The 57671-nt window shown below is 54.9% G+C and carries 53 protein-coding genes and 1 riboswitch (2 of these 54 cut by a window edge); of the genes, 19 read left to right on the top strand and 34 right to left on the bottom strand.

The genetic code is table 11. The features are described 5' to 3' along the window. Positions 1–1332, bottom strand: the 5' portion of a protein-coding gene (locus HZS52_RS12085) for a circularly permuted type 2 ATP-grasp protein (protein ID WP_009288211.1). 150 nt of this gene lie to the left of the window's left edge; the window shows 1332 of its 1482 coding nt (coding positions 1–1332); it begins with the start codon at positions 1330–1332; its stop codon lies beyond the left edge, outside the window. Between the two features lie 364 nt (positions 1333–1696). On the opposite strand from HZS52_RS12085, the gene HZS52_RS12080 reads away from it, so the two are divergent. The 5 genes from HZS52_RS12080 to HZS52_RS12060 all read left to right on the top strand — a co-directional run bounded on the left by HZS52_RS12080 (position 1697) and on the right by HZS52_RS12060 (position 10705). Continuing rightward, a complete protein-coding gene (locus HZS52_RS12080; protein WP_190374849.1) occupies positions 1697–5047 on the top strand; it encodes a transglutaminase family protein in 3351 nt (1116 codons plus the stop codon). 63 nt (positions 5048–5110) lie between these two features. Further along, entirely contained in the window at positions 5111–7537 is a 2427-nt protein-coding gene (locus tag HZS52_RS12075) for a circularly permuted type 2 ATP-grasp protein (protein WP_190374848.1), read from the top strand. After that, the gene (locus HZS52_RS12070) at positions 7534–8400 is read left to right on the top strand and encodes a transglutaminase family protein (RefSeq protein WP_022522531.1); all 867 of its coding nucleotides are present in this window, start codon (positions 7534–7536) and stop codon (positions 8398–8400) included. The genes HZS52_RS12075 and HZS52_RS12070 overlap by 4 nt, the downstream gene beginning before the upstream one ends. Positions 8401–8461: 61 nt before the next feature. Continuing rightward, on the top strand, positions 8462–8887 hold the full coding sequence (locus HZS52_RS12065; RefSeq protein WP_190374847.1) for a hypothetical protein: 426 nt from the start codon (positions 8462–8464) through the stop codon (positions 8885–8887). 93 nt (positions 8888–8980) lie between these two features. After that, complete coding sequence (locus HZS52_RS12060) at positions 8981–10705, top strand: potassium/proton antiporter (RefSeq protein WP_041158258.1); 1725 nt, start codon at positions 8981–8983, stop codon at positions 10703–10705. 45 nt (positions 10706–10750) lie between these two features. Here HZS52_RS12060 and HZS52_RS12055 read toward each other — a convergent pair whose 3' ends face one another. After that, positions 10751–11464 carry a DUF3581 family protein gene (locus HZS52_RS12055; RefSeq protein WP_009288206.1) on the bottom strand — a complete coding sequence of 238 codons (714 nt, stop codon included), beginning with the start codon at positions 11462–11464 and terminating at the stop codon, positions 10751–10753. 109 nt (positions 11465–11573) lie between these two features. Here HZS52_RS12055 and HZS52_RS12050 point away from each other — a divergent pair, with 109 nt between their 5' ends. Further along, the gene (locus HZS52_RS12050; RefSeq protein ID WP_190374846.1) at positions 11574–14591 is read left to right on the top strand and encodes an AsmA family protein; all 3018 of its coding nucleotides are present in this window, start codon (positions 11574–11576) and stop codon (positions 14589–14591) included. 17 nt (positions 14592–14608) lie between these two features. On the opposite strand, the gene HZS52_RS12045 is transcribed toward HZS52_RS12050, so the two are convergent. Then, positions 14609–15325: a trimeric intracellular cation channel family protein gene (locus tag HZS52_RS12045; RefSeq protein WP_190374913.1), complete on the bottom strand. Its 717-nt coding sequence runs from the start codon at positions 15323–15325 to the stop codon at positions 14609–14611. 174 nt (positions 15326–15499) lie between these two features. Here HZS52_RS12045 and HZS52_RS12040 point away from each other — a divergent pair, with 174 nt between their 5' ends. The 3 genes from HZS52_RS12040 to HZS52_RS12030 all read left to right on the top strand — a co-directional run bounded on the left by HZS52_RS12040 (position 15500) and on the right by HZS52_RS12030 (position 19095). Further along, complete coding sequence (locus tag HZS52_RS12040) at positions 15500–15994, top strand: NfeD family protein (protein ID WP_190374845.1); 495 nt, start codon at positions 15500–15502, stop codon at positions 15992–15994. A gap of 2 nt (positions 15995–15996) precedes the next feature. Continuing rightward, a complete protein-coding gene (locus HZS52_RS12035; protein WP_190374844.1) occupies positions 15997–17049 on the top strand; it encodes an SPFH domain-containing protein in 1053 nt (350 codons plus the stop codon). Positions 17050–17295: 246 nt separating this feature from the next. Then, the gene (locus HZS52_RS12030; protein WP_190374843.1) at positions 17296–19095 is read left to right on the top strand and encodes a GGDEF domain-containing protein; all 1800 of its coding nucleotides are present in this window, start codon (positions 17296–17298) and stop codon (positions 19093–19095) included. A gap of 20 nt (positions 19096–19115) precedes the next feature. Here HZS52_RS12030 and HZS52_RS12025 read toward each other — a convergent pair whose 3' ends face one another. The 6 genes from HZS52_RS12025 to HZS52_RS12000 all read right to left on the bottom strand — a co-directional run bounded on the left by HZS52_RS12025 (position 19116) and on the right by HZS52_RS12000 (position 25650). Then, positions 19116–20438: a DUF2252 domain-containing protein gene (locus tag HZS52_RS12025; protein WP_190374842.1), complete on the bottom strand. Its 1323-nt coding sequence runs from the start codon at positions 20436–20438 to the stop codon at positions 19116–19118. Positions 20439–20528: 90 nt separating this feature from the next. Next, entirely contained in the window at positions 20529–22022 is a 1494-nt protein-coding gene (locus tag HZS52_RS12020; protein ID WP_190374841.1) for a sodium:solute symporter family protein, read from the bottom strand. Continuing rightward, positions 22015–22242 carry a hypothetical protein gene (locus tag HZS52_RS12015; protein WP_027960159.1) on the bottom strand — a complete coding sequence of 76 codons (228 nt, stop codon included), beginning with the start codon at positions 22240–22242 and terminating at the stop codon, positions 22015–22017. The genes HZS52_RS12020 and HZS52_RS12015 overlap by 8 nt, the downstream gene beginning before the upstream one ends. 11 nt (positions 22243–22253) lie before the next feature. Further along, on the bottom strand, positions 22254–23675 hold the full coding sequence (locus tag HZS52_RS12010; protein ID WP_190374840.1) for an amidase: 1422 nt from the start codon (positions 23673–23675) through the stop codon (positions 22254–22256). A gap of 149 nt (positions 23676–23824) precedes the next feature. Further along, complete coding sequence (locus HZS52_RS12005) at positions 23825–24736, bottom strand: LysR family transcriptional regulator (protein WP_190374839.1); 912 nt, start codon at positions 24734–24736, stop codon at positions 23825–23827. A gap of 278 nt (positions 24737–25014) precedes the next feature. Further along, on the bottom strand, positions 25015–25650 hold the full coding sequence (locus HZS52_RS12000) for a glutathione S-transferase family protein (RefSeq protein ID WP_190374838.1): 636 nt from the start codon (positions 25648–25650) through the stop codon (positions 25015–25017). A 148-nt stretch (positions 25651–25798) separates the two neighbouring features. On the opposite strand from HZS52_RS12000, the gene HZS52_RS11995 reads away from it, so the two are divergent. Then, positions 25799–26782 carry a helix-turn-helix transcriptional regulator gene (locus tag HZS52_RS11995; protein ID WP_190374837.1) on the top strand — a complete coding sequence of 328 codons (984 nt, stop codon included), beginning with the start codon at positions 25799–25801 and terminating at the stop codon, positions 26780–26782. A 115-nt stretch (positions 26783–26897) separates the two neighbouring features. Next, complete coding sequence (locus HZS52_RS11990) at positions 26898–28418, top strand: sensor domain-containing diguanylate cyclase (RefSeq protein WP_190374836.1); 1521 nt, start codon at positions 26898–26900, stop codon at positions 28416–28418. Between the two features lie 8 nt (positions 28419–28426). Here HZS52_RS11990 and bluB read toward each other — a convergent pair whose 3' ends face one another. Both bluB and HZS52_RS11980 read right to left on the bottom strand, forming a co-directional pair. Then, a complete protein-coding gene (gene bluB, locus HZS52_RS11985; RefSeq protein WP_190374835.1) occupies positions 28427–29104 on the bottom strand; it encodes a 5,6-dimethylbenzimidazole synthase in 678 nt (225 codons plus the stop codon). Between the two features lie 57 nt (positions 29105–29161). Further along, positions 29162–29917, bottom strand: coding sequence for an NAD(P)H-dependent oxidoreductase (locus HZS52_RS11980; protein ID WP_190374834.1), 756 nt, complete (start codon positions 29915–29917; stop codon positions 29162–29164). An 88-nt stretch (positions 29918–30005) separates the two neighbouring features. Here HZS52_RS11980 and HZS52_RS11975 point away from each other — a divergent pair, with 88 nt between their 5' ends. Continuing rightward, a complete protein-coding gene (locus HZS52_RS11975) occupies positions 30006–30164 on the top strand; it encodes a helix-turn-helix domain-containing protein (RefSeq protein ID WP_223828122.1) in 159 nt (52 codons plus the stop codon). 19 nt (positions 30165–30183) lie between these two features. On the opposite strand, the gene HZS52_RS11970 is transcribed toward HZS52_RS11975, so the two are convergent. Continuing rightward, on the bottom strand, positions 30184–30672 hold the full coding sequence (locus HZS52_RS11970) for a MarR family winged helix-turn-helix transcriptional regulator (protein ID WP_190374833.1): 489 nt from the start codon (positions 30670–30672) through the stop codon (positions 30184–30186). Positions 30673–30768: 96 nt separating this feature from the next. Here HZS52_RS11970 and HZS52_RS11965 point away from each other — a divergent pair, with 96 nt between their 5' ends. Together HZS52_RS11965 and HZS52_RS11960 are read left to right on the top strand one after the other, a co-directional pair. Next, positions 30769–31695, top strand: a complete 927-nt coding sequence (locus tag HZS52_RS11965; protein WP_190374832.1) for a DMT family transporter — start codon at positions 30769–30771, stop codon at positions 31693–31695. Between the two features lie 21 nt (positions 31696–31716). Beyond that, positions 31717–32355, top strand: a complete 639-nt coding sequence (locus tag HZS52_RS11960; protein ID WP_141440813.1) for an NAD(P)-dependent oxidoreductase — start codon at positions 31717–31719, stop codon at positions 32353–32355. Positions 32356–32482: 127 nt separating this feature from the next. Here HZS52_RS11960 and HZS52_RS11955 read toward each other — a convergent pair whose 3' ends face one another. From HZS52_RS11955 to HZS52_RS11915, 9 genes are all read right to left on the bottom strand, one after another. Beyond that, a complete protein-coding gene (locus HZS52_RS11955) occupies positions 32483–32908 on the bottom strand; it encodes a GNAT family N-acetyltransferase (protein WP_190374831.1) in 426 nt (141 codons plus the stop codon). A gap of 22 nt (positions 32909–32930) precedes the next feature. Next, entirely contained in the window at positions 32931–33437 is a 507-nt protein-coding gene (locus tag HZS52_RS11950) for a 2-thiouracil desulfurase family protein (protein WP_263366033.1), read from the bottom strand. A 63-nt stretch (positions 33438–33500) separates the two neighbouring features. Continuing rightward, positions 33501–33965, bottom strand: coding sequence for a GNAT family N-acetyltransferase (locus HZS52_RS11945; RefSeq protein ID WP_190374830.1), 465 nt, complete (start codon positions 33963–33965; stop codon positions 33501–33503). Positions 33966–34039: 74 nt separating this feature from the next. Further along, positions 34040–34939, bottom strand: a complete 900-nt coding sequence (locus HZS52_RS11940; RefSeq protein WP_190374829.1) for an alpha/beta hydrolase — start codon at positions 34937–34939, stop codon at positions 34040–34042. A gap of 164 nt (positions 34940–35103) precedes the next feature. Continuing rightward, positions 35104–36471, bottom strand: a complete 1368-nt coding sequence (gene astB / locus HZS52_RS11935) for an N-succinylarginine dihydrolase (RefSeq protein ID WP_190374828.1) — start codon at positions 36469–36471, stop codon at positions 35104–35106. Beyond that, a complete protein-coding gene (gene astD / locus HZS52_RS11930) occupies positions 36468–37940 on the bottom strand; it encodes a succinylglutamate-semialdehyde dehydrogenase (RefSeq protein ID WP_190374827.1) in 1473 nt (490 codons plus the stop codon). Before astD ends, astB begins: the two co-directional genes overlap by 4 nt. A gap of 22 nt (positions 37941–37962) precedes the next feature. Beyond that, positions 37963–38994, bottom strand: coding sequence for an arginine N-succinyltransferase (astA, locus tag HZS52_RS11925; RefSeq protein WP_190374826.1), 1032 nt, complete (start codon positions 38992–38994; stop codon positions 37963–37965). After that, on the bottom strand, positions 38994–40058 hold the full coding sequence (locus HZS52_RS11920) for an arginine N-succinyltransferase (protein ID WP_190374825.1): 1065 nt from the start codon (positions 40056–40058) through the stop codon (positions 38994–38996). The genes astA and HZS52_RS11920 overlap by 1 nt, the downstream gene beginning before the upstream one ends. A 50-nt stretch (positions 40059–40108) precedes the next feature. Beyond that, positions 40109–41323 (bottom strand): aspartate aminotransferase family protein, encoded by a 1215-nt coding sequence (locus HZS52_RS11915; RefSeq protein ID WP_190374824.1) that lies wholly within the window; start codon positions 41321–41323, stop codon positions 40109–40111. A gap of 233 nt (positions 41324–41556) precedes the next feature. Here HZS52_RS11915 and HZS52_RS11910 point away from each other — a divergent pair, with 233 nt between their 5' ends. Then, positions 41557–42351 carry an SDR family NAD(P)-dependent oxidoreductase gene (locus tag HZS52_RS11910; RefSeq protein ID WP_027960006.1) on the top strand — a complete coding sequence of 265 codons (795 nt, stop codon included), beginning with the start codon at positions 41557–41559 and terminating at the stop codon, positions 42349–42351. A gap of 6 nt (positions 42352–42357) precedes the next feature. On the opposite strand, the gene HZS52_RS11905 is transcribed toward HZS52_RS11910, so the two are convergent. The 3 genes from HZS52_RS11905 to fabV form a co-directional block, all read right to left on the bottom strand. Further along, positions 42358–43335, bottom strand: a complete 978-nt coding sequence (locus HZS52_RS11905) for a GlxA family transcriptional regulator (protein WP_180091052.1) — start codon at positions 43333–43335, stop codon at positions 42358–42360. A 178-nt stretch (positions 43336–43513) separates the two neighbouring features. Beyond that, positions 43514–43729, bottom strand: coding sequence for a hypothetical protein (locus tag HZS52_RS11900; RefSeq protein WP_022522490.1), 216 nt, complete (start codon positions 43727–43729; stop codon positions 43514–43516). A 55-nt stretch (positions 43730–43784) separates the two neighbouring features. Further along, complete coding sequence (gene fabV, locus HZS52_RS11895) at positions 43785–44996, bottom strand: enoyl-ACP reductase FabV (protein WP_009288181.1); 1212 nt, start codon at positions 44994–44996, stop codon at positions 43785–43787. 306 nt (positions 44997–45302) lie between these two features. On the opposite strand from fabV, the gene HZS52_RS11890 reads away from it, so the two are divergent. After that, entirely contained in the window at positions 45303–45689 is a 387-nt protein-coding gene (locus HZS52_RS11890) for a DUF7079 family protein (RefSeq protein ID WP_027960003.1), read from the top strand. Positions 45690–45709: 20 nt separating this feature from the next. Here HZS52_RS11890 and HZS52_RS11885 read toward each other — a convergent pair whose 3' ends face one another. Together HZS52_RS11885 and HZS52_RS11880 are read right to left on the bottom strand one after the other, a co-directional pair. Next, positions 45710–46201 carry a glutathione peroxidase gene (locus HZS52_RS11885; RefSeq protein WP_022522488.1) on the bottom strand — a complete coding sequence of 164 codons (492 nt, stop codon included), beginning with the start codon at positions 46199–46201 and terminating at the stop codon, positions 45710–45712. Positions 46202–46259: 58 nt separating this feature from the next. Then, positions 46260–46877: a LysE family translocator gene (locus HZS52_RS11880; RefSeq protein WP_022522487.1), complete on the bottom strand. Its 618-nt coding sequence runs from the start codon at positions 46875–46877 to the stop codon at positions 46260–46262. A gap of 236 nt (positions 46878–47113) precedes the next feature. On the opposite strand from HZS52_RS11880, the gene HZS52_RS11875 reads away from it, so the two are divergent. Continuing rightward, the gene (locus HZS52_RS11875) at positions 47114–47848 is read left to right on the top strand and encodes a YebC/PmpR family DNA-binding transcriptional regulator (protein ID WP_022522486.1); all 735 of its coding nucleotides are present in this window, start codon (positions 47114–47116) and stop codon (positions 47846–47848) included. A gap of 6 nt (positions 47849–47854) precedes the next feature. On the opposite strand, the gene HZS52_RS11870 is transcribed toward HZS52_RS11875, so the two are convergent. Next, the gene (locus HZS52_RS11870; protein WP_041158275.1) at positions 47855–48691 is read right to left on the bottom strand and encodes a mechanosensitive ion channel family protein; all 837 of its coding nucleotides are present in this window, start codon (positions 48689–48691) and stop codon (positions 47855–47857) included. Between the two features lie 40 nt (positions 48692–48731). After that, a complete protein-coding gene (locus HZS52_RS11865; RefSeq protein ID WP_190374823.1) occupies positions 48732–49880 on the bottom strand; it encodes a hypothetical protein in 1149 nt (382 codons plus the stop codon). Between the two features lie 172 nt (positions 49881–50052). Here HZS52_RS11865 and HZS52_RS11860 point away from each other — a divergent pair, with 172 nt between their 5' ends. After that, the gene (locus HZS52_RS11860; protein ID WP_027959997.1) at positions 50053–50319 is read left to right on the top strand and encodes a hypothetical protein; all 267 of its coding nucleotides are present in this window, start codon (positions 50053–50055) and stop codon (positions 50317–50319) included. Between the two features lie 83 nt (positions 50320–50402). Here HZS52_RS11860 and HZS52_RS11855 read toward each other — a convergent pair whose 3' ends face one another. The 3 genes from HZS52_RS11855 to HZS52_RS11845 form a co-directional block, all read right to left on the bottom strand. Next, the gene (locus HZS52_RS11855; RefSeq protein WP_159177140.1) at positions 50403–51410 is read right to left on the bottom strand and encodes a zinc-dependent alcohol dehydrogenase family protein; all 1008 of its coding nucleotides are present in this window, start codon (positions 51408–51410) and stop codon (positions 50403–50405) included. A gap of 47 nt (positions 51411–51457) precedes the next feature. After that, positions 51458–53350, bottom strand: coding sequence for an ABC transporter ATP-binding protein (locus tag HZS52_RS11850; protein ID WP_009288174.1), 1893 nt, complete (start codon positions 53348–53350; stop codon positions 51458–51460). 104 nt (positions 53351–53454) lie between these two features. After that, complete coding sequence (locus HZS52_RS11845) at positions 53455–54495, bottom strand: AbrB family transcriptional regulator (RefSeq protein ID WP_159177141.1); 1041 nt, start codon at positions 54493–54495, stop codon at positions 53455–53457. 230 nt (positions 54496–54725) lie between these two features. Continuing rightward, positions 54726–54894, top strand: a riboswitch (FMN riboswitch). 97 nt (positions 54895–54991) lie between these two features. Here HZS52_RS11845 and HZS52_RS11840 point away from each other — a divergent pair. Next, positions 54992–55468 (top strand): 6,7-dimethyl-8-ribityllumazine synthase, encoded by a 477-nt coding sequence (locus HZS52_RS11840; RefSeq protein WP_053857005.1) that lies wholly within the window; start codon positions 54992–54994, stop codon positions 55466–55468. 128 nt (positions 55469–55596) lie between these two features. Here HZS52_RS11840 and HZS52_RS11835 read toward each other — a convergent pair whose 3' ends face one another. The 3 genes in view from HZS52_RS11835 to HZS52_RS11825 are tightly spaced (at most 59 nt apart) and all read right to left on the bottom strand, a layout consistent with a single transcriptional unit that may run on beyond the window. Next, positions 55597–56316: a FadR/GntR family transcriptional regulator gene (locus tag HZS52_RS11835; RefSeq protein WP_039860242.1), complete on the bottom strand. Its 720-nt coding sequence runs from the start codon at positions 56314–56316 to the stop codon at positions 55597–55599. A 59-nt stretch (positions 56317–56375) separates the two neighbouring features. After that, positions 56376–57128, bottom strand: a complete 753-nt coding sequence (locus tag HZS52_RS11830) for an SDR family NAD(P)-dependent oxidoreductase (protein WP_190374822.1) — start codon at positions 57126–57128, stop codon at positions 56376–56378. A gap of 12 nt (positions 57129–57140) precedes the next feature. Next, positions 57141–57671 carry the 3' portion of a sugar phosphate isomerase/epimerase family protein gene (locus HZS52_RS11825; protein WP_190374821.1) on the bottom strand. It continues 321 nt past the right edge of the window, so 531 of the gene's 852 nt are visible here — the last part of the coding sequence; the start codon falls outside the window, past its right edge; the stop codon is at positions 57141–57143.

Genomic DNA, 57671 nt, shown 5'->3' with positions numbered 1-57671 from the left:
TGGCCCCGACAGAATGAAGGGGCGTAAATCCACATGGCGCGGCTGCGGTAATCCATTCGCCAGCGTAGGCGTGGTCGACAGTGCCAGGGTAGGCTGAGCCATATAGTTTCGCGGGTTCGCCTTAATCAAACGGGCAAACTCTTCGCGGGTCTCTTTGGTTGAGCGTGGGCCAATGAGCATACCGTAGCCCCCCGACTCATTGGCCGGTTTCACTACCAATTCATCCAGGTGGTCGAGGACATAGCGGCGGTCGTCCTCGAACATACACAAGTAGCTGGGCACGTTAGGGATCAGCGGCTCTTGATCGAGGTAGTAGCGAATCAACGCGGGAACAAAGGCGTAAACGACCTTATCGTCCGCCACGCCAGCCCCCGGCGCATTGGCAAGTGCTACTTTCCCCGCCCGCCAGGCGCGCATTAGGCCCGCCACCCCCAGCATGGATTCCGGGTTAAATGCTTCCGGGTCGAGAAACTCATCGTCTACACGGCGGTAAATAACATCGACCCGGCGTAGCCCTTCCACGGTGCGCATGTACACCACATCATCGTCATCAACGAGTAGGTCACTTCCCTGCACCAGCTCGACGCCCATTTGCTGGGCAAGATAGGCGTGCTCAAAATAGGCAGAGTTGTAGATCCCGGGGGTCAGTACCACTACCTGGGGGTCATCACCTGGCCTTGGCGACATCGCCGCCAGCATGTCGTAAAGCTGAGCCACATAGTCATCAACGGGCAAAATCTTGCCTGAGGCGAACAACTCCGGCAGTACCCGCTTGGTGACATTGCGGTTTTCCAGCATGTAGGAGACACCGGAAGGAATGCGTAAGTTATCCTCCAGCACGTAGAGCGTCCCGTCGCCATCGCGCACCAGGTCAGAGCCACATACATGAGCCCATACGCCGTGAGGGGGGTTAATGCCAACACACTGGGGGCGGAAATTAACCGATTGTGCCAGCACCTCGGCGGGCAGTACTTTGTCCTTAATGACTTTTTGATCATGGTAAAGGTCATCGATAAATAGATTCAGCGCCTGCACGCGCTGCTTAAGGCCTGCCTCGGTTTTACGCCACTCACTGGCGGGAATGATTCGCGGCACAATATCAAAGGGCCAGGCACGGTCAATCATCGCTCCTTCAGAGTAGACGGTGAAGGTAATCCCCATGGTACGAATAGCGATCTCCGCCGCGGTTTTTCGCTCCGCTAACTCCTCGGCGCTAAACCTTGCCAACATGTTGCACAATTCACCCGCTGACTCGCGTGGCTGACCGGGAGCGGCCATCAGCTCATCGTAGTAATCACGACACGCATAGTTATTCCAATTCACTTGGCTCATGGGCGCTCTCCTGGCGCGGGGGTGGAAGCGGCAACTTCCTCAATGCTCAGTGTAGGCCTGCCGCGTGCAAAACAATCAAACAAATGAGAGCAAAATGCGTACCATCTTTTGCGATATTTCAACGTTCACTTACTTAAACGCCGCTTGACAGAGAGCACGAGGAAATTAAAACGCCTTTACGCCCTATCTTGGTGCGCGCAAGTGGCATCAAGTTGGTGCATAACGCGATTTCCACTTTAGTTAAACGTCTTAGTTAAGATAGCGGCTGCAAAAAAGTAAAAGTGGAACGATACTTGCGAAACGTTCGGTTATTCCTTAACCCAACCGACCAGCCGGTTAATAACGGTTCTTTTGAGGGTGGCTCATGACCATTCGCGTTGCCTTGTATCATCGTACGACTTACCACTTTGACCGCCCGGTGCGTCTTTCGCCCCATGTTATTCGACTGCGCCCAGCGCCCCACTGCCGTACTCATATCGAAGCGTACTCGCTCAAACTCTCCGGCGATGACCACTTTTTAAACTGGCAACAGGATCCGTTCGGCAACTTCAATGCTCGCGTGGTGTTCCCTGAACCGCGCCAAGAGTTAACCATTGCCGTCGAGCTAATCGTCCCGATGACGGTGATTAACCCGTTCGATTTCTTCTTGGACGACATTGCGCAAACGATTCCCTTTGCTTACCCAGAAGCGCTGCGCCAAGAACTAAGCCCCTATCTTGAAATAACCGAATCAGGGCCACGGCTGATGGAGTGGCTCAAAGCCGTTCCCCGTGAACCGACTACCACCGTCGATTTTCTGGTCGCGCTTAATCAACGTCTGCAGAATGACATCGGTTACCTAGTGCGCCTGGAGCCCGGTGTTCAGAGCTGCGAAGAGACGCTGACACTCGCCAGCGGCTCCTGCCGCGACAGTGCCTGGCTGCTGGTGCAAATTTTCCGCCATCTGGGCCTCGCCGCTCGTTTTGTGTCCGGCTATCTCATTCAGCTCAAGTCAGATGTTAAAGCGCTGGACGGCCCGAGCGGCAGCGAGGTGGACTTCACCGACCTGCACGCCTGGACCGAAGTCTTCCTGCCCGGCGCCGGCTGGGTAGGCCTTGACCCCACCTCAGGTCTATTCGCTGGCGAAGGACACATTCCCCTCGCCGCCACTCCGACGACGGGTAGCGCCGCGGCCATAACCGGATTTTCGGATAAGTGTGAAGTCACCTTTGATGTGACCATGGAGGTCGAGCGCATCCATGAAGACCCACGGGTCACCAAGCCCTATAGCGATGAACAGTGGCACCGTATCTGCACGCTGGGCGACCAAGTGGACGCTGAACTCTTACAGCAGGACGTTCGCCTTACTATGGGGGGCGAACCCACGTTTGTATCCGTCGACGATATGGAGAGCCCACAGTGGAATACCGAAGCGTTAGGTGAGCACAAGCGCGAGCGCGCCGAGGCACTGCTAACCCGGCTGCAAGCCGCCTATGCGCCCGGCAGCGCTATTCAGCAACAGCAGGGCAAATGGTACCCCGGTGAACCGTTACCGCGCTGGGCGCTGGCCTGCTATTGGCGGAAAGATGGCGTGCCGCTATGGCGAGATCCAAAATGGCTAGCTTGTATGGAAGGCGCCCCCAAGGTAGCCGTGGATGACACCACTGCCCAACGCTTTACCAAAGCACTTAGCGAACGCCTGGGCGTGGCTGAGCGCTACTGGATTCCGGCGTATGAAGATGCCTACTACTACCTCTGGAAAGAGCAATCGCTGCCGGTCAATGTCGACCCACGCGAAGCCAATCTAAAAGATGACGCCGAACGCCACCGTTTAGCTCGCTTATTGGAGCAGGGGTTAGACGAAGTCGTGGGCTACGCCCTGCCGCTGCGCCACTCGATCAGCCAAGCCCACCGCTGGGAGAGCGGCCGCTGGCCGCTCAAGCGCGACCACTTATTTCTGGTGCCCGGCGATTCGCCCATGGGCCTACGCTTACCCCTTTCAACGCTTCCCTGGGCTGACCCAGAGGAGCAGCCGCAGCCTGAATCGCTGTTCGCTCCTCGGCCTGAACTGGGTGATATTCACGGTGAAGTTGCCCGCCGCAACGCCGAACAGCTGCATATCAGTGATGCCGAACGCTTGGGGCGCTCAAGCCACCCGAGCCCATCACACCCCGAGGGCGAATCCGTTCAACAGCAGCCCCAGGCAAACAGCGATAGGGAAAGTAATGTTATTCACACCAGCCTATGTGTGGAGCCACGGGATGGTCGCCTAAATATTTTCCTGCCCCCGCTGACCGGCTTAGAGCACTACCTGGATCTACTTAGCACCGTTGAGGAGTGCGCCAAGGAACTCGCTTGCCCGGTCATGATAGAGGGCTACTCGCCCCCTCGGGATCCGCGTCTGGAAAATTTTATGATCACCCCCGACCCAGGCGTGATCGAAGTGAATATTATGCCTGCGGCCAGTTGGCAAACCCTGGTGGCACAAACCGAACGGCTTTACGCTGAAGCACGGGAAACCCGCCTGGGCACTGAAAAATTTATGCTCGATGGCCGCCACACCGGTACCGGCGGTGGCAACCATGTCACCCTGGGCGGGTTGACGCCTGACGATTCACCGTTTTTGCGTCGTCCGGACCTGCTCGCCAGTTTAGTCACCTACTGGCAGCACCACCCGAGTCTCTCTTACCTGTTTTCGGGTCTGTTTATTGGCCCCACCAGCCAGGCGCCGCGGGTGGATGAAGCGCGCCATGAAGCCCTCTATGAGCTGGAGATCGCCCTACAGCAAATGCCCGAAGGCGAAGTGGTGCAGCCCTGGCTGGTCGATCGCTTATTGCGCCACCTGCTCACCGACTTAACCGGCAATACTCACCGCGCCGAATTCTGTATCGACAAACTCTACTCGCCGGATAGCGACAGCGGTCGCCTCGGCTTACTGGAACTACGCGGCTTTGAGATGCCACCCCATGCCCGCATGGGGCTGATGCAGATGCTGCTGATCCGCGCACTGGTAGCCCGCTGCTGGAAAACGCCCTACCGAGCCAAACCGGTGCGCTGGGGCAGCGCCTTGCAGGATCGCTGGATGCTTCCCCACTACCTCTGGAGCGACCTTGACGACGTGCTGGGTGACTTGCGCCACCACGGCTTCGATTTTGATCTAGAGTGGTTCGCCCCCTTCCTGGAGTTTCGCTTCCCGCTGCACGGACGCTTGCACACCCCCATGCTGGATATTGAGCTGCGCCAAGCCATCGAACCCTGGCATGTATTGGGCGAAGAGGCCTCAGCTGGCGGCACTGCCCGCTACGTGGATTCCTCAGTGGAGCGCCTGGAAGTCAAAGTCAGCGGCATGAGTGGTGACCGCTATGTGGTAACCTGCAACGGCCGCCGGGTGCCCCTTTCAGCTACCGGCAGAAACGGCGAAGCGGTGGCCGGGGTGCGTTACCGCGCTTGGCAGCCGCCCTCGGCGCTGCATCCGCAGATCCCCATTCACGCGCCGCTGGTGTTTGATGTGATCGACACCTGGAACCAGCGCTCAGTCGCGGGCTGTACTTACTACGTAGTGCACCCCACAGGGCGTAATTTCGATACCTTCCCGGTCAATGCGTTTGAAGCCGAAGCGCGAAGACTGGGGCGTTTTAGTGACAGCGGCCATAGTCATGGCCATCAGGTTCCCAAGCTGGAAACCCCCAGCCTGGAACTGCCGCAGACCCTCGACCTGCGCTGGACGCCTAGCTAATGCTTTTCTCTTAGCGACTAGTGCAGGATAATCCGCCTCCTACTGCTTAGGATTACAAGGATAATGACGGCCCCTGTCTCTCCCTCACTTCTCGCGCCCGTGGCTAACGGGCTCGTTGAGGATTACTTACACCAGCTAGGCAAGGGACAGCCCGGCACGTTCGACGCCATGCTCGATGGCCAGGGGCAGTTACGCCCTGGCTGGCAGAGCTTACTCGGCTCATTGGAGGGCCTGGGCCCGACGGGTCGTCACCAGCAGCATGACGAGATTCAGCGCCTACTGGCTGAAAACGGCGTAATTTTCAATATGCATGATGAAACCCAGGGGCGTTCGTGGCGGCTCGACCCGCTACCCTGGGTGATTGATGAACCACAGTGGCAAGCATTAGAAGCGGGGCTAATCCAGCGCAGTCGTCTGCTGAGCGCCCTCTACGACGATATCTATGGGCCCAAAACGCTCTTTGAGGCTGGACTACTCCCCACCCAAGAGCTGCTTGCCTCAGCGCATTTATTACTGCCCTGCCACCAGTCGCTGCCCAATGACCGCGCGCCGATTATTTTCCACGGTGTGGATGTGATTCAGGATACTCAGGGCCAGTGGCGGGTGTTGGCAGACCGCCTACAGGCGCCATCCGGTACTGGGCTTGCGCTCGAAAACCGTATACTGATGGCCCGCGCCCTGCCGGATATGTATCGCAATGCGCCCTTAAAGCGGCTAGCGGGGTTTCTTGACCTACACCACCGCACGCTGATCGCCATGGCCTATCAGCATCGCGATAACCCCACGCTTATCTTATTAACGCCGGGGCCGGGGAGCCCACGCTATTTTGAGCACGCCTATTTAGCCAATTACCTCAATATTGCACTGGTAGAAGGCCAGGATTTAGTCGTACGCGATACCCAAGTATGGCTGCGCACCCTGGGCGGTCTACAGCCAGTCGATGTGATACTGCGCCACTGCGACGACGCTTACTGCGACCCGCTGGAACTGCGCGGCGATTCGCAGCTGGGCGTACCCGGGCTACTCCAGGCCATGCGCTCAGGCGGCGTGGCGCTATCTAACGCCTTGGGGGTAGGCATTTTGGAAGCCCCGGTGTTAGCGGACTACTTACCGATGCTGTGCGAGCATCTTCTGGGTGAGACCCTGCTGCTGCCCAACGTCAATGCCACGACGCAGCCAGCCACCGCGCCGGTTTTTGATAGCCACCTACAGCGCCTGGAGCCCACCACGCTCAACCTACGCTGCTTTGTAACACGCACCCCCAATGCCACTGCCAAAAGCAGCACTGCTGCTAAAAATAGTGCGGCTGGCGAGTACCAAGTAATGCCCGGTGGTTTAGCTTGGGTTGGCGAACCTGGCTTGCCATCACTCAGCAGCACCATCGTTAAAGATGTCTGGGTTACGGCAGCCTCTCCTCAGCCCCATGTCAGCCAGCTCCGCCAGGCCCGCGGCCCGGTGGTGGCCACCCGTGACGGCACCGACCTACCCAGCCGAGTAGCCGAAAGCCTGTTTTGGTTAGGCCGCTACGGCGAGCGCTTAGACACCCGCGCGCGACTGCTGCGTGAAGCGCTAATGAGGCTAATGGAGTACGACCAGGATGAGATCGCCGATCAGCTGCTCGATGAACTTCTGTTGGCACTGGATATCACTACGCTAAACGAAGAGGATCAACAGCGTCTACAGGCACCGCTGATTGGCTTTGATCTAAAGCGCACTGCGCTGCTGGCCCAGTTTGATGACGTAGACCCTCAGGCCTTACAGCCCCTTTTTGCACAGCTAATGCGCAACGCACGCAGCGTGCGCGACCATTTAGGCGACGACTCCTGGCGGGTGGTGCACCAGCTGCGTCAGCGCATGGCCACCTTCAACCCAAGCTTGGGGGCCAGCGCGGCACGGCGCGCTTGCGAGGGGCTGTCTGCTCAGCTAGCCGCCTTCTTCGGGCTGTGTAACGAAACCATGCCCCATCACTACGGCTGGCGGTTTATGGATATTGGTCGCTTCCTGGATCGCGTACTGGGACTGCTCTCGCTGCTCAAGCTCACCCTCAATGCGCCGCACTCGCCGGGGCTGGCGTTGTGGGAAGTCGTGCTCGCCACCACCGATAACTTTACCGCCTATCGCCGCCGCTACCGCAGTGAGCTTCACCCTGCGGCGATTCTCGATCTACTGCTGTTCGATGAAACCAATCCTCGCTCGGTGGGCTATATGCTCAAGCGTATTGAACGACAGATGGATCGCCTGCCGGGCAGCTCATCGCCCTACCGTAACGCCGAACGGCGGCTATTAATTCAGGCCAATGCGGCACTGCACCTGGCCGACATTGATCGCTTAAGTCATCTAGCCGATACACCGGAGGCACAGGATGCCTTAGAGCAACTGCTGGATGCTTTAATTGACCCCTTAAGCGCGCTTTCTGAAGCCATCAGTCAGAGTCATTTCAGCCACGTGGAGCGGCCACGCCAGTTAGTCAGCATGGAGCCTGATGCATGAACTACACGCTGCGCCATACCACCCGCTACCACTACAGCGCCCCCGTGACGCTGTGCCATAGTGAAGCTCGGGTGCTACCACGTAAAACGCCGCATCAGCACTGTGGTGCCTCGGAACTGCAGATCAGCCCCACGCCGCAGGTACAGATGGAGCGCCGCGATGTATTCGGCAATCGAGTGCTCTATTTCGCCATGGAGGAAGTTCATCAAACCTTGGATGTCACGGTGGTAACGCAGTTGAGTACACACCCCTTAGCAGCGCTACCCACCACCTCAACGACGTGGGAACAAGTCGCTCAGCAGCTTAGCCAGAACAACAGTTTTGACATTCAACTTTACCGCCTCGACTCACCGTTTATTCGCCGTAATGATGAGCTGGCCACCTTTGCCCACAGCTGCTTTACCCCAGGCAGGCCAATAGTCGAGGCGACTCTCGCGCTCAATGAACTGATTCATCAAACCTTCGAGTACGACCCCAGCTTTACCACACTCGCAACGCCGCTAAGCGAAGTACTCGCCAACCGGCGTGGTGTCTGCCAGGATTTTGCTCATCTCGCGATTGGTGCATTGCGTTCGGTAGGTCTTGCTGCGCGCTATGTCAGTGGCTATTTGGAAACCCAGCCCCCGCCCGGGCAGCCACGCCTGATCGGCGCAGATGCTTCCCATGCATGGTTGGCGACCTGGATTCCCGAATGGGGGTGGCTGGCGCTTGACCCCACCAATGGCACCGTGGCCAGTGAACAGCACCCTGTACTGGCCTGGGGGCGAGATTACGCCGACGTAGCCCCGCTAAAAGGCGTCATGAACGGGGGCGGCGAACACCGCCTGGAAGTCGAAGTGGATGTCATGCCACTGGTGGGCTGATGCAAACCAACCCCACCTAAGGTATAACAGATACATAGCTGGCTTGTTCAAGGAAGACCCGATGCAGCAAAGGGATGGTGATGGTAAAAACGTCGGGCATGCGCCTCTCTGGGCATCCCAGATCCTGCTTTTGGGCTGTTTTCTGGTCTTGCTATCGGGTGCCGTCGAACAGTTTTACAAGCCACATTTCACCGAGCTGCAACAGACCGATGAAAGCCTGAAAAGTCTTTCGAGTCACTACGCTTTCGCGCCACTCCCCACCAAGCTACGAATAAGAAACGCTGCCACCAAGCGGCAGGTAGATAAAGAGCTTTTGAAGGCCATCGAATGGTCAGCCGACGATCCCCCTCCCGTTAGCTTTTTCGCCTCGCTGCATTCAGCTATCTCCCACCAGGCAATTCTTGGCCGTGTCGTTTCAAACGACACCAGCGGCTGTGCCCTCCTTCTTCCTCCTGGTCGGGCACCGCCTATCCTCGCAAAGAGCTAACTACGTAGTTGTTCAGTTATTCATTAGTGGCACCGCTTTAGAGACACGCTGCCACTCAAACTATCAGCACCTTTTTAGAAGGGTTCTCCGTTTATGTTTCCCGTTGACAAGCTCATTTTACTTGCTGCGATTTTGATATTGGTGGGCATTGTATCGAGCAAATTATCTGCCCGCCTTGGCTTACCTGTCCTGGTTCTGTTCTTGGTCATTGGCATGCTGGCCGGTGAGAGTGGTATTGGAGGGATCGCCTTCGACAACCCAGCGGGGGCACATGCCCTAGGCACGCTGGCGCTGGCAATGATCCTCTTTGACGGCGGGCTTCAAACGCCTACCTCATCGATTCGAAAAGTCTGGAAACCCGCCTCCCTGCTCGCCACTTTCGGGGTGTTGATCACGGCTCTAATCACCGGCGTGGCAGCCGCCTACATTCTCGACTTACCGCTGCTGGAAGGCCTGCTACTAGGGGCTATCGTGGGCTCCACAGATGCCGCAGCGGTATTTTCGCTGTTAAGAAACGCCGGCATACATATCAATAAAAAACTGAAATCCACGCTAGAGATCGAAAGCGCCTCAAACGACCCGATGGCTATTTTCCTTACCGTCGGGTTGCTGGAAGTGCTGGTCAATGGCATGAAACCAGGCACGGGGCTGCTTGAGCTTTTCGTCATGCAGATGGGCGTAGGGGGCCTGGTAGGGCTTGGCGTAGGATGGGCATCGGTCAAGATCATTAACCGCATCCATCTGGTGGCCTCGGGCCTTTACCCGGTAATGGTGGCCGCGTGTGGCTTCCTTTCCTTTGGTATCTCAGCCAACGCAGGGGGGAGCGGATTCCTGGCCATTTTCCTGACCGGGGTGTTCATTGGCAACCACCGTATCGCCTTTCAGCGCAGCACATTCCTGTTTCATGATGGGCTCGCCTGGCTAAGCCAGATCGTGATGTTCGTGGTATTGGGGCTGCTGATAAACCCGGTGTCTCTGCTGGATGTATGGCTGGAAGGGCTGGTGATTGCTGCGGTACTGATTTTGGTTGCCCGGCCAATCGCCGTGTTGCCGGTCATGAAACTGTTCGGCTTCAATGCCCGTGAAGCCAGTTTAGTGGCCTGGGTAGGCCTACGTGGCTCCGTCCCTATTATCCTGGCTATTTTTCCGCTGATGTTTGGGCTGGAGGGTGCAGAATTAATCTTCAATGTGGTGTTTTTCGTGGTGCTGATCTCGGCAACCATTCAGGGCACCACTCTGCCAGTGGTGGCCCGCAAGCTGGGATTGACTGAAAAACCGCCAGCGGTACCAGCGGCCAGCCTTGAGATTACCGCGCTGGAAGAGGTAGATGCCGATATTGTGGAGTACACCCTGAGCGACCATCCACGCGCAGCGGGTCGGCGGCTTTCACAAATGGCACTACCCGATACGACGGTCGTCGCAATGATTACCCGGGGTAAGGACGTAATTCCCCCGCGAGGCTCGACAGAGCTAATGGCTGGCGATCACCTGTTCGTGGTGCTGCGTCCAGAGACGAGACCGTTTATCGACTGTGTCTTTTCAGATGCGGTGGGCGTGGTCAGTGACGAGCTGCCCGATCAGGAGCTGAAGCTCAAGGGCAGTACCAGGATAGACGATTTACGCCACTCGTATGGCGTGTTGATCGAAGGGGAGGATGGCCAGACGACTCTCGATGCGCTGCTGCGCAATACACTCTCCAGCCAACCGGAGATAGGCGACTCACTTCAGCTCGATGGCATCATGCTGGCGGTACTGGCGACACTCGGTGGCCGTATTACCACGGTTGGCTTGACGGTGCAGGACAAGCCTGACCAATAAGCGTCTTATCCATACTTAGCCTCGCAAGAGGCTAAGTACCAGTGTTCAAGTCGAGGCCGTCTCGTAAGCGGCCTTGAGACGATAGAACTCTTCTACAATAGCGGCCATTTCATCGGCGTCATAGTCACAAAGGCCGCTCACTACGAGCTTTTTGGAACCCACCCCTACGGCCTCTCCGGCGGACTCAATAGAGAACTCCAGCAGTGCATCGGCGCGTTTACCGTGAACCTCCAGCGAAGAGTGGTTCAGCGTCAAGCCCGGTGCAAAACCATCCAAGCGCTCGAGTGAAAACCCCATGCTATCGTAGATCACCAGTGGACGTTTGGGGTTAAACATGACCCCGTGCTCTTCCATCAGCGGTTTGAGATAGTGCGGAAAGTTTTTGCCTGAAAACGCGACATAGCAACGCGCAAAGGCTTCCACCACCGCAGGATCGTGGGTAATGTCACCACTACGCACCACCTGTAAGTAACATTTTCCGCTCTCATCGCAGACATGAAGTGCACCGTTGTCTGCTTCGCTAAACTTAAGCGGTGTATCAGCGCCCACCATGTTGGTGAAGCGAAATTCCATTTGCCGCGACAACCCAAACTTTGTGAGTATCAGTACAAACAGTAGATCACCGGGCACACAAAAACGGCGTGCATCCGGATTATGAATAGGGTTGTAGTCACCCGCCACGCCTTTGGCGAAGCGACTGGCCTGCTCTGCGGAGATCACTACATACTCTCCGCGCTGCGCGTAAAAATCCTTGAACATGGCGTTTGTTGCCTGCCTAGCGTTGAAATCGAAAACCCGTCACTGCCCAACGCCGCGCATAATGCCATAAAACACGCCCCAACAGGAGTTATCTGCTAGGGAAGCCACTATGTCAGACGCGAACACTCGTAAAAATCGCCTACCTCGCCTGCTGCGAAGGGCGTTGGTTGGCCTACTGTTTATCCTCTTTACCTGGGTGGCGGGCAGCTATTGGCTGCTTAACAGCCAGTGGCTGCCCGAGCGCATTTCACAATTCGAGGGCATCGACATCCGCTGGGAGCAAGGCGTTAGCCGCCACCCAGGCCGCTGGGAAGTAGAGGGACTCTATCTCGCTCGTGAAGATGAAGCACTGCCCATCTCAATTGAAGCCGAACGCGCCACCCTTTCGCTCTCGCTAATGGCTCTATTACGCGGCGAACTGCATATCGCCACACTCGATGCCGAGGGTATTCGCCGCCTGACCGTTGGTGACATCGCGCTTGAAGCTGACGGCCAGCTGCAGGTAACGGAGACCACGCTAAGTCGCGACACCCTAGCGATTCCTAACGTTTCCCTCGCCATTACCAATGGTCGTTTAGTTCGCTTGAGTGATCAAGAGACCTTAGTGCGTGATATTAACCTTAACGCTGATGCAACGCTCAATTCGATAACTCCTGTCGACGCTACCAGCGGCGAGCTGAACCCCAACCTACTAGCAGCGCTCTCAGCGCAGCTTCAGTTGGATGCCCAGGCGGATGCCTGGAATGTCTTTATGCCCTACCTAGGCACCCTGCCCTGGCTAACCATTGAAGGGCGCGGGGCGCTAACTGGAGCACTGGAGCTCACCGCAGGAGAATTACAGCCCGGCAGCAAGCTTATACTGAACGCGCCCCTGCTACGCTTAGCGATTGATGAGCAACGTTTACATGCGCCGACTGACTCGCCGCGCTGGATACTGGCGGATACCCCTCCGCCTCGTCACACGGCTACGGGCGAGGGCCAAGTGCGCTTGTCGGTTGAGAACGATCAACTGCATTTTTCAACGCAGCTGGCCGATGTTGAGCTAGCCGACACGCACCCTTACGCAGAGCATACCGAGCTACGCCTTGCTACCCAAATTCCTAATCAGCGACTGGATCAACTCGACCTTCCCACCTCAGCGACACTCGCCTTGCAAGGTGATATCACCCGCCTGGATATGCTGGATCGATATCTTTCGCCCGGTATAGGAGAACGGGGGTCTGAAGGAGAGAGTTCTGAAGGACAGGATTCTGAAGAAGAGAACTCTGAACTGGAAGGCATCAGTCTTTCCGGCCATGGGCAAATTGAGGCCTCTGCCAGCATTCGCCAATCGCGCCTTTTTGATGCCCAACTAAGTATTCAAGCAACTGAGTTGATGGCAGATACGCGTGGTTTCATTGCCCGAGGTGGCGGCTCACTAGATGCCCAGCTAACGCCACAAGAAATAATCGAAGCAACGCTTAACTTTGCCAACGCCACGCTGCACCACCAAAAGCGTCTGCTGCTTGACGATGCCGCTATCAACGTCTCGGTATTGAGCCCAGCTGATCCAGACAAAGCCCGCGAAGAAGCATCCGCGACATTGAGCTGGCAATCCGCGCAACTGCCTAATATCAGCGTTTTACAAACCTACTTAGGCGCCATTTTACCTGACCCCGCGCCACTGCAGTTGCTTAGCGGGAAAGCCGCAAGCCACGGCCAGCTCACCATGGCGTCAAAACAGCTCAGCGGAGAGATACATTTAGCCGGAAACGGGCTTACCACACGCTGGCAACATGGCGAACAAGTCGGCACGTTAACCAGTGATATGCAGCTTTTCCTGCCTATTCAGCAGGCAGCAATGGATGGCTCAACGCTGAACATCAGCGGCACCCGGTTGAGCTGGCAAGTGGCCGATATCGACCAACCGAGCGAACGCTTAGAGAGCATATTGGTGCTAAATGATGGCCGCTTTCAACGCAGAGGTGACGTACCAAGCGGGCAATTTTCACTCGAGGGAAGCGTGCAACGGCTAGGCTTTTTAAATGCGTTTTTGCCTGACGCCCACGGTTTAGCCATCGCGGGTGAAGGACAACTCTTTTCTCAGGGCGCCTTTCGCGATAACCGCTTGCTGGCACCCACTCGGCTTCGGGTCAACGCCGACCAGTTAGAAGTCACGTTTTTAGATTATCTCGCCACCGGACGCGGCGAGCTCACCGCCCAGTTGGATAGCACCGAGCGGGCCCAGCTCTCGCTTGGCATCCCCCGCTTTGCCTTGAGTCGCCAAGGCGATGATAGCCCGCACCTGGAAGGACGCCACTTTGCTCTCACCACGCAAACCGAGCGCTTTAGCGATGTGCTTGAATCTCCACAGCCCGAGCACTTCACCACGCGCATCGCGCTGCCGATTACCGAGGTACCCGACTTCACCCGTTACAACCGCTACCTGCCCGAAGGCGCGGGTGTTAGGTTGCTGGATGGGCAAGCCAGCCTGGAAAGCGAGTGGCAGTTGGAAGGATTAAATGCACAGGGCGAACTAACCCTGCGCGCCTTCGGCGCAGAGTTAGCGCTGTTGGATCAGCAGCTTCGCGGCGACGTTCATCTCGACTTACACCTAACCGACGGCGACCTGGAAACGCGTCGTTTTAACGCAGATGACTCATTCTTACGCTTGGAGAACGTTAGCCGACAAAGTGAAAATGGCTCTGCCGATGCCGGTTGGTGGGTAACGCTTTCCATGTTGGATGCGCAATTGGCGTGGGAAGATCCTATTCGTCTCGTCAGCCAGCTCCGCCTTGAGATGCGCGATACCGGTTTACTCGCCCGGCTATTTCTCGCACGCGCAAGGGATAGCGACTGGTTAGGGCGACTGCTAAATGTGCACGACATCGAGGGCACGGCGCAGCTAGAGATCAGCGGCAAGCAGATCAGCCTTAGCGACTTGACGCTCACTGGTGGCCCGCTGCTGCTGCTTTCCGATGTCGCTCTGGCAGACCGCAGCGCAAACGGCGCGCTCTATGCCCGCCTTGGCGCGCTTGGATTAGGGGTTGAACTTGAGGACAGCGAACCAACCTTGCGCGTTATTCAACCTCGCCGCTGGTTTGACCGCTGGCGGGAGACGAACCGTTCCCTAAGCCCTAATAATTAGCCTCTAATGATTAGCCCTTAGCGTTTTCTGCGCTCACGGCGAATTATCCTCACTCGCTCTTTAGCCTTTTGCGGTGTAGAGAGCGGTGCTGCCGCCTCATCATGGGTTTTCGGCGGCACCGTGACCCAGGCAAACACCGGCAGCGCCAAGTGCCAATGGATCGCCGCCAAACGCAGCCCGAGGGTAACGCTTAGTGAGGCGCCAATAGCCATGGTTAGCGGCGCCTCCAGGGCATGCAGCGCCACATAAACAACCCCACCCGCCATCGCTGCCGTCGCATAAACTTCTTCGCGAAGCACCATGGGCACTCGTTGGGCCAATACATCACGTATCATGCCACCTGCGACACCGGTCATCATGCCCATCAAGACCGCCACCATGCCCGAGGTACCCAGTAGAAGCGCTTTATGGGCACCAATAACCGTGAACAGCGCCAGCCCAAACGCATCGGCAATCGGCAAAAAGCCTCGCGACAGCCGGTGGATATAGTGGAAGCCCATCAACGACACACTTACGGTGGCTAAAATCACCCACAGGTAGGTTGGATCCGTCACCCAGAACACCGGCCTTACACCGAGCACTAAATCACGCAGCGTGCCTCCACCAATGCCGGTCACCGCTGCCAGCACCAGCATACCTATAGGATCCATGCGCGACCGGCACGCCAAAATCACGCCCGAAAGCGCGAACACGATGACACCCGCCATATCCAGCCAATAGACCACGCCCGACAACACGCCCTTCTCCTTTATGCTCACTACCTTTAAAGGCAGGCAGGATAGCACCCTTCAGAGGATATGCTCGCACCAAAAAACACGCTTGCGACCTAAGCAAGATAAGTTCACATAATTAGGTTACGCTGACCTAATTGTCATTAACACTTGCATTCACGACGGAGTAACACTGCTATGGACTGGAGCCCGGCTTATAGCTGGCTGGTACTCGCCTTACTATTAAGTTTGGCAGAGCTGACTTCTGGCGCGATGGTGCTGCTAGCGCTGGGTATTGCAGCTGCGCTAACAGCGGCCGTTACAGCGCTAGGATTAACGCTTCCTTGGCAACTGCTTAGCATGGCTATTTTTACCGGGGTACTGCTGCCAATATGCATTATGGTCATTCGCCCGCGCTTCTCCCCCCGCGGCGTTGCTTATGGCACAACAGGCACAGGTGTGGAAAAAGGTAATCGCTACACTACTCTACGCCGGGATTTTGATGATGCCACGGGCATTAAAGTCAACGGCGATTTCTACCGCCTGCGCGTACTTGAAAGCGGTGAAACCGAGCTACCCAGCGGTACGCTGGTCATATTTAAACGATTTGAAGGCACCACTGCGCTAGTCGCATTACATCAGCCTGAAGACACAGCCTTTCAAGATGACAATTCCCAACGCAAGGAGCCTTAACCATGGATCTACCTATAAGCCCCGGCTTATTAATAAGCCTCATTATTGTCGTGATCGCAGTACTGATCATCTCTAAAGGTCTGATTATTATTCGCCAATCGGAAGTCATGGTGGTTGAGCGCCTAGGGTCTTTTCACCGCGTTTTAGAGAGCGGCATTAACATCATTATTCCATTTATCGAACAGCCCCGAGCGATCACTATGCTGCGTTATCGCAAAATGGGCGAGGAGTACACCGCTATCACCTCCGACGAAACCCGCATTGACCGCCGCGAAACGGTGATGGATTTCCCCGGTCAACCGGTCGTCACCACCGATAACGTCACCGTTCGTATCAACGGCGCGCTCTACTACCAAATCATCGACCCCAAGCGGGCCGTCTATGAGGTAGAGAATATGAGCCAGGCCGTCGAAGTACTGGCGAAAACCACGCTACGTTCAGTGGTTGGTAAAATGGAACTGGATAAACTCTTTGAATCCCGTGCGGAAGTGAATAATGAGATTCAGGCCGCGATGGAAGAGCCTGCGTCCAAGTGGGGGGTCAAAATCTCCCGTGTCGAAGTACAGGATATTGCCATGCCGGAAGAGGTGGAAACCGCAATGCGCTTGCAAATGGCCGCCGAGCGTAAACGCCGTGCCACCGTCACCGAGGCCGAGGGGGAAAAATCAGCGGCGATTGCCATGGCCCAGGGCCAACGTGAATCCTCGATCCTCAACGCTCAAGGTGACAAAGAGTCGGCCATTCTACGTGCCCAGGGTGAGCAGGAGTCTATTAAACTGGTGCTTAGTGCCATTGGCGATAGTGAAGAGAATAAGCGCACCGTAGTGGGCTACCTGCTGGGCCAGAGCTATATCAAGGTACTACCCAATATGGCGAAAAATGGTGAGCGAGTATTCGTACCCTACGAGTCCTCTGCTCTGCTTGGCTCAATGGGCATGTTCCGCGAAATGGCCGGCTCACCAGAAGATACTGTCGCAAATCACCTTAAAAGCCGTAATCACGGTGACAGTGATTTTCGCAGTGGGCTGGTAGGCGGAGCCGCTAGCGGTAACTAAAAGCGTACTTGAGTATTTATATGCTTTGCAAAGCCTGGCCCGAGTAGCCAGGCTTTTGGGTTAAGTGCAGGAAGCTAACCGCTAGCAACCGTTGAAGAAAACATCACCTAATTAAGGCTCATATTCGTTAGACTCTACGCTTAATGCTCAACCTCACTTTTATTGTGCACGTAGCGTCGTTAGTGATGGCCCCTATGTGGCACTTATTAATAGCAAGATCGCGACCAAGAGATTAGGACGTTCACCATGCCGCCTAGTGGGTTCGCCATTCGCCGAAGCACTCTACTGCTCTTAACGCTTGCGTTACTGTTGGCATATTCAGGCTACCTACTAGCTGATACCTCTCCCAAACCGCTCCATAATTGGGAGTATCGCTGGGGCGACTCTCCTTACGATGCCGATAGCCATCCTCAATGGTTGCAAAGCGACTCGACAGAGTGGCAGTCGATTGACTCTCCTTCGAACCCGCCTGGCCGCAACGGGCACGAACACCTCTGGTTACGCACGACAGTGCCCGCCGGTGATTGGAACGATCCAGTACTTTTTATCACCAGTATCAATTTGATTGGGCAAGTTTATCTAGGCAATGAACTGATCTATCAATATGGTGAATTTGACGAACAGGGAAAAGGCGATTTTGCGGGCTGGCCCTGGCACATGATTGACCTACCAGAAAATGCCGCCGGTCAGACGCTCACCTTTCGCTTTTACTCTTACTACACCAGTATTGGCTTATGGGGCCAAGTCCAGGTAATGGAACGCATTGAGGTTTTAAAGCAAATTATCCATGAATCTGCTCAGGATCTCGGTGTGAGTGCTTTGGTATTGGTGCTCGCTATCCTGGCCACCATTTTCGCGTTAATAGGCCCCGAACGCCGAGGTTTCGGGTCTATTGCGTTGTTTGCCTATGCTTCAGGGCTAATGCTGCTTGCGGAGACCCCAGCCCGTCAACTCATTGCCGATGGGCCATTGGCCTGGGACACACTCCGAGCAGCCAGCTACTACACCCTGCCGGTGGCACTGGGGTTGTTACTCAGCTATTGGTTGGAGGGCACCGCTAAGCTCTGGATAACTCTCCTTTGGGTTATTCACTTGGTGTATCTGGTGCTGGCGATTGGTTTGGTTCAATTGGGCGTGCTTAGCCTGTCATTAACCTTCCCCATTTTTGATGTCATGCTGGCCTTAACGCTCCCCGTAATGCTGGCACTTGCGCTCATGCGCTTTCAAAAACTCACCCTTGAACAACGGCTTCTGGTAGTAAGTTTTACTTTTTTTGCCCCGCTGCTACTCGCCGATATGGTGGTCGCCCACGGCTTTGTGAGCTGGCGCATCGTACCCTTGAGCTACGGCACACTGGCTTTTTCTTTAGCGAACGCGGCTATTTTTCTGTGGCACTACCGGCATACACAGCAACAGCTTGCCATGGCCAATGAGACTCTAGAGCAGCAGGTGGCAGCGCGAACCGCCGACCTCGACCGGTTAGTTCAAGAACTGGAAGGGCTATCACGCAAAGACCCGTTAACAGGCTTGCACAACCGACGCCATTTCGACACGACATTCGAGCACCATTGCCAGGGAGTTAAGCAGCATGACAGTCAACTCTCTGTGCTAATGCTGGATGTGGATCACTTCAAACAGATTAACGATGATTTTGGTCATGATGCAGGAGATGCCGTGCTGGTCGAAATCGCCCTGTTATTGCGGCACCACCTAAGAGATTTGGATGTGATCTGTCGCTTTGGGGGCGAAGAATTTGTTGCCTTGCTACCGGCTACCTCCCGAATCGCTGCCGAGACGCGCGCAAAGGCGCTGTTAACATCCATTGCTCATCAGGCATTTATTCATCAAGGCTCTTCTCTGCGGAAAATCACGCTTTCCTGCGGTGTCGCAACATATCCTGATCACACTCAAGACCCTAAGAAATTGCTGCGCCTTGCCGATGAAGCGCTTTATCAAGCCAAGCACAGCGGCCGTAACCGCTGTGTAGTATGGGAAGAGACACTTGAAGAGCAGGGATTTATGCTCGGTAGGCAACAGCCGCAATAACCACTCATGGTATTGGTTAATTAAGCAGCCCTCGACGCCAGAAAGTGATCAATAAACACAGCGTAATCCTGCTCTGTGCAGTCGGCGTAAGCCACCGCCAGTGTTGTAACCACCTCAACAAACAGGTCTTCACGTCCTTTTAATCGTTGGCAAACAGCCTTGGCAAAGCGTGTTGAGTCACCCTGGTTAAGCGCCTGGGCACCGCGCAGGTGTTCACGGGCGAGAATTTCCCCCCACTGCTTTGCCAATTTTCGATATGACTTATCGCCAGAAAGCTTATGGGTCGGAAAGTCTTTCTTGAACGGCGAGCGCTCACGCACCGAAAACACCTTTCCGTTCATGGTTAGCCAGCCGAGATAGGCATCTGGGTGCTCAGCAATGGCGTGGAAGGCAGCTGCATGACGGATGGCTTCGTTAGGAAACAGCTTACGCCACGCCTGCTGCTGTTTTTTATCCATTAATCGAAATGCTTCTGGAGGTACCTGCTCTTTAACGTCCAGGATGATGTCATCGTGCTCGTGCTCGACACCGCCTTCAATCAAGACGTAATAGCGTTCGACACCCAACGAACCGGTGCCTGCATCCAAACGCCGTGCCGTATCTTTGACGCGAAAATGGTGGGGATCGCTCTCTTTAATAGCGTGTTGCAGCGTTTGCTGATACTCCTGCTCAATTAAGCGGCGTAGTTGGCTGGCCACATCTGCAGGCAGGTTAGCGAGCTTGCCAGGCCGTTCGGAGAACTGGCGGCCTTTCTGCTCATCTAGGGTCGTCCACTTTTCGAGCATCCGCGCACGACTCTGCTTATCGGCGACTTTACTCATAAAAGGCTTAAGCAGGCCCTTTGCACTATCAAGGGTCACGGCGTGCACGGGCTTACTATCAACGTGATCGACCAGCGTTTGGTAATAGCCCTCTATTAACTTTTTAAGCGCTTTATCAATCGCTTTGGGATCCAGCTCAGCATTTTCACGAGCATCTAATACGACGCTGATAGCCAGCCGCCACAGATCATATTGGTAATCGCCAATCAGCGCATCATCGAAGTCATCCATGCCGTAGCGCACTTGGTCGTCGTGGTGACCATAAGCGCCAAAGTTATAGACGTGAGCGTCGCCCTGCAACCAGGTTTGGGTCTCCGGCCAGCCGCCAAACAGGGCAAACCGCCAATCGTGCCATACATCATTCCAGTACAGATGATTACTGCCGCGATAAAAGCGGTAGGGCGACGCAGCCATTTTGGCGTACTTGGCTTGGCGGGTGGCCGTTGGTAAGGTGTTATTCGCCTGGTGGGTAGCCTCAATCACCTGCTGAGGGCGGTTATGTCCAGTCAATGCATGACTCATCGAATTGCCTTTATTGATGCAAAAAACGTTGATGCAAAAAACACTTTAGTACAAAGGTAGTCGATAACCATGAATAGATTAAGTCAGCACTCACACCGCAGCTCGACGTCCCCGTTGGGTAAAACCTCGTGGAGCGGCAATACGAAAGAAGCGCTCCACCACCTCAGCATGGGTAGCAGGGGTCATCAATGAGACGGCGACAAATACCGGCAGATTGAGCATCAATCCCCAGAAGCCCGCGTGAATACCCATTGGGTGTGGCCAAAGAGTCGTAAACGCCACGGTAATCAGAAAGCCCGCTACGATACCCGCCATTACACCCAAGCGAGAAGCCCGCGGCCAGAAGAACATGCCGATAAAGGCAGGCAGCACCTGGGAGGCAAACCCGAGCCCCACTAACAGAATCATTACCAAACTGCCGGGCTCGGCAATTGCGAGCGGCGCGACCACGAAGAACATAATGGGCAGGATCAGCAGCCGCGCAAGTTTTCCAGTAACGCCATCCGAGAGTTTTAACACCGGCTGAAGCACATCTTTGCTGAGTGACAGCGATACCGAATGAATAAACGGCTCGCTGGAAGACATTGAGGCTGCCAGGGTTCCTGCGCCAAGCAATCCTACTAATACCACCGGCAAGTGCTGCATGGCGTACTCAAGTACCACGGTATCGGCCCGAGCCAGCTCAGGCAGCGAAAAAATGCCGATGAAGCCTACAACAACCATAGGCAGAATAACCACGTAATACGTGGGTAGCCACGTTGCGCTGCGACGAATAGTACGTGCCGAGGAGGCGCTCATCCACTGCGTCCACACCGGCGGCATAAACGAAAACATCGAAACGATGATCGAGGTCGTCCAGAAGCTAAAGCTCATATCGCCGCCTGCGCCTGGCAGAGTGAGAAACTCGCTATGCTCCGTTTGAATGCGTTCGAATACCCCGGCAAAGCTCAGCCCGCCGGTAGCGCTGTGCACAGCCCAGAGACCGACCGCCCAGGCAACAATCAGCATTAACACGCCCTGAAACGCATTGGTACGCCCAATCGCCCGCTGCCCGCTGGCGTAGAGATAAACGGCTATGCAAGCCAGTACCAGCACGACCCCCAACCAAATCGGAATCAAACCGCCGCTCATCACAAACAGAATATAAGCCGAACCTATGGTCTGCAGCACCGCATAAGCAATGGAGCCAATCGCCATGACAATTGCCGCCAGTGCGCCCAGGGCGGGGCTCTGGTAGCGGTCAGCAATGGCGCTTGCCTGAGTTACGTGACCAAACTGCTCACCGAACTGCCACACTTTAGGGCCGAAATACCAAGCGACCAGCGCTAGATACGAGAGGTAAATCGCCACATAAAACACCGCCACCCCTTTGGAATAAGCCCACCCGGGCGCTCCCATAAAGGTGTAAGCACTCACACTACCGGCGGCAATAAGCAAGTAAAGCGTCACCGGCCCCATGCTGCGGCCCGCTACACCCCACTCCTCCAAGCTATTCATGGAGCGCCCTGCTCTGGCGCGTAGGCCAATCACCATGGCAATAGCGACATAGGTCAAGGTAATCAATAGTGGCCAAGGGCTATTCATGGTCGTCTCGCTCCACAATACGATTGCCGATCAGCATCACCACTACGCAGGCAAAAATCACCAGGTAGCTCCACACTACTAACAGAGGCAAGCCCATCACTAAGGTGGCTCTGTTTACCCAACCAATCACCGGCCACGTTCCCGCCAGCACCAGCACCACAAACGCAATTAACAGCCCCCAGCCCGCCCGGGAGGTAGGCAGTACCAATAAACGTTCCATGAGTGTTCCTCTTATTTAACTGCAGAGTTAATCACTGGCAGCATCGGCCAGCGCGTGGGCAACGCCAAACGCGTTTCTAGCTGCCTTGCCAGTTTCAGCACAAAGTGATCTCCAAAGCGCGGGCCAACCAACTGCACACCTATCGGCATATTGACGGAACTAGCGGAACGGCTAAACCCAGCATTAAGCGAGATCGCAGGCTGCTCGCCCATATTCCACGGCACGGTGTAAGCAATGTGCTCAAAGGGCCGACGCGGATCATTGGTAGGCGATGGCCACTCAGCTGGGAAGGCGATATTGGGTGTGGTGGGTGAAATCACCGCATCGACCTCATCAAATACGGCTTCGGTGGCGCGTCGCATCGCCATGGTTTGCTGAAAACCGTGCACTGCTTCTACGCCACTTAAGTGTGCACCACCATCGGCCCAGGCTAAAATGGCAGGCAACACTTGCTCACGCTCGTTAGCCGAGAGCTTTAACAGCTCGCCCCACTGACGGGCCTGCCAGAAGTGATCCAGTCCCTCTAACATTTCGCGGGTCAGCACTGGCGCCATCGGCACCAGCGTTGCCCCAGCGGCTTCCAACTGCTTTGCAGCCTGTTCCACGTGGTGGCGAATCTCATCATCCAAAGGTAACCCGCAGCCCGCCTCCATCATCACACCCACTCGCAAACCTTTAACGTCGAGCTCCAGATCCATCCAGTCAATCGTGTCCGGCGGCAGACGCATCGCATCGCGTCGATCTGTGCGGGCAAGCGCCGTCATCATCAGCGCGGCATCCGCTACGCTTCGGGTCATTGGCCCGGCACAGCGGCCTACATAATAAGGGTCTATCGGTACCCGGCCCAAAGTGGGCTTAAAGCCGACGACGCCGCACCACGCCGCAGGAAGGCGTATCGAGCCACCAATATCGGTGCCCACATGCAGTGGCCCAAGCCCAGCAGCGGCGGCAGCGCCCGCGCCCGCACTTGAACCGCCGGTATTACAAGCTAAATCCCATGGATTGCGGGTCAAACCATGAAACGACGAGAGCCCGGATGAGAGCATGCCAAAGTCGGGGCAGGTCGTTTTCGCCAGTAGCAGAGCGTTATCTTCTGCTAAACGCGCCGCCGGAGGCGCATCTTCGCTGGCAGCGGCCTGCTCACCAAGCCCCGTTCCCACCGGCACTGGCATGCCTTGGGTGGCAATCAACTCTTTGAGGGTGACCGGCACACCATCTAAAGCACTGCTTGGCTGCCCCCTAGCCCAACGCTGGGTGGAGGCTTCGGCTGCTTTAATGAACGCATCAGGTTGATAGGCATACAGCGCATTGATGTGCGGCTCCCAGGCGTCGATATGCTCAACCAAGGCGCTGGCTACTTCAGTTGGCGAGAACCTATAAGCTCGGTAGCCATCTATTAATTGGGTGGCGGTGAGTTGGTGTAGTTCAGGCATCACATTACCTTTTGCTGTTGTTATCAGGCTGACGTTATCAACAGGCTCAGCATGAACCCACACCGTGTCTTCTGCTATTTCAATCTTGACCGCAGCGTGTCCACTTTTTGTGTGCACTCTATTCTTTCAGGTTCTTCTTTCAATATCTTTCAAGATGACGGAGATTGCAGTGTTTGTAGGGCACTTGCCAGCAGCGAAAGGCACGCCTCGGTGGCAAAGCTACGCTGGCGATGGCGATAAACGCAGAGATCTACCCGCGCTGCTTCAAGCTCTGAAGAAGCCAAGGGAATGCTAACGAGTTGACCTAATTGGCACTCCCGAGCTACCGCCATCGGTGGCAATACCAGAACACCTGCACCGTTAAGGGCGAGTGCTTTTTGAGTTTCCAGTGAAGCGGTTCTAAAGGTGGGGGCCAGAACTATCCCGGCCTGATGAGCGGCGCGCTCCAGCGCTTGGCGCACGCCATAAGATTCATCAGGCAGGATCAGCCGGTGCGTTGCCAGGGAGTGAAGACTCACCTCAGAAGCTGCGGTCAATGGATGGCTTGGAGCCATCACTGCATGGTGGTGCAACTCGGCGCTAGCAAAGGGCACAATGTCATCATGGCGGGGCATAAAGAAGGACAAGCCAATATCGGCATCGCCTCGGCGCAGCGCCTCCACCATTTGGCTAGCGCTGACGATCCCGATATCAAAACTCAAATGGGGATAGCGCTGCCCCATCTTGGCTAACGTAGGCGCTAGCAAGCCAGCGACAACGCCTTCCGCCACCTGCAAACTGACCCGCCCAGTTCGCAAGCCCTTCAAATCGGCAATATGTTCCTGCACCCGCTCTAGGTCACGGAGGGTACGCTGCGCCTGGGCAGCCAACAACTCCCCCGCCGCCGTCAGGCTAATGCCGTTGGGGCCACGCTCGATGAGTGGTGCGCCAAGCTGGTGTTCCAGTAAATCGATCTGGCGGCTAATCGCTGTGGGGGCAATATGCAGTTGGGCGGCAGCTTGGCGCAGCGAACGACACCGGGCCACAGTATCGAAATAGCGTAATGCGCGGCCACTGATCATAAGCGCCCCTTAAAGCCCCAGCTGCCGCGATTAGGGGCGTCGGGTCTTAGCCACTGGAGGGTGATATCGCTTTGCATGAATGGCGCCCTATCTTATTTAGCACAGGCGAATACAGTAGCGATATATGGGTAGGCTGGCCAGCGCCGATACCTTCCGCACACGCCGCTAGCCAGAGGCTTTACCGCTATTATCTGTAGCAAAAACTGCAACCAGATAGGGTTCATCTACCTTGAAAGCAATTGCCAACTTAATACAAAAGCGGCAATGCAATTAAGCCATCAGACGGACAAAGGCTTCATTTTCTTAGCCAGTTCATCGTCCAACTCATTGGCCCGCTTGGCTGCTGGCCTGCTTTCCATACGCTCTATGTAATGCTTAAACACCTCTTTTGGTGGGATATTCTCCTGCATTGTTTCCCACCAGAGATAACTGCTAACCAATATATCTGCGGCAGTAAACTGATCGCCGCAAATATAAGCGTTTTCACTGAGTACTTTTTCAAGCGTATTGATACTGTCTTCCACTTGGCCACAACCAACGGCCTGTATGTTGCTGCTGTCGATTTTCCAATTGTAGGCCTTTGCACTAGTAGCCATTTCAAACGGACCCGCCATAAAAAAAAGCCAGCGATAATAAACTCCACGTTCGGGAGATTGCGGGGGTGGTGAAAGCTTTTTATCCGAAACCTGATCCGCCAGGTACGCGCAGATAGCCGCCACTTCCGTCACAACAGTGTTGCCATGTTTGATGGCAGGCACCTTGCCCATGGGGTTTATGGCCAAGTAGTCCTCAGATTTCATCTCTGAATCGAACTCCATCGCCTTTACCGAGTAGTCTATGCCTATTTCTTCCAACATCCAGCGCACAACGCGCCCGCGGGACATAGGGTGGGTGTAAAACGTTAGCTCTGACATATTAGGCTCCTTTTTCAGTCAATTTTCCGGTGACACAAGGTACTGCCAGATCAGATTAGTTTGTTAATAGGTGAGAATCCGCCCTAAATAAAAGCAACAATGCATTTTTCTGCAAGACTTTAACGATGGCTTCAGTAGGGAGGCAGTAATGGCAGGCCCCACAACACGCGTACTTGCGGTGCTTGAGTTGCTGCAAGCTAATGGCCAAATGGGCGGCGCTGAATTGGCCGAACGCCTGGGCGTGGATCGGCGCACTATACGGCGATACATTACGGCGCTGGAAGATATAGGCGTGCCGATAGTGACCGAGCAAGGGCGCTACGGTGGCTACCGATTGGTGGCTGGCTTCAAGCTGCCACCCATGATGTTTACCGACGAAGAGACATTCGCCGTTTCGTTAGGCTTATTGGCCGCTAGCCAGCTGGGACTAACAAACGCAGCGCCCGCCATTGCCAGCGTACAAGCGAAGCTCGAGCGAGTGATGCCAGCTAATTTAAAAAGCCGTGTTCGCGGTATCAGTGAGACCACTCAGGTGATCTTACCCCGGCGCGAACCCAGCCGTGATGACCGCGCCCTTGAGACGCTGACTAAAGCCACAGAGACCATGCGAACCGTGGGGCTTACCTACCACTCCCCGCAGCATGATCCGATTGAGCGTCAGATCGACCCCTACGGGCTAGTTTTCCAACAAGGTAGGTGGTATGCCGTCGGTTTTTGCCATCTACGGGGAGCCATGCGCTCATTTCGGTTAGATCGTATCAGCGGCGTGCACCTACTCTCAGGCACCTTCATACGCCCCACCCGCTTTGATGCAGCCGATTTTTTGAGCGAAAGCCTCATGTCCTGGGGCCCCACTCATGAAGTATCACTGGTGCTACACATTGATCATGCCGCGTCCGCTGACTTTGAGAACCAATTTTTCTGTACAGGTCAGTTCGAACAGGTTGAAGGTGGACTAATGCTCCATACACGCACGGATAATTTCGAGTGGTTTGCCTATTGGCTGGCACAGCTCCCATTTCAATTTACCATCCTCGAACCAGACGGCCTCAAAGAGGCGCTTCGCAAACACGCAAACCGTTTACTAACAAGTTGCGAGTGCGCTTTATCAAATCCAGTAGATGTGCCCTGACACTGTCTAAAACCTAAGAGCAAGTAAGGCTCTATTCGCCTGACTTGAGGATAAGGCTTCTTAACCTCTTAGATGCTAGTCTGTTACTCAAACAACTCAGAATACAGACTCACGAATGCAATCTTCTTTGAGACGCATACACCGTCTTGCATTGGCGACAATTGCCCCGCGAATTTTTGCCTTTTGCCATACCTTCGGACTCACCGTATGGATCGCCGTGGTAGAAGGCAGCGGCTGGACACTTATTCTGCCCGGGATTTTGCTGCTGCTATGGCCCGGCATTGCCTATGCGCTTGCTGTAAGCGCCCAGAACTCCAAGCGTGCCGAGTTCAGAAATCTTCTCTATGACAGCCTGCTATTTGGTTTTTGGTGCAGCGTGCTGGATTTTTACGCTTTAGGCACCATCACCATTGGGCTTGCCTGTTTGATGAACAATTTAGTGGTCGGCGGGGTACGGAAGATGCTTATTTCAGCCGTACTTTTCACAACCGCAGCCTTAATTGGAAGCGCCTTAACGGGATTCAAGTTTCGCCCCTATGTGAGCAACAATTTAGACATCTACCAATGGACGGGGGCAATCGTCTATTTTCTAACCATAGGCCGCATAACTTACAGTCAGAATCGTCAGATCGGCCGCAGCATTGGCGAGATTCAGTTTCAGAACCGAGTCTTTCACGCGCTGCTTGATCTCGGGACGGTGGCAAACCGTGCGACCAATATCCATACCCTGCTGGATGACTCCTTAAACCACCTACACTCCCATTTCCCCGACTACGGTTTTGCTGTTTTTGTACAAGAACGACAACGTTGTGAAGTAACACGCTACGCGGCTGTTGCGGGACTAAGCCCAAAGGATGAACAGCGTCTAAAGCATCTATTGGCCAGCGTTCATAGGCAAAGAGTACAGCCGGGCACACTGCCACAAACAGACGAAGGCGAGAACCTATATGTCATGTCCATGGAAGGCCGTCTAAGCTTGTACGAAGGCTGGCTGATCATGAAAGCTCCCAGCCGAGAAGACGGCTTAGAGCAAATACTTTCCCTCTTTGCCGACCAACTGGCGGCCGCTACCGAAAATAAATTGCTACATTTGGAATTGAAGAAAACGGCTGAGCGTGACGGACTCACCGGCCTTTATAACCGCGGTTTCTTGGAAGCCGCGCTACAAATGAGCATTCAGGGCAAGGCGCAGACGCCGAGCCTGGATTTTGCTGTATTGATGATGGACGTCGACAAGCTTAAGGAAGTGAACGACCATTATGGCCATGTTGCAGGCGATCAACTGATTTCCAGCGTTGCCAAGTACCTGCAACTTCACTGCAGGGACAGCGACATACTTGCACGCTGCGGTGGCGATGAATTCGTCATTCTATTTCCTTCTGCCGACTTGACGGCAGCCAAGCGTATGGCCAACTTGATCAGAGACAATTTGCCTGAACAGCGTTGCATTATCGACACCGCTAGCGGTGAACGTGAAGAACTGACGCTTCATTTGAGCTTGGGATTCGCCAGCTCCAGCGAAGTGCCTGCCTTACAGGTATTTGCTCTGGCAGACCAGCGCATGTACGAAGACAAGAACCAGCGCCGCAAGCAAAGAGTAGATGACTTGGGCACAGCGAGCTGGCCCCCCTTATAAAAACTTCCTCACAAACCACTGGCAAGCGGTTGCCCCCACTTATCGCCATGTACTAGTTCACTTAATGGCAAGCGAGAGCGCCAGCCTTTGGCTTCAAGTTCTGGCTGGTCTAAAAAATCGCTCACATAGCCAAGGCAGAGATACGCCAAGGGATAAACGTGCTCAGGCAGGTTCAACGCTGCGCTTAGCTGTTCTTGGTCGAGAATACTCACCCAACCAACGCCAATACCTTCTGCCCGCGCAGCCAACCAGAGATTTTGTACCGCGAGACAAGTGCTGAAAAGATCGGTATCCACAATACTATTCCGCCCCAGCACGTGAGGGCCGCCCCGGCTTCGGTCACAGGTAATACAGAGATTAAGCGGGCTCTCCATAATACCTTGCAGCTTAAGGCTGCGATAATGCGCTTGACGCTCGCCTTCAAAGCGTTCGGCGGCCTTCTGATTCTCCTGCTCGAACATCGCCAGCACTGCTTCTCTGACGCTGCGACTTTCAATCACGATGAAATCCCAGGGCTGCATAAATCCCACTGAAGGCGCATGATGCGCAGCCTCCAAAAGGCAGGCCAGTACATCAAGAGGTATCCTGTCGGGCAGAAATTGCGAGCGCACGTCGCGCCGCTCATGTATGGCGCGGTAGAGCCCACGGCGCTCAGCATCGGAAAAACGGTAGTTCGAGGTAGTCATGGCGCTGATTGGGCCTTTTGCTGATCTGTTTTATAGACAGTACGAGTCTACACGAGCTCAGCCTAGCCGCCATCTCAGCGGGTTTGTTTGGCGTAAAACGCCATCTTCGTCCCAGTCATCCCATCCGGTAAAGGGGATGGGCAGTTCGCTGTCCAAGTTTCTCAGACGAGCTACCCAGGCCGCTTTGCAGGCCTCTAGGTGACCAATGATGTCAGCTTCCTCTTGGTAACGAATACCGCCACCTTGAACGCCGTAACCCACCTGAGGCGTCAGCACGTCAAAGCCAACATAATACAACGATGCGTGTATGGGCCACAGCCAGTGCACCATATTGCCAGCTCGGCCAAAAGGCTGAAATGCTTTCTCCGGTGAGCCCGTGGTGACTGATAGCATCGCCTTCCTACCGCGATAGTAGCCTCTGTCGTAACGCATGCGGCTTGTATAGCGCCCGCCATACACCAACACCCGATCAAACCAGCCTTTCAAAATGGCAGGCTGGGCGTGCCACCATAAGGGAAACTGGAAGATCACCAAGTCAGCCCACTCCAACCGCGCCAACTCCCGCTGGACATCCTGCGGTAATGTGTTTTTCTCGTAGTGAGCCCGCTGCTCATTGAGGGGATAGAAGTAGTCCGACGCCACGGCGCTATGCGGATATTGCTCAGGGCGCTCCACCGGATCAAACTGCTCAGCATAGAGATCATCCACTTCCACTGTATGCCCCTCGCCCACCAGCTGTTCTACCACCTCATCCACTAGGCCGCCATTAAACGACTTGCGTTCAGGATGAGCCAAGACGATCAACACATTCATTCTTCGCTTCCCCTATTGATTGGTTCAACGACAGACTAGCCTGTTCAAATACGCTCAAACATTCGCGGAAAATGACAACTCAGTTTGCATGAATGAACAGCAAATAAGGTGGGACGAGCTAGCGATTGCAGAGGCGGGGTCGCTATCCGGCGCCAGCCGAGCGCTGTGTATCAGCCATGCCAACGTATTCAAGTGTTTAAGCGAGATGGAACAAAGTCTAGGCGTGACTCTTTTCAATAGTGGCTAAGTTGCCGCTACGACACACATCACTCCTGCTCCAATCCCGCCAAGAACTGCTTAAGCAGCTCATCGAGTTGCGCTCGTTGCTCTTCAGTTAGGCCGCTCACCAGCTGCGCCTGGGTTTCCACATGAGCAGCAACGGCTTCATCGATTAACTCGAATCCACGCTGGGAAAGAGAGATGAGAAAACCACGACCATCGTCGGGGTTTTTGACCCGCTTGATCAAACCCGCCTTTTCCAGTTGATTGATGCGGTGAGTCATGGTGCCTGAAGTCACCATGGTGGATGCCATCAAATCCCCCGGCGATAGCGCGTAAGGCTCCCCCTCACGGCGAAGAGTTGCCAGAACGTCAAAGCTCGCGTCAGTCAGACCGTATTTCGCCCAGGTCTTCTCCATTGCGCGCATTAAGGTGTGATTCAGCCGTTTGACCCGCCCGATGGTAGCCATCGGCGCTACATCGAGGTCAGGCCGCTCCTGCCGCCACTGTTTGAGAATGTTGTCTACATGATCCATGAGCGTATTTTGCGCTTAATTATCTTGACGTCAAGATTAATCACACATATCTTGACATCAAGACACTTCGAAACGGTACCAATGAGAACTACGCGAATGACATCATTAAGCACTACCCGCACACACTCACGCAAAAGAGCTTGGCTTGCCCCACTGGTGTATCTGTTATCCGGCGGCGCCTTGCTGGGTCTATCGACTAATTTGGCAAAACTTGCCGGTGACATTCAGCTACCGGCGCTCGCTTTTCTGTTTTGGTCAATTTCAGGGGCGGCGCTTATTCTATTGGTTCTCGCGGCCTTCCGCGGCAATCTTCCGCCGGTCAACGTTCGCACCGTTGAGTATTACGCTATTTCAGGCCTGCTGGGCGTAGCGGGTGCCAACCTGCTTTTTTTCTCAGCTATCCCCCATGTGGGTGCGGGGTTCGTGGCATTAATCATCACTCTGCCACCGCTACTCACCTACATCGGCGCATTAGCGTTAAAAATGGAGCGGTTTCAGGTGTTGCGTGCGGCGGGGGTTATATCAGCCCTCGCGGGGGCCGTCACCCTGGCCTTCCATAAGCTTTCGGCGCCGGATGCCAATTACCTCTGGATTCTCCTCGCTTTAATTGGCCCCGTGCTGCTGGCCATCGGCAATCTTTATAGAACCTTGCGCTGGCCAGAAGGCGTATCCAGCGATGCGTTGGCGCCGGGGATGCTTATCGCCGCGGCCATCATTCTCCTCAGCGTGGGGTTTCTGCCGGGCTTCTCACTGAGCGTTCCGACAGAACGCTCCCTGCCGTTCTTGCTGATTGCACTCCAGGCGATGGTCTTCGCAGGCCAGTTCTTACTGCTCTTCCTGCTACAGAAAAGCGGCGGCCCGGTGTTTCTGAGCCTATTGGGTTCCGTCGGCGCCGTGGTGGGCGTTCCGGTCGCCATATTGCTGCAAGGAGAAACCGCTCCCGAAGGCTTACTGCTTGGCACCCTATTAATTGGAGCCGGAATTACCCTGCTCAATATTGGCAAAGCCAAACAACTTAACTAATGAACCCAAGAGAGATATATCATGAAGATTGCAATATTTGGTGCCGCTGGCGACGTTGGCAAACGCATTATGAATGAAGCATTAGCACGTGGCCATAACGTAACCGGCGTGGTGAGAACAGAGAGTCAGCTTAACAAACTGCCCACTGAAGCAAGCCGCTGTGTCGCGGATATAGCAGACTCACACCAGCTAGCTCATGTTATTCAAGGACAAGACGTGCTGATCAGCGCCGTTCGCCCACCCGATGGAAAAGAAGCGACGTTGGTAGCGCTAACCCGTTCTCTAATGGCGAGTGCCCTCCCGAGTCAGCGAGTGCTCTTGGTAGGCGGAGCCGCGCGATTGCTAATCCCCGGGCGCGCCGGTGATACGGTCTTAACAGCCCCCGATTTCCTTCCTGCCTCTGCGCTAGAAATTGCCAAGGCATGCCAAGCTCAGTATGAACTCTGCTTGGGTGAAACCAGCACAGCGTGGACTTACTTCTCCCCTGCCGCCATGCTCATGCCTGGAGAGCGTACGGGACGATATCGTCTTGGCACCGATACCCTCGTCGTGGACAATAACGGAGAATCTCGCATTTCAATGGAGGATTTCGCGGTAGCGATGCTTGATGAAGCCGAGACGCCCCAGCATATTCAGAAAGCCTTTACGGTAGGTTATTAATACAAAAATCGGCAAACTACCCCGTCATCCAACCTAAAAAAGTAAAGCGAGCGTCGGTTGGTTCCAGCAGCAGCACCGGCGCAATCTCTTGTAGTACTTAACAGTAAAGCCCCATTAATTTAACGGGTTAGAGTATGCTCCGCTCCATATAGTGAGTCCCGCCCTCTGTTTTTCGCACGCGAAACCCCATACGCTCGTATAGCGCTATTGCTGGGTTGATACAAAACACACGCAGCCGAAGTAAGCGGATGCCCGACTGTTGGGCAGTTTCCTCCGTGTAGCGAATAGCCGTTGTGCCTAAGCCTTGACGTTGCCACTTCGGATCAATTTGTAGCTCTCGAATATAGTAAGCGGCTTCATCGTGATTTATGCATAACAACCCAACTGGGCTAGCGTTAATAACTAATTCGTAACTGTCTAACTCATCCCATTGTTTATCAAACAGGGCTGTATTCCAGCGCATATCCAACTGTTCGTAGTAAGCAGACATATTTTGGCGAATTAATTTTTCCGCGAACGCCTTGTCGTTAGTAAACCGAATAATAGGCGTCATATCTCGAATCCTAGTACTGCTTTCACGAACTTGTAGCAAGAAGTGCAGTATTAGCTCGGGCTATTTCATACTGACTAAACACGTGCACACCATGTTCCCGGAGCAGTGCGGCTGTTACTCCCATACCCGGTACTTTTTTACCAGAGAAACTGCCGTCATAAATAGCGGTGCTTCCGCATGAAGGACTGAACTCAGCAAGCACTGCGATATCGATATCGAATTTACGGCACAGGTTCAAAGCGATAGAGGCACCTGCTAAAAATTCATTGGTCACCTTGCCCCCATCGTTTTCGATAACATCGACCTCACCGTTTAAAACGCCCTTACCACTGCCCTTGAAAATCTCCGCGGGCGGCCTGGGAATACTCATCCCCGCCTCAACTTCGGGGCAAACAGAAACGATTCGGCCTTCAGAACGCCACTGCTCAACGATCTGATCATCCACGGAAAGGGCGCCACCATCATAGCGAACCTTTTTACCCAAGAGACAGGCGCTCATTAATACTTTTCTCAAATCACCAATCTCCAATACGGTGATGAACTCAAGAGTGACGCGTTCACTGAATCGACCCAACTAGGAAAGCTCTTCTTGTCAGCCATTTAACTTTAGCTGCTTTCGGAAATACACTCGATTAAACCCCGCTTCATGCCGACACTCGACCCTGACGTATCCCAGTTTGGGGTACATGGCGAGATTTTCTGTCATGGCTTCATTCGTATAAAGTTCCACGGCTTCATACCCCTTTTCCTCGGCAGAACGTTCCACGTGATCGATCAATCGCTTCCCAATGCCGAGGCCGCCATACTCGGGCAGTATGGCAACGTTTTCGAGGTGAAAATGATCGCCTTCGGGGTAGAACACAACATAGCCCACAAAATGTGAATCAAGGATGGCAACATCTATGTAGCCGTAGTCGATTAGGCTTGCGAAGTCTGCATGCATGGGCGCGGGTTCACGACCAATGCGACTGATGTACTTTGAATAGGCCAGTCGTGCGCAGGATTGAATGTCCGGAACATCAGTTTCGAGTGCAGCACGGATGTCGATTAAGGGCATATTGACGTAATCCTAGTGCTAGGTGTGAGAACCATAAGTGTTTCCACCATCCCATACACATGAGATTTTCGCTCTTATAACGCTTGAAGCCAATGGTAAGCTGTCTTGATGCCCTCTTTGTTCACAACAAGGCTCAGATGTGATGCATTAGGCACCGTGACGATATCAGCGTGTGGAACGATGGGCCGCAAAGTGGGCTCGAAGCGCTCCGCAAAAAATGCTTCGTCATCAGATCCAGTAATAAGAAGGACTGGAGCCGCCATAGAACTGAGATCGTTCTGCCAATTGGCGGGAGCAAAGCCCTTCATAAGCCGGTACGAATACGCTAGCGTTTCTGAGCCCTGGCGGTGTTCGGGCGGCAAATTAAAGTGCAGCACCGGTAGCTTATTGAAGTGGGTAATACCGAGTTCATTCAAAATGGATATAGCAATGATCCTGGTCACTTTGGGGTCTGCCCACCCGCCCGAGTTTTTCCGAACAGTAGGTGCGTCGTATCCCAGGTAAGGCGCTAGCAGCAGATAGGCGTTGGCACGGTGCCCATGCGTGCCACCAGCAAAACGTATTACTAACCCGCCACCTGACGAATGCCCACCGACGACGATACGCGTTAATTGAGGATTGACCACTTCGATGTGGGCAATAAGATCGGCAAGATCATCCTCAAGCTGCTTGATATAGTCGATATCGCCGCGCCGAACGGGAGATGGCCCATGCCCTCGAATATCCGGGGTGTAAACAGCGGCGGCGCCTGAAGCTGCCAATCCGCGAGCAAAGGTTGCCAGATATCGACTGTCGGTCCCTGAGCCGTGCACGAGCACCAGCGCCGTGTCGGATTCACTTGGATAATGCCGATATGAAAGTGTGGTGCCATCCCTTGCTTCAAACGGCTGAAGTGCTGGCAGTGGGCCTGCTGCGCCTTGCTCAGACACTAACGCTTCGAAATCCAAGCCGCTCGCATTAGTGCCTGTCGACATTATTAAAAATACTCCTATCACCAAGGCCAGCATATATTGTCGCACTGCTCCCTCCTAATCGCATACACCGGGCAAAGCGACGGCTAAGCTTTCGCTGCAAACTTTAAACCAAAACGCCAAGGCACTGCCCTGGCGTTTATTATTTTCCCTCACTACATCACACCCTACCCCAGTTGGAAGGGATAAACCGGGCCGATTTTCAGCAGTTGAGTGAGTTCATCCAGTGCTGCAAGTGACTCTCCCGCCAGCTGTGGATCGGCCAAATCGTCCGGAGCGAGGCGATCGCGATAGTGGCGCTCCACCCACGCGGTCAGATCAGTGTACAGTGCATTGGTGAGCAGCACGCGGCCAGAGAGCGCTGCACGTTCGGCCTCCGTTAGCACCACGCGCAGGCGCAGGCAAGCGGGGCCGCCGCCGTTGCGCATGCTTTGTTTGACGTCTTTAACGACCACTTCACTGATCGGATTATTGCCCGCCAGCAGATAATCCTGAATGGTGCGCCATACCGCCTCGCGCTCCTGGCATTCGCCGGGCACTACCAGTGTCATGGTGCCATCCGGATTGGAGAGCAACTGCGAATTAAATAGATACGAGGCTACCGCATCCTCCATGCTTACCGCTTCCAAGGGCACGCGCACGGGAATCAGCGGGCTGGCCATTTTGGCGCGCAGCTCATCGAGCGTGCCTTCTTCATCCAGAAAGGCCATTTCGTGGTAGAGCAGCACAGGGCCGTTACCCACCGCAATGACGTCGTTATGGAAAACACCCGCGTCGATGGCATCCGGGTGCTGCTGGGAAAATACCGTTTGCGCTTCCGTTAGCCCATGCTGGCGAGCTACCGCCTGGCTGGCTTCCAGCGTTTGCCGGGCGGGGTAGCGCTTGGGTTCGCGCTCACCGCTACGCACGTCACCAAACGCCTGGCGACCATATACAAATAGGTGAACACCGGGTTCGCCGTGCTCACCGCATAGACGGGTGTGATTGGCCGCACCCTCATCGGAAAAGGCTGGAGTAGCGGGCAGCACCGGGTGGTGGCAGAAGTGCTGTTCGTCACGGAAGATCGCTTTCAGCACACGTCCCGTGGTTTGTGGCTCCAGGTAGCGGTGAAAGCTGGACTGTAGGTTCGCTGGTGTGAAGTGTACCCGACTATCGGGTGCATCAATGCTGGGGGTAATAGTGCCCGCGTTAGCCGTCCACATACTCGAAGCCGAGCACACCGCCCGAAGCAGTTGCGGCGCTTCTTTAGAAGCACGAGCCAGCACCTCACCATTACTACCGCTAAAACCTAAATCGCGCAGTGCGCCAATATCGGGGCGCTGTTGGGGTGGCAGAACGCCCTGGGCATAGCCCGCGTCCATCAGCGACTTCATCTTAAGCAGCCCCTGCAGCGCGCCCTCCTTGGGATTGGAGACTAAGCCGCCGTGACTCATGGACGCGACATTGCCCACGGCCAACCCAGAGTAGTTATGGGTTGGGCCGACTAGGCCGTCAAAATTGACTTCCCTAACGCTGCTGATGTCGGCGGCACTCACAGGCTCACTCCCGGCGGCAGGGTCTCGGGCATCTCCAGGCTGTCAGCTTCCATGGAGGCGACTGGGTAGGCGCAGTAGTCCGCCGCGTAAAACGCGCTGGGACGGTGGTTGCCGCTGTCACCCACACCACCAAAAGGTGCATCGCCGGATGCACCGGTGGTTTGGCGGTTCCAGTTGACGATTCCGGCACGAATACGCAGCAGGAAGTCATCCCAATCGGCTCGATCGCCGCCAATTAAACCGGCGGAGAGCCCGTAGCGGGTGTTATTGGCAAGCTGTAGCGCTTTATCCCAATCGCGATAGCGGTGGATTTTCAGCAGCGGGCCGAAGTGCTCCTCGTCCGGCACGTCAAGACCGGTCACATCAATTAGCGCGGGACCTAACAGGCTGGTGTTCTCTTTCAGGCGCTGCATGCGATTGATCACTATGCCCCCCATGGCCTCCAGCTCATCTTGAGCCTTGAGCAGGCCGTCCGCCGCCGCTACGCTGACCAAACCACCATAGAACGGCGCAGGATTTTCTTCGAACTGGCCCGCCACGTGTAACTTGGCGATCGCCTCAGAAAGCGCATCGATCAATCGATCGCCTACTGCACCCTCCGGCACCATTAAGCGCCGCGCGCAGGTGCAGCGCTGGCCGCCGGAGAGGTACGCCGACTGCAGAATGGTCAATACCGCGGCACGCTCGTCGTCGACATCCTTCACTACCAGGGGGTTATTGCCGCCTAGTTCCAGCGCCAGAATTTTATCCAGTTGTCCGGCAAACTGCTGGTGCAGCATACCGCCCACTTTGGCGCTACCGGTAAACAGCAGGCCATCAATATCAGGGTTACCTGCCAGCGCCTGACCTACCGGCACACCACCCTGCACCAGGTTAATGACGCCTGCCGGAAGCCCGGCCTCTAGCCAGCACTGCAGAGTCAAATCCGCGGTAAGTGGAGTTTGGTCGCTGGGCTTGAAGACCACACAGTTACCCGCCAATAGCGCAGGCACCATATGGCCGTTGGGCAGGTGGCCAGGGAAGTTGTAAGGGCCAAACACCGCCATCACGCCATGAGGACGATGGCGCAGCACAGCGTTTGCACTGCCCACCGCTTTTTCCCGTTCACCGGTGCGCTCGTTATACGCCTTAACCGAAAGCGCCACCTTACCCACCATGGCACCCGCTTCGGTGCGCGCTTCCCAGAGCGGTTTACCGGTTTCAGAGGCAATCGCCACGGCCAGGTCTTCACCACGTGTTTTTAGCACCTCGGCAAATCGCTCGACAAGCGCCTGGCGCTCGGCAAAGGGTGTGCGCGCCCAGCCGGGGAAGGCACCGCGGGCGGCTTTCACAGCGGCCGTGACCTGTTCTGAGCTAGCCGTCGCTGCTTGCCATAGCGACTTGCCAGAAACGGGATCGTGCTTGCTCAACGGCTCGGCGTCGCCTGCGACCCAGGCGCCATTGATCAGTTGCTGCTGTTGGGCGTGCATAAAACTCTCCTGTAAACGTCGCCTAGGTCTCGAGTAGCCGTAGGGTATCGCCGGTGGCAACGCCTAAGCGCTTCGCTTCTTGTTCGCTAAGCACGATGGTGTTGTCATCAGCAGGCGCGCGGCCTACCCAACTGGCGGTAAAGTGCAGCATCTGGGTGGTGGCGGCCAGCCAGCGGCTGACACTCTCTTCGCTGGCAGCGACAGAAACTTCCACCTGGCAGAGCCGTGAGTTGCGAATGGCACGCACGTCATCAATGTACGCCTCCACCGTCGGGCCACCGTCGAAAATATCGATATAGCCTTCCCAGCGCAGCCCCTCTTTCTTAAGCATCTCCAGCGCCGGGCGGGTATGGCGATGCACCTGACCAATACAGGCCCGCGCCTCTTCGGCCATAAAGGTGGTGTAAATGGGGAACTTGGGCATCAGCTCGCCAATAAAGCTCTTCTGCCCCAGGCCGGTTAAGCGGTCAGCTTCGCTGAAATCCATGGGAAAGAAGTGCTTCCCTAAGCTCTCCCAGAAAGGGCTGGTGTTGTTCTCGTCGAACACGCCGCGCATCTCCGCCAGCACTTTATCGGGGAAACGGTCGCGAAACTGGGCGATAAACAGCCAGCGCGCCTTGGAGAGCAGCGCGCCGTTGCGCAAGTGGCGATTGGCTTCACCGCGATACTCGGGGCGCAGAAACAGCGAGCACACCTCGGCATCACCGGTGTGGTCGGAGCTTAAAAACAGCGTATCGATGGTGCGGTGCAGATCCAGCTGAACCGAGGAGTGGGCCAAAGTGCCCAGCCGGTAATTGTAGAACGGCACTTCGCGCCCGACTTGGCCCTCAATGGCGCAGCAGCCCGCCAACTCGCCGCTTACTTCATCCTCTAGCACAAAGAAATAAAGCCGATCATCCACCGGAGTGCGCTCTTCAAAGGCACTGGCAGCCGCTTCAATCTTACCGGCTAGAAACTCGCGATTATCCGGCAGCGAGGTAAAGCCAACGCCCGCCTGCTGCGCAAGCGCCTGAAGCCCATCCAGATCATCACGGGCAATGGGTCGAATGCGCATTACATTTCTCCTTCATCGAGCGCGTCTACCACGGTGGGTAGCGTCAGCGGCGCAGCAAGCACCGCTCGCCCTTCCGTGACACCCAGCCGCTCAGCATGCTCCGCTGAGAGCATCAACTGGCCCGTGGGTGACAGCGCGTAGCGGGCGACGATGCAGCGAAACTCGCCCAGCTTTTGATTGGCAACCAGCGCGGGTTCAGCATCCGGCAAAGCGTGTTCAGGGCGAATGCGCACTGGGTGCCAGGCAGCACTGCGGAAGGTTTCCAACCGCTCGCGCTCGGCTTTGACAATCGGCCCGGCGTCGAAAATATCCACATGGCGCGAACGCACGAAGCCCTCCGCCAGCATCTCCTCCAACGCCTCTTCATGAGCAGGGTGCTCACGACCTATCGCCGCCCGCGCCTGGGGTGTTAGCAGCGGCAAATAGAGCGGGAACTGGGGCATTACTTCGGCGATAAAGCTTTTCGAGCGCACCCCGGCAATGTGGTTAATATCCTGGAAACTGCGGGCAAAAAAGTGCCGCCCTACGCTCTCCCAGAACGGCGACTCATTGCGAGCATCCAAGTAACCGGGAAACGCCACCGCCAGAATACGCGAAAACCGCTCTGGGTATTGGGCGATAAACATCAACCGCGCCCGGCGCAGCAGGCTCTCCGCGCTGGTGCCTTTATAACGCGGGTTAAGCGAAAAGGCGCACAGCAGGGTAGCGTCAGAAACTTCATGGGAGAGCGCTAGCGTCTGCACTTCACGACGTACGTTCAACTGCTGGGAGGCGTGAATCAGCGTTTCCTGGCGGTAGGTGTAGTAGGCCTCATTGGCACCCGCCTGGGCACGTATGGTGGCGGTACCGAGCACTTCCTCGCGTGTGTCATCGGCGAGAACAAACGTATAGTGCTCGTTTTCTGGAAACTCGACGTCACCATTAAAGGCGTCTTGAGAGCGCGCAATGCGCTCCTGAAGTCGCTCACGGTTAGCAGGCAAGTTAGTAAGCTTAGGTACTGCATGCTCGGCTAATTGCTCAAGCGCCGTGAGATCAGACGCTTTAACGGGTCGAACTACCAGCATCCTCGATGCCTCCCCTTCAGTTAACACGATTGACGCAGCCTGTTGTTCACTCATGCTGCCGCAACTAATCGCTCAATCGCGCGCTCTAAGCGGGCCATGCCCTCGGCGATATCCGCTTCAGGAATGACCAGAGAAGGCGCCATGCGCAGTACGTTCGGCCCGGCGATCAGCGCCATCAAGCCCTCTTCAATCGCCAGCGGTAGTATGTCTTTGGCACGCCCTTCATAGGCATCCGACATCTGGGCACCTATTAATAAGCCTATACCGCGAATCTCTTTAAACACGCCATGCTTGCGGTTGATAGTTTCTAAATGCTCGCGGAACAGATCGTGGCGATGCTTAACGCCTTCGAGCACCTCGGGCGTATCGATAAGCTCCACCGCCGCCAAGGCAACGGCAGATGCCAGCGCATTGCCGCCGTAAGTAGAACCGTGGGTGCCAACAACCAGCGATTTAGCCACCGAGTCGATAGCCAGCATGGCGCCAATGGGGAAACCGCCGCCCAAGGATTTGGCACTGGTAAGAATATCCGGCGTAATGCCGTAGTTCTTATAAGCGTAGAGTTCTCCGCTACGACCAACGCCGGTTTGCACTTCGTCAAAAATCAATAGCGCATTGTGCTCGTCGCAGAGATCGCGCAGCCCTTGGAGGAATTCCTGCGTGCCGGGCACGATACCGCCCTCGCCCTGCATGGGTTCAACCATAATCGCGCAGGTGTCGTCGCCCACCAGCTCGCGAACGCTATCCAGGTCATTGTAATTAGCGTGCAGAATTCCGCCCGGCACCGGCCCAAAGCCCTGGGAGTATTTGGGCTGGCCACCCACGCTGACGGTAAAGAAGGTGCGGCCATGAAAAGATTGGTAGAACGAGATGATTTTATCTTTCTGCTCACCGTGATTATCCACCGCCCAGCGGCGTGCCAGCTTAAGCGCAGCTTCGTTGGCTTCACCGCCGGAGGAGCATAAGAACACCTTATCGGCGAAGGTGCGCTCGACCAGCGTCTTGGCCAAGTTCAGCGCTGGCTCGTTGGTATATACGTTGGAAAGGTGCCACAGCTTCTCGCCCTGCTCTTTGAGCGCATTGACCAGTACTGGATGGCAATGACCAAGGGAGTTAACCGCGATGCCCCCGGCAAAGTCGATATATTCACGGCCCTGTTGATCCCACAAGCGGCTACCTTCACCACGCACGGGAATGACCTGCTGTGGTGAGTAGTTGGGCGTCATGTAGTGGTCGTAATCTTGACGGCTTGGGGTATGGCTCATGGGTCGCTAGCTCCAGTGGAGGAAAGTAGTAACAACAGTATAAGGTGGTAAAGAGTCCAAGCGCTTTCAGCAATGGGACGGCAAATTATGAATAGCGGCGTCTCGGCGTATCACTGAACCGCCTTGAAGAACTCTAAAAGAGCCCCATACTTATTAGCAAGCTATGCGGTTATTCGCTGAGCTGCGTTGCATAGTGATGAGCACCGACACTCAGGATGAGAGGAGACCAGCATATGCAGATTGATCTAAGCGGCAAACACGCCATTATCACGGGTTCTACAGCGGGCATCGGTTTTGCAATTGCTCAAGGGCTCGCCAAGGCAGGCGCTGACGTGGTTATAACAGGGCGTACCCAAGCACGTGTTGATGGTGCCATCAGCGCACTTAAAAAAGACACTCCCAATGCCAAGGTAGAAGGCGTGGCGGCTGATCTCGGCACCGCTGAAGGTTGCCAAACGCTTATTAAACAGCAGCCCAGCGCGGATATCCTGATCAATAACGTAGGCATTTTCGCCCCGCAGGACTTTTTCGATGTAGATGACGCTACGTGGCAGCAATTTTTCGATATTAATATCATGAGCGCGGTGAGGCTTTCCCGTCACTACGCCCAGGGCATGCGCGAGCGCGACTGGGGCCGCATACAGTTTATCTCCAGCGAGTCGGGGATCAACATCCCTAGTGAAATGGTGCATTACGGCATGACCAAATCGGCGCTGCTCTCCGTCTCTCGCGGGCTGGCCAAAGTGCTCAGCGGCACCCAGGTCACCGTGAATGCCATTCTACCTGGGCCGACCCGTTCAGAAGGCGTGATCAAGATGATGGGGGAAATGGCGGAAAAAGAGGGCATTTCTCAGCAAGAGATGGAAGAACGCTTTGTTAAAGAGAACCGCCCCTCTTCAATTATCCAGCGCTTAGCAACACCCGAAGAAGTCGCGAGTATGAGCGTCTACGCCGCTTCTCCCCAAGCCAGTGCAACCAGCGGGGCGGCACTGCGTGTGGAAGGTGGCATTGTGGATACATTAACCTGAATCTTTCTAACCCAGGCGCTCTTCTCTCGGCGTCATGCCGAAATGGTGACGGTAGGCGGTAGAAAAGTGCGCGCCTGAGGAAAATCCCGTGGCAAACGCAATATCGCCTACCGGCCGGTCACTATCGCGAAGCTGTTTGCGCGCCTCTTGTAAGCGTAAATCCAGGTAGTAGCGACTAGGGACCGCCTGCAGATACTTCTTAAATAGCCGCTCCAACTGACGCCGAGAGATACCCAGATGTTCGGCCAGTTCCAGGGTCGAGAGCGGCTCCTCAATATTGGCTTCCATAAGCGTGACAGCCTCCACCAGACTTTGCGGCGCATGCCCCAGGCGGCTACGCAGCGGCACATGCTGGCGCTCATCTGCCAAGCGGATGCGGTCGCAGACAAACTGCTCAGACACCTGCTCCGCCAAGCGCGCACCGTGATGCTGGCCAATCAGCGTGAGCATCAAATCCATGGCCGCGGTTCCCCCCGCGCAGGTCAGCCTGTCGCGATCAATTTCAAACAGCTGTTGAGAAAGCGTCACTTGCGGATAGGCTTGAGAAAAGGCCTCAAAACGCTGCCAGGGCAGCGTCGCACGATAGCCTTCAAGCAACCCACAGCGTGCCAACACTTCAGTGCCCCCTGCCAACCCACCCAGTGCCACACCGCGCCCCTGGTGCCCACGCAGCCACTCATTCAACTTTGCGGGTAACGTATAGGGCAGCGGTGTTGGTGCGCATATCAACAGCAGGTCAAGCGGGCCTAATGCAGTACTTAAGGCGTGCTGAGCAATGAGCGAAAGCTGAGCACCGCTGCGCACGGGCTCGTCATTGAGACTTAATGTGACGGTGTGGTAAAGCATCTGCCCACTCAGCTGGTTAGCCATTTGTAGCGGCTCCAGCGCGCTGGCGTGGGTCAATAACGAAAAACCTGGTAGCAGCAGAAAGGCCACCCGCCGACGCGGTAGCGCTGCCTGTGAGGCTAACGGGTTGGGCTGCATGATAACTGATTGAGTTGCATGAAAAGATGCATGAAAGACCGCCATCGACATAGATAAACGATCATCTTACCCAATTGCGTAGAGGATGGCAGCGTTATGACCACTGCAACAAAAACGTGACGCATGAATGCAAATTGCCGGGCGCAAGGCCCGGCAAAAAAGAGAGAATGGTTAAGTACTAATTACCGCGGTTAATAATGCCTAACACGACGATACTAACCACAATCACGCCGACAATGATCACCACTATCGGGAGTAACTTATACAGCCCGCCTGGCCGCTTCTTGGCTTCAGGCTGTAGATGCGGTTTTGAGGTTTCATAATCCTCAGGTATTCGCTCATTGATAATATGCTGCTTCTCTTCTTCCGGGGTTTTGCTTTCCCTAGTGTCCATAAACACCTCCAGCGTTCCGGTCGAATTGGGCGGCGCTACCGCCTCTGTGAATGGCTTACAGATTCACGACATCAAACGTAACCTCTGGATTGACGTCGGCATCGTAATCGACATCGTCACGCTCAAAGCCAAATAGCTTCAAGAATTCGTGCTTATAACCAGCATAGTCGGTAATCTCGAATAAGTTTTCGGTCGTCACTTCCGGCCACAGATCCTGGCACGCTTGCTGAACGTCATCGCGCAACTCCCAGTCATCCAAACGCAGGCGCCCTACCTCATCAGTTACCATTTCACCGCGCTTGCCTTGGGCTGAGTAGAGCTGCTCACCGAATAGACGGTTCAATTGATCGATCGTGCCTTCGTGCAGACCCTGCTCTTTCATGATGCGATAGACCATGGCGATATACAGCGGCATTACCGGAATGGCCGCGCTCGCCTGGGTGACCACCGACTTGAGTACCGCCACATTGGCACCGCCACCGGTCTCTTTCAGCTTGGCGTCGATAGCCGCGGCAGCGCGGTCAAGGTCTTCCTTGGCTTTACCCAGCGCACCGTGCCAGTAGATCGGCCAGGTGATTTCAGTGCCGATATAACTAAACGCCACGCTACGCGCACCTTTTGCCAGCACACCTGCTTGGTCAAGCGCTTCCATCCACAGTTCCCAATCTTCGCCACCCATTACCGTAATGGTGTCGTCGATTTCCTGCTGGGTGGCTGGCTCTACTTCTGCTTCGATAATCGCGTCTTTATTGGTATCGATAGCAGTAGCGCGGTAGGTTTCGCCAATTGGCTTGAGGCTCGAACGCTTAAGTTCGCCGCTATCCGGCAGCTTGCGAACGGGTGATGCCAGCGAGTACACCACCAGATCGATCTCGCCCATGTCCTGCTTGATCAGTTCAATGGCTTTTTCCCGCGCTTCATGGGAGAACGCATCGCCGTTAATCGATTTGCTGTACAGCCCTTCCTGCTTGGCAAACTTATCGAAGGCGGCACTGTTGTACCAGCCTGCGGTGCCGGGTTTCTTATCGGTGGCAGGCTTTTCAAAGAAAACGCCCAGGGTGTCGGCGCCGTAGCCAAACGCTGCGGTAATACGGGCTGCCAACCCATAGCCACTTGAAGCCCCAATGACGAGTACTTTTTTTGGGCCAGCCTGCTTATCCAAACCGCGAGCACGGGTCGCTTCAATCTGTTCGCGAACGTTCTGCTCGCAGCCGATGGGATGAGTAGTGGTACAAATAAAGCCGCGTACTTTGGGTTTAATAATCACAGAGAACCTCTTTATCAGATTGATTTAGCTTTTAATATCGTAACTGGCAACATCATAACTAGCGACATCGTTTTGCCATAGTTTTTGACATAGCTTTTGGCATAGTTTTTGAATTTGAAATAGCAGTGTCATGACTCATAGAGGCTATTCTAGCTCTCTCCGTGCGCTCTGTCCGCTCCTGAGCTATCGTCCGCCCATAAGCGACTGTCCATCCTTGGCTCCTGCCCGCCCTTGAGCTCGGGGGGCATTCGCGTCACGATAGCTGCCAAAGTACTTATATCGGCAACGACTTCCCACGAGGCGATCATGAATGCACAGCAGCTAGTAGATGAACGCGGCGATCTATGGCTAGCGCTAGCCCCGCTGTGGCTGGACCGTGAACCCAGCGAGCGCGACTACGCGCGTATGGTCGAGGTCATAGAGCGCTATGATATGACGCTTAACGAGCTCGAATGGATGTTTCGCCTGGAAATGGCACCGGTGATGTCACGCCATCAGCTTTCAATCGCCAGCGAATGGCGACAATTTGACGACTATAAGCTGATGAAGCAGTTGGTCAATCACAATATGCGCTTGAAGGGCTGGCGACGCAAAAGCTGGGCGCTGTTTTCAGGCTTAACGACCATGATGGTGCGTCACCGCTGGAACGCGCTCATGAATCGTGTAGCAGTCGCGCGGGGCGAGCAGGTATAGAGGGATAGTGCCTTGTGGGGCTATGGGTATGTTTGATCCAAGGCTTCTTCTAATGCCAGACGTAGCGGGCGCCCATGATAGCGCGGCCCAAAGCGGGCTATCACCTTACCATCACGGCCCACTAGGAACTTGGTAAAATTCCATTTAATCAGCTGTGTGCCTAGGATTCCAGGCGCCTCGCGCTTGAGCAGCACAAACAGTGGGTGGGCATCACTGCCATTGACATTGACCTTTTCCAGTAGCGGAAAACTGACTCCAAACTGCTGCTCGCCAAACTGGCAAAACGCTTGAGCACTTTCCGGCGACTGGCGGCCAAACTGATTACACGGGAAACCGAGCACGGTGAAACCACGATCCCGATAACGCTGAAAAAGGGTTTCGAGTTCGCTTAGCTGCGGGGTAAAACCACACTGGCTGGCAACGTTAACCACCAGCAGCACTTGGCCGCGTAGCGCACGTAAATTGAACGGCAGCCCTTGGTGGGTATAGCAGTCTTGGTCGTATATTTGCATCAATCGGCCCCACAAAACCCCAAACGGCATGGGTATCACCATGCCACGGCTATGCTTTTTACACCAGCGGTCCGGCGACCACTCGTAGCGCCAGCGCGATTAACAGTACGCCCGTGATGCGGTTAATCCAATGGGCACGCCGCTGTAGCCAGGGCAGAATCTGCGAGTGGGAAAGCACCACCGCCACCAGCACGTACCAGCCGCCATCAATAATCATCGCCGTTAACACAATGATAGCTTTAGCTACCCCACTCATCTCCGGGGTCACAAACTGGCTCAGTAGCGCAACAAAAAACAGAATCAGCTTCGGGTTGCCTAATGCCACCAGCACGCCCTCTTTGGCCGCCTGCCCTCGGCTAGTGACAATCGCATTAGGCTCTAAGGCACCGGCTTTCCCGGCACGCAGCGCTTTAACCCCTAGCCACGCCAAATAAGCCGCGCCGAACCAGGTAATCAGCTGGAACAGCAGCGGAAAACCGGCGATTATCGCGCCTAGCCCCCAAACGGTAAGGAGCGCATAAAAGCCTACACCAAAGGCATGGAAAACTGCCGCGGTCACTCCAGTAAAACGCCCGCCGCCTAACGTATGGCGCAGCACCAGTGCCAAGCTCGGCCCCGGCGACATAGCGCCCATGGCACAAATCGCGGCGAGCGATAGCCAGAGTGTTAACGGCATGTCTTTTCCTCCTTGAGGGGTCAAAATCAAAATATGAGCAATGATGGCCAGTATACGCCAAGCCAAGCAACACTTCGGTAAGCGTCTTAAATAACGCTGTTAGCATGGTACGCTGTTGGGTAAAATTTAATCTTTTTGCTCTATGCGATTTTTTCGCTCATTTGAAAACATCCGCCCCGCCGCTCATTGCGCGGGGCATATAGCAAACATAGGTCTAGAAAACATAGGACGGCAACATGGGTAGGGCTTTTCAGAACCGTAAGGAATCCATGGCCAAAACGGCCGATGCAAAGACCAAGGTCTACAGCAAATATGGACGCGAGATTTACGTTTGCGCTAAAGCGGGCGGCACCGACCCTAATGGCAATCTGGCGCTGCGCGGCTTAATGGAGCGGGCCAAAAAAGATCAGGTGCCCTCTCACGTTATTGATAAAGCACTCGACAAAGCCAGCGGTGCCGGTGGCGAGGATTTCTCGCCCGCACGTTACGAAGGCTTCGGCCCTGGCAATGTGATGGTGATTGTCGACTGCCTTACCGACAACCCCAACCGCACCTTTGGCGATGTGCGCGGCTGCTTCACCAAAACCAAGAGCAAAATTGGCACTCCCGGTAGCGTCAGCCATATGTTCGATCACTGCGCGATTTTTTCCTTCGCCGGAAGCGATGAAGAGGCCGTGCTTGAAGCATTAATGGAAGCCGATGTGGATGTCACCGATATTGAGCAAGAGGGTGAGCGGATCACCGTTTTTGCCCCACATACCGACTACGCCAAAGCCAAACAGGCATTATTAGATGCCTTCGGTGAGATTGACTTTGAGGCAGACGAGATTCAGTTCCTGCCGCAAACCACCACCCCGGTGGAAGGCGATGATGTAGCGATGTTCGAAAAATTCCTAGGCATGCTCAACGAACTGGACGATGTGCAAAACGTCTATCACAGCGGTGAGCTGCCCGAGTCTACAGACGCCTAAGGCCTGTTAGTAAGAAGATTCTGCCGCGTTGCGTGCATCCAGGGCAGCATCCGGTGGCAACATCGCTGACTGTACGCCTGCGGCACTCAGCACTGTTTTACCGCGCACAGTTAGATCGGTAATAAACAAAAACTGCTGGCGCGGATCCACCGGGTAAGCGCGTATGCGGTAGTGGGTGCCCCAGGGTTTCTCTTCGGCCACCACAATAATTGGCTTATCGAACTTCAGATAGGCGCTGGTTAACGCCACATCGCGCAGCGCTTTACGTACCCAGCCTGCTTCGTGCTCGGGGTGAAGGTAAAAACTCGCCACGCACTGCAGGCTGGTACCGCCGTTGTTGGCATTATAGACGGCGTGATCCCACAGCTTTAAATGCGGTACATAGACCAAATCATCGTCAGGGGTTTGGATATCTACGGTGCGTAAGCCAACGTGTTTGACCTCGCCGTAGGTATCTTCAATTTGAACCCAGTCGCCTGGCCGATAAGGCAGCTCTATCGCTGAAACAACGCCTGCTATCAAGCTGCTCACGTAATCTTTCATGGCAAAGCCAATGGCTAAGCCCAGTGCACCCAACAGGGTCACCATGTTGCGCAGCGACGGCTCAATAATAACCGGTACGATGATGGCGAGTGCAGTAATCAATATCAGTAAGCGCGTCATCGGCACCAGAGCAAAAATACGAAAGCGAACTTGACCATGCATTCGGTTGCCGATCCAGTTAAGCCCCCGTTGGCTGAAAATAATCAGCACAATGGTTGATAGCAGCACTACGCCCAACGTAATCAGCGCTTGGCTATCGATATCGTTAAAAAGCCGCGCATACTTCTGTTGCTCTTCCATGGGTTGCCCTCCGCGGGCCTGTCGCTGATACCGGTGCTACTTACAGAGGATCGACCAGATAATTACGCGACTCTAGTAACTGGCGAACGCTCGCGTAGCTTAACGGTGTGATCTGCCAACGTCCTTCGCAGCTTGAAACAATGCCTTTGCGCTGCAGGGCTAAACGGGCATTGAGTGCTTCATGGTGAGAGAACGGCAGCACTTCCCCCAAAGAGTCGTCATCCAGACCGCCATGAACCAATAACGCATGCATCACCAGCGTGGCGATATCGCCGGTATCAACGGCAAGCTCCGCCTCTGCTAGGGCATCGACCAGCCAGAGGGCCTCTTCATTGTCTGCTTTTGGCTCACGTAACCGCTCGCGCCAGTAGTGCCATGCAAGACCTATATGACCGCGGCAGTGAGCCGCTAAGCGCTGCAGTTCTTTATTAGGCGCTTTACTCTTTTGCTCAGATGCTGAGTCGAACAATACCTGCTTACCGGTTCGCGTGCTGTAAACAGGCGGCGGCTGCCCCGAATGGGCCGCAATTTGTGCAAAATAGCGTGCCAGTTGCTCGCCCTCCATGGATTGAAGGGTAAACACCGGTGCCCCATCGATACCGATCACCCGATGAAGGAAAGCGTAAGTCCAGCTGTCGCAACCAATCACACCTTTACCCAAACGGCCACTTAAAGCACGCTCAAGAAACTCTCGAACGCCCTGAATACCCTGAGTGTGGCGTAAAAAATAACGTTCCAGAGCGGGAATGGCCCATTCTCGTTGATTGACACACTGCTCTATCCACTGAGTGCTACCCTCGGCTATTTCGCTAAGCGTGGGCGGCGCTAAGCAGGCAACATGATGCTTTTCAGCCCAATGAGTTACCACCGAAGCATGACCACTGTAGGGCGTGGTAATAAAGAACGTTACAGGCGCATCCTGGCCTTCTAGCTGTTGCCCCAACGCTCTCGCCGCGGGAGCCCAATCAATAGACGGCACTAAATGTGCTAGCCTAACCCCGGGTAGCGCACGTAGCTCACTTTCGTCTTTTACCTGCTGCTCAGCGTCGTTTTTGCCCCCCAGCCACGACGAGATCGAACGGAACGAACGTCGCCATTGGCTTGCCTGGGTCTGCTCAGGGGTACGAAACTGATCGAGCTCGACGACCGCCCACAGCGGCGTGTCGGCTGATGATGAATGCTCCCCCATGACCTTGTCCCTATGGTTAGCAATAAGCGTTCACTTTAGCACGGTGCGCGCAGCTTCTAACCTCATAGACGAACTTATGGTCTAAAATAAAGTCTTTATAGACAGTCGTTAGCGCACATAACGGATTATTATTTTATTGCGAGAGCAATGGCAAAAGCTAAAGGAGAAAGCAATGAGTGTTGTCCACGTTAGCGAAACAGAACTCCACGCCAAGCTCGAGAAGTGTATTGCCGGTGAGCGGCTACTGATTGAGCATGAGGGCAATCGCTTTAGCGCCAGAATCCAGCACGTTGGGCTAATGGGCGTAAAGGTGATACCTGAAACCGAGATTAAGAACAGCCATCGCACACCGGGTGACGTTGAAGGCGTGATGGTGCCCTACGATGAGATATTGGAGCTTGAAGTAAAAGGCGTGGTCTACAGCCGCTTGCCAGATTAGTCTGCACTTGCACGCCCGGCAAGTGCGCAAGGCGTGCAAACTGTTTGTCTATGACTCACTTCCTCGAAAGTAAGCCAACTGTTTTAAAACGTCAGGCAGATCTTGCCGAAGTGCTGGCCAGATTCCTGATGGCGGAAAGCGTCGGCGATCTCGGCAAGCGGGAATTCGCGGTCAATGATCGGGTGCATATCGAATGTTTCCAGCGCACGAATCATCTCGATCTGGTTGCGACGACTGCCCACAATCAAGCCTTTCAAACTCGCCTGCTTGGCCATTAATTTAGCTGTCGGTATTTCACCCTCACGCCCAGTGAGGATACCAATCAAGGCGATATGCCCACCGATTTTGATCGCATCAAAGGATTGCGGCAGCGTACCTGGCCCGCCCACTTCGACGATATGATCAACGCCTTCGCCGTTGGTCAGCTCTTTCACCCGCTTACCCCAATCAGGCGTCTCTTTATAGTTGATGGTGTGCTCGGCGCCCATCTCACGCAGCCGCGCCAGCTTTTCGTTAGATGAAGAAGTAGCGATTACCCGCGCGCCCATTAATCGGGCAAACTGCAGGGCAAAAATAGATACCCCGCCGGTGCCCAGCACCAGCACGCTGTCGCCCGCTTTAATGCCACCATCGACGACCAGTGCTCGCCAAGCGGTTAAGCCAGCGGTGGTTAAGGTAGCGGATTCCGCATGGCTATAGCCCTTGGGCTGATGGGTAAACCACTCAGCCGGGCGTACAACCTGCTCACGAGCGTAGCCATCCACGCCGTCACCTGGCGTGGTGCGAAAATCACCGACACGCGCCGGGCCTTCCAACCAGTGGGGAAAGAAGGTCGATACCACGTGGTCGCCCACCGCGAACTCACTGACACCATCGCCCACGGCTTCGACAACGCCCGCGCCGTCAGACATGGGAATACGCCCATCGTCGGTGGGAATCATCCCAGCGACCACGGCGTAGTCGTGGAAATTCAGAGAACTGGCGTGTAGACGTACTCGGATTTCACCAGGGCCCGGCTCCCCAGGCGCTTCCATGTCGACAACGTCCAACTTGTCCAAACCGCCGGGCTGATTCAGCTTGATCGCTTTCATCGTTACCTCATTATGTACAGTTCGAATATGTACATTGATGTATGTATCTACTGTTGGTTGGGGCCGTTGCCGTCGATATCAAGGCCCAGGAAGCCACCTGACTGGCGCTGCCAAAGGCTGGCATAAATGCCGTTGCGTGCAAGCAGTTCCTGGTGCGTGCCACTTTCCACCATGCGCCCTTCATCCACCACAATTAACCGATCGAGCATGGCAATGGTCGACAGCCGATGCGCGATGGCAATCACCGTTTTGCCTTCCATCAGCGTATCCAGCTGCTCTTGAATGGCGGCCTCCACTTCCGAGTCTAGCGCCGAGGTGGCCTCGTCCAGAACCAGAATAGGGGCATTTTTGAGCAGCACCCGGGCGATCGCGATCCGCTGGCGCTGCCCACCGGAAAGCTTCACTCCGCGCTCGCCCACATGGGCATCCAGGCCGCGACGCCCTTTCGGGTCGACCAGATCATTGATAAAGGTATCTGCATGGGCGCGGCACACCGCGTTCCAAACATCTTCGTCACTGGCGTGGGGACTGCCGTAACGGATGTTGTCACGCAGCGAGCGGTGCAGCAGCGAGGTGTCTTGGGTGACCATGCCAATCTGGTGGCGCAAAGAGGTTTGAGTCACCTCGGCAATGTTTTGCCCATCGATCAATATCTGCCCACCTTGCAAGTCATAAAAACGCAGCAGCAGATTGGCCAGGGTGGATTTACCCGCCCCGGAACGGCCGATCAGGCCGATTTTCTCGCCGGGCTTGATGGTCAGGCTGAGTCCATCAAAGACGTTTTTACTCTCCCCTTTCGCCTGGGCGTATTGAAAGCGCAGCGCATCAAACACAATTTCGCCATGGGGAACCTGAAGCGCTTTAGCATTGGGCGCATCGTTGATCGTGGGCTTCTGAGCGATGGTGTTCATGCCATCTTGAACCGTGCCGATATTTTCAAACAACCCGGCGACTTCCCACAATATCCAGTCAGACATAAAACGGATACGCATGACCAGCGCGATGGCAATCGCCAAAACGCCCAGGGAAATCGCCTCCGTGTACCAGGCGCTGATCGCCATGGCCGCAGTGCCCACCAACAGCGCCGTGTTGAGCAGCGTCAAACCCACGCTCATGATCGTCACCAAGCGCATCTGGCGGTGAACGGTGACCATAAAGCCTTCCATAGCATCTTTGGCGTAGCGCTGCTCGCGCTCGGTGTCGGCAAACAGCTTGATGGTCTGGATATTGCTGTAGCTGTCCACCACGCGGCCGGTCATTTGGGCACGGGCGTCCGCCTGTGCCATGGAGACATCGCGCAGGCGCGGTACGAAGTAGCGCATGATCGACAGGTAGCCCACCAGCCACAGTCCCAGTGGGATCAGCAGCAAAAGATCCGCCCGGCCCAGCAGGTAGGCCGCGCCAGTGAAATAGACGATGGCGTAGACCAATAAATCCATCACCTTGGTGACGGTCTCGCGGATCGCCAGCGCCGTTTGCATCACCTTTTGCGACACCCGCCCGGCAAATTCGTCCTGATAAAATGCCAGGCTCTGGCTAAGCATATGGCGGTGGGATAGCCAGCGGCCGATCATCGGGTAGTTACCGAAAATACTCTGATGGGTGACCAATGACTGCATCAGCACCAACAGCGGCAAACCGATCAGCAGCAATAGCCCCAGGCCAGCAAGCCACAGGCCGTTTTCAGCCCAAAAGCCTGCACGTTCAACGTTGCCCAGCCAATCGACCAGTTGCCCCATGTAGCTAAAGAAAACCACTTCAGCCGCCGAGACCAGCGCCGTGAACAGCGTCATTAGCAGCAACAGCGGCAGCATCGGACGGGAAAAGTGCACAATAAACGGCATTAAGCCCTTAGGCGGCGTTTTAACCTCGCCTTCCGGATAAGGGTTTACCCGCGTTTCGAAGTAACGAAATAGCGGCTGTAAAACACGCGATAGCATGAGGCTTCCTTACGTGACTGGCATTGGTGTGTCTGGAATTGGTGTGTCTGAAATTGATGTGACAGACGTTAACTTATTTATGTAACAGTTTGATTGTTTAAGATTTAAGAAGTGGCGTGGCGCAGCAGCCAACGCGCCCAAAAAGGCGCAATGATCATCAGCGTGACCATGCGCAGCAGGTGGTGAAAGGCAACAAACACCGGGTCGATATTGAGCGCGACGGCCAAAATAGCCATTTCGCCAATGCCCCCCGGCGCCAGCGCCAACAGCGCCACATCGCGCCCTACCCCTAACAGTTGGTGAATCAGCTCAGCAAAGAGTGCCAGTACCAGCAACGCTAACAGCGTCGCCACACCAGACTGCCATAAATAGCGGCCAAAAAGCTTTCGCGTCATGCCCTGAAAGCGCGAACCAATGGCACTGCCCAGCACCCACAGCATCAGGTTCATCCCCCATTCCGGGAGAGCGAAACTGGCAATATCAACACCGGATAATAGAGCAGCGGCTAGCAGTGGTGCCAGCAGTGCAGGGCTGGGAATTCGCAGCCAGCGTCCTAGCGGCAACAGCAGCGGGATCATCAGTAGCATCCAGCCGTGTTCAAAACTGCTATGAACAGGGCCGATGCCCTCGCCTCCGCCCTCATAGGCCCAAAATAGCGGCGGCAAAAAAAGAATCACTAAAATGATGCGCAGCGACTGCGCGACTGCAATACGCTGGGGGTCGCCACCGCACTTTTCGCCCAACAGAATCATCGCCGTCATCGCGCCGGGCGAGGCACCAAACCAGGCACTGACGGGGTCGAAACCACAGCGCCGGTACCAGGCAGCGGCTACGGCGGTGGAGGCGGCTACTCCCAGCAGCAAGAGAGCAGCAGAAACCGGCCAATCCAGTACGCGATGAGCCAGCTGCGGCGTCACCTGGCTACCCAACACCAACCCCATGACGGCTAGAAATACGTTACGCAGTGGCTCAGGCACTTCGACCTTCACACCTTGTGAAGAGACCACGAGGTTGGCAATAAGAGGGCCAAGCATCCATGCAAGGGGCAGACCGGACAGTTGAAACAGCGTACCGCCAACGGCGCCAACGGTTAGTGATATTGTCAGCGCTTTTGCGCTCCCTGCATTCAACACGACGCCCTTCACATCGACTCCCTAAATCTTAAAATCTGTCCCTACTGACGCAATAATTAACCTGCTAATTACATCCAATAGTTTAGCACTGAACCAGCGGCTTGGGCTTCAATGATGGCGAAGATATATGGTTTTGGTTGCTAAGCTCACCTTTCAAGACGTCATCCATCATCTTAATTTTTTGGTCATGCTATCTGTATCTCCCGGCCAGCCAGCGTATAATGTCTTCCGCCAGTAATGGCGAACTTTCTCAGGGCGGGGTGTAAGTCCCCACCGGTGGTGATGCCATATCTTTATTGATGCGGATAAGCCCACGAGCGCTCAACCAGAGGTGTCACCTAACGGTTGAGGACAGCAGATTCGGTGAGATTCCGAAGCCGACGGTAATAGTCCGGATAAAAGAGAAGGTTTCCTAGTGATATTACCCGTAGCGTTCCAACGCATGCGGGTGCTGTGCTATTGGATGCCTCATGCCCTGGTTCTGGTAACCAATCCCCTTAGGATGACCATGAATCAGACCCAACTTTCTTCATTCCCTCGCGTTGCCTTTATCGAAGCGTCTTGGCATCACGATATTGTTGCCCAAGCCAGAGAAGCATTTATTGCTCAACTTGCCAGCGAGCATGGCTTTTCCGCTGATCAAATAGAAATATTCCAAGTCGCGGGGGCGTATGAAGTGCCTCTTCAAGCTAAGTTGCTAGCCAAAACAGGTCGTTACAGCGCCATTGTGGGTGCGGGCTTTGTTATTGATGGAGGCATCTATCGCCACGACTTCGTGGCTCAAGCAGTGGTTGAAGGCATGATGCAGGTGCAACTGGAAACAGAAATTCCCATACTTTCTGTCGTGCTGACGCCGCATCATTTCCATGAACACAGCACGCATCATGATTTTTTCTATGACCATTTCCGTGCCAAAGGCAAGGAAGCGGCTGAAGCGTTGGTAATGACTTTGGAAAACCATCGACGGATTCAAGGACTAAGATAAACCACTGCCAAAGTTGTGGAGATGCTTAGGTAGCGGGCAATCTGAATGTTAGCTCGCTACCTGAGTCAATTCATAGACGTTTGACGCTTAAATAGCCGTTTAGGCTCTTTGCTGCAAAGTAGTAGCACTTACTCGGCAAAAAGACTTGAATCCTCAGCTTTGGGAAAGCTGCGCATCGTCTGCTGGTTCCATGTTTCAAAGTGATCATGCATAGCTTGACGCGCGAGCTCCCGGTCGCGGGTTTTAACTGCTGCGACAATAGCAATATGCGTCTCGTTAGTTTTCTTTTGTGCCTCTTTAGACTGCCGGGCCAAAATCCTGCGCTGGTGAAGCACCTTTTTCAATACCGATGATAACCCTTGGAAAATAATCAATATGGCAGGGTTTTTGGCCATAATGGCCAACAGTTCATGGAATTCATAATCCGCCTGAATCCCTTCAAGAACATCGGATGACGTCACGATTTTTTCGCAAAGCAACTCAAGCCTTCTCAGCTCATGAGGCTGATGGTTGACTGCTGCCGCCTGTACGATCTCTTTTTCAAACATCTCTCTAGCCGTTTCAAGATGGTCTACTGAGATGTAGTTGAGCTTAAGTGCCAGCTCAAAATAGAGCTGGATAAAGACAGGTTCGGGCATTTTAAGAAAGGTGCCACTGCCCTGCTTACGTTCGATGAAGCCAAGACTTTGCAATAACGAAAGGACGTTCCTAACCGACGAACGATGCATATCAAAATGTTCACACAGCGCTCTTTCTGCCGGAAGCTTTAACCGGCCATCCTTAGACAGTTCGGAGACCGACACAAACTCCTTAAGTCTATCCAAAAGATTCGGATCGATCTGACTCATAACATCATCCAAGCGCCACCCCTATACCGTATCGTAAGTATAGGGGCAGCTTAGCATAATCAATGAATGTGCATACCGCCGTTAACATCCAGGGTGGCCCCTGTAATGTAGCTGGAAAGGTCACTCGCCAAGAACAGGAAGGCCTTGGCTACATCTTCAGGAGTGCCCATTCGTGCCAGCGGGATGCCCTCTAAAATCTTGGCTTTCATCTGTTCGTCCAGCTTGCCAGCGGTAATATCGGTAGCAATTAATCCCGGCGTGACGGAGTTAATACGAATACCAAAAGCACCAAGCTCGCGTGCCATAGCCTTGCCCAGCCCTAACATACCTGCCTTGGCAGCACTGTAGTGCGGCCCCCCAAAGATACCGCCACCCCGCTGCGCAGAAACCGAAGAGGTATTAATAATTGAGCCTGATTTCGCCGTTTTCATATGTGGCACGACAGCCTGAGACATATAGAGCATGCCCCGGAGGTTAACGTCCAGAATGCGATCATAGTCTTCTGGCAAAATCTCTTCGAACTTTACCGGCTGAGTAATACCAGCGTTATTGATGAGCACGTCAATGCGGCCGAATTTATCCATGACGGCCTTCGCTAAATTGAAGCAATCATCACGGTTCACCACGTTTCCAACCACTATTAGCGAGCGCTCAGGGTCAAACTCGCTGCGCACTTTCTCGCAGGCTTGCTCGTTGATATCGGAAATGACGACTGAAGCTCCGTGCTCATAGAAGAGCTTGGCAGTTCTCAAGCCAATGCCTTTTTCACCTGCGGCGCCAGTGACGATACATACCTTGTCTTTAAGTAACATAGCGTTTTCCTTTTATTGGTTTGTAGTAAGTTGTTTGTGGAGTGATGACAGCTCCATAAGAGAGCAGGAAATGCGCGACTCGATTACGTCGAGTGGCAGTGGTTGCTCATCACGCCAAGGTTGAGCATTGGCATCGCGATGTAGGCGGAATGGAAGCTCGAGTGAAAACGGCTTATTCTGGCGAAGAAGCTCCAACGCCAGAGCAGTGTCATTCACATCTCCTGCTCCCAATGGGACGAAATCGATGCCGCCCTCACGGCGCGCACAGGGTTTAAGATGAAAATGATCGGCAATATTCATTGCCGCACGTGCATCTTCAAGCGGTTCTCGGGCTGGGCGGTGGGCTAACAGGTTGCCGATATCGTAATTAATACCGAAGGCCTGGGAGTCCAGCCGCTCAAGCAAGAGGGGTGCGTCACTGGCGTGGTCGAGTAAATTGGGAACACCATTACCGGGATTCTCCAGCAGAATGCGCACACCATAGTTGTGAGCAATCGCAGCCAGGGTATCGGCCTGTGCAAAGAAGGTGTCTGCGCGCTCGCG

Source organism: Vreelandella titanicae (genome assembly GCF_014697095.1).
In the GTDB taxonomy this organism is placed as follows: domain Bacteria; phylum Pseudomonadota; class Gammaproteobacteria; order Pseudomonadales; family Halomonadaceae; genus Vreelandella; species Vreelandella titanicae.
Note: the sequence above shows the minus strand (reverse complement) of the source record. Positions and strands in the feature narration are given on the sequence as shown.

Excerpts from the sequence above, each read along its gene's own strand:
- HZS52_RS11980 (WP_190374834.1), bottom strand. The coding sequence starts at position 29,917 with ATGAATGTGTTGATCGTCTTGGCTCATCCTGAACGCAAGTCGTTTAAT.
- HZS52_RS12050 (WP_190374846.1), top strand. The coding sequence starts at position 11,574 with ATGTCAGACGCGAACACTCGTAAAAATCGCCTACCTCGCCTGCTGCGA.
- HZS52_RS12065 (WP_190374847.1), top strand. The coding sequence starts at position 8,462 with ATGCAGCAAAGGGATGGTGATGGTAAAAACGTCGGGCATGCGCCTCTC.
- HZS52_RS11900 (WP_022522490.1), bottom strand. The coding sequence starts at position 43,729 with ATGGACACTAGGGAAAGCAAAACCCCGGAAGAAGAGAAGCAGCATATT.
- HZS52_RS11905 (WP_180091052.1), bottom strand. The coding sequence starts at position 43,335 with ATGCAGCCCAACCCGTTAGCCTCACAGGCAGCGCTACCGCGTCGGCGG.
- HZS52_RS12055 (WP_009288206.1), bottom strand. The coding sequence starts at position 11,464 with ATGTTCAAGGATTTTTACGCGCAGCGCGGAGAGTATGTAGTGATCTCC.
- HZS52_RS12030 (WP_190374843.1), top strand. The coding sequence starts at position 17,296 with ATGCCGCCTAGTGGGTTCGCCATTCGCCGAAGCACTCTACTGCTCTTA.
- HZS52_RS12010 (WP_190374840.1), bottom strand. The coding sequence starts at position 23,675 with ATGCCTGAACTACACCAACTCACCGCCACCCAATTAATAGATGGCTAC.
- HZS52_RS11830 (WP_190374822.1), bottom strand. The coding sequence starts at position 57,128 with ATGTTACTTAAAGACAAGGTATGTATCGTCACTGGCGCCGCAGGTGAA.
- HZS52_RS11840 (WP_053857005.1), top strand. The coding sequence starts at position 54,992 with ATGAATCAGACCCAACTTTCTTCATTCCCTCGCGTTGCCTTTATCGAA.
- HZS52_RS11975 (WP_223828122.1), top strand. The coding sequence starts at position 30,006 with ATGAATGAACAGCAAATAAGGTGGGACGAGCTAGCGATTGCAGAGGCG.
- HZS52_RS11875 (WP_022522486.1), top strand. The coding sequence starts at position 47,114 with ATGGGTAGGGCTTTTCAGAACCGTAAGGAATCCATGGCCAAAACGGCC.
- HZS52_RS12000 (WP_190374838.1), bottom strand. The coding sequence starts at position 25,650 with ATGTCAGAGCTAACGTTTTACACCCACCCTATGTCCCGCGGGCGCGTT.
- HZS52_RS12015 (WP_027960159.1), bottom strand. The coding sequence starts at position 22,242 with ATGGAACGTTTATTGGTACTGCCTACCTCCCGGGCGGGCTGGGGGCTG.
- HZS52_RS12070 (WP_022522531.1), top strand. The coding sequence starts at position 7,534 with ATGAACTACACGCTGCGCCATACCACCCGCTACCACTACAGCGCCCCC.
- HZS52_RS11960 (WP_141440813.1), top strand. The coding sequence starts at position 31,717 with ATGAAGATTGCAATATTTGGTGCCGCTGGCGACGTTGGCAAACGCATT.
- HZS52_RS12040 (WP_190374845.1), top strand. The coding sequence starts at position 15,500 with ATGGACTGGAGCCCGGCTTATAGCTGGCTGGTACTCGCCTTACTATTA.
- HZS52_RS11965 (WP_190374832.1), top strand. The coding sequence starts at position 30,769 with ATGACATCATTAAGCACTACCCGCACACACTCACGCAAAAGAGCTTGG.
- HZS52_RS12080 (WP_190374849.1), top strand. The coding sequence starts at position 1,697 with ATGACCATTCGCGTTGCCTTGTATCATCGTACGACTTACCACTTTGAC.
- HZS52_RS11885 (WP_022522488.1), bottom strand. The coding sequence starts at position 46,201 with ATGCAAATATACGACCAAGACTGCTATACCCACCAAGGGCTGCCGTTC.
- HZS52_RS11920 (WP_190374825.1), bottom strand. The coding sequence starts at position 40,058 with ATGCTGGTAGTTCGACCCGTTAAAGCGTCTGATCTCACGGCGCTTGAG.
- HZS52_RS11860 (WP_027959997.1), top strand. The coding sequence starts at position 50,053 with ATGAGTGTTGTCCACGTTAGCGAAACAGAACTCCACGCCAAGCTCGAG.
- HZS52_RS11945 (WP_190374830.1), bottom strand. The coding sequence starts at position 33,965 with ATGCCCTTAATCGACATCCGTGCTGCACTCGAAACTGATGTTCCGGAC.
- HZS52_RS12035 (WP_190374844.1), top strand. The coding sequence starts at position 15,997 with ATGGATCTACCTATAAGCCCCGGCTTATTAATAAGCCTCATTATTGTC.
- HZS52_RS11835 (WP_039860242.1), bottom strand. The coding sequence starts at position 56,316 with ATGAGTCAGATCGATCCGAATCTTTTGGATAGACTTAAGGAGTTTGTG.
- HZS52_RS11865 (WP_190374823.1), bottom strand. The coding sequence starts at position 49,880 with ATGGGGGAGCATTCATCATCAGCCGACACGCCGCTGTGGGCGGTCGTC.
- HZS52_RS11850 (WP_009288174.1), bottom strand. The coding sequence starts at position 53,350 with ATGCTATCGCGTGTTTTACAGCCGCTATTTCGTTACTTCGAAACGCGG.
- HZS52_RS11880 (WP_022522487.1), bottom strand. The coding sequence starts at position 46,877 with ATGCCGTTAACACTCTGGCTATCGCTCGCCGCGATTTGTGCCATGGGC.
- HZS52_RS11855 (WP_159177140.1), bottom strand. The coding sequence starts at position 51,410 with ATGAAAGCGATCAAGCTGAATCAGCCCGGCGGTTTGGACAAGTTGGAC.
- HZS52_RS12020 (WP_190374841.1), bottom strand. The coding sequence starts at position 22,022 with ATGAATAGCCCTTGGCCACTATTGATTACCTTGACCTATGTCGCTATT.
- bluB (WP_190374835.1), bottom strand. The coding sequence starts at position 29,104 with ATGACTACCTCGAACTACCGTTTTTCCGATGCTGAGCGCCGTGGGCTC.
- HZS52_RS11870 (WP_041158275.1), bottom strand. The coding sequence starts at position 48,691 with ATGGAAGAGCAACAGAAGTATGCGCGGCTTTTTAACGATATCGATAGC.
- HZS52_RS12025 (WP_190374842.1), bottom strand. The coding sequence starts at position 20,438 with ATGAGTCATGCATTGACTGGACATAACCGCCCTCAGCAGGTGATTGAG.
- astA (WP_190374826.1), bottom strand. The coding sequence starts at position 38,994 with ATGCGCATTCGACCCATTGCCCGTGATGATCTGGATGGGCTTCAGGCG.
- HZS52_RS11995 (WP_190374837.1), top strand. The coding sequence starts at position 25,799 with ATGGCAGGCCCCACAACACGCGTACTTGCGGTGCTTGAGTTGCTGCAA.
- astD (WP_190374827.1), bottom strand. The coding sequence starts at position 37,940 with ATGCACGCCCAACAGCAGCAACTGATCAATGGCGCCTGGGTCGCAGGC.
- HZS52_RS11955 (WP_190374831.1), bottom strand. The coding sequence starts at position 32,908 with ATGACGCCTATTATTCGGTTTACTAACGACAAGGCGTTCGCGGAAAAA.
- HZS52_RS12060 (WP_041158258.1), top strand. The coding sequence starts at position 8,981 with ATGTTTCCCGTTGACAAGCTCATTTTACTTGCTGCGATTTTGATATTG.
- HZS52_RS12005 (WP_190374839.1), bottom strand. The coding sequence starts at position 24,736 with ATGATCAGTGGCCGCGCATTACGCTATTTCGATACTGTGGCCCGGTGT.
- HZS52_RS11970 (WP_190374833.1), bottom strand. The coding sequence starts at position 30,672 with ATGGATCATGTAGACAACATTCTCAAACAGTGGCGGCAGGAGCGGCCT.
- HZS52_RS11940 (WP_190374829.1), bottom strand. The coding sequence starts at position 34,939 with ATGTCGACAGGCACTAATGCGAGCGGCTTGGATTTCGAAGCGTTAGTG.
- HZS52_RS11890 (WP_027960003.1), top strand. The coding sequence starts at position 45,303 with ATGAATGCACAGCAGCTAGTAGATGAACGCGGCGATCTATGGCTAGCG.
- HZS52_RS12075 (WP_190374848.1), top strand. The coding sequence starts at position 5,111 with ATGACGGCCCCTGTCTCTCCCTCACTTCTCGCGCCCGTGGCTAACGGG.
- HZS52_RS11910 (WP_027960006.1), top strand. The coding sequence starts at position 41,557 with ATGCAGATTGATCTAAGCGGCAAACACGCCATTATCACGGGTTCTACA.
- HZS52_RS11915 (WP_190374824.1), bottom strand. The coding sequence starts at position 41,323 with ATGAGCCATACCCCAAGCCGTCAAGATTACGACCACTACATGACGCCC.
- HZS52_RS11990 (WP_190374836.1), top strand. The coding sequence starts at position 26,898 with ATGCAATCTTCTTTGAGACGCATACACCGTCTTGCATTGGCGACAATT.